39 protein-coding genes and 4 pseudogenes (1 of these 43 only partly in view) are annotated in these 57,671 nt (G+C 44.6%); 6 read left to right on the plus strand and 37 right to left on the minus strand.

The genetic code is table 11. From position 1 onward, the window contains the following. Positions 1-160 precede the first annotated feature (160 nt). The 11 genes and pseudogenes from L6I86_RS30005 to sigK (L6I86_RS30050) all read right to left on the minus strand — a co-directional run. The gene (locus L6I86_RS30005) at positions 161-601 is read right to left on the minus strand and encodes a GNAT family N-acetyltransferase (RefSeq protein WP_236292164.1); all 441 of its coding nucleotides are present in this window, start codon (positions 599-601) and stop codon (positions 161-163) included. 158 nt (positions 602-759) lie between these two features. Further along, a complete protein-coding gene (locus L6I86_RS30010) occupies positions 760-1,209 on the minus strand; it encodes a hypothetical protein (protein ID WP_236292165.1) in 450 nt (149 codons plus the stop codon). A gap of 214 nt (positions 1,210-1,423) precedes the next feature. Beyond that, entirely contained in the window at positions 1,424-1,768 is a 345-nt protein-coding gene (locus L6I86_RS30015; RefSeq protein WP_236292166.1) for a hypothetical protein, read from the minus strand. A gap of 231 nt (positions 1,769-1,999) precedes the next feature. Then, entirely contained in the window at positions 2,000-2,548 is a 549-nt protein-coding gene (locus L6I86_RS30020; RefSeq protein WP_236292167.1) for a GNAT family N-acetyltransferase, read from the minus strand. Between the two features lie 16 nt (positions 2,549-2,564). Then, positions 2,565-2,972 carry a hypothetical protein gene (locus L6I86_RS30025; protein ID WP_236292174.1) on the minus strand — a complete coding sequence of 136 codons (408 nt, stop codon included), beginning with the start codon at positions 2,970-2,972 and terminating at the stop codon, positions 2,565-2,567. A gap of 167 nt (positions 2,973-3,139) precedes the next feature. Further along, positions 3,140-3,265, minus strand: coding sequence for an N-acetyltransferase (locus L6I86_RS36000; protein ID WP_420851953.1), 126 nt, complete (start codon positions 3,263-3,265; stop codon positions 3,140-3,142). Next, on the minus strand, positions 3,213-3,518 hold the full coding sequence (locus tag L6I86_RS30030; protein WP_338113461.1) for a histone acetyltransferase HPA2: 306 nt from the start codon (positions 3,516-3,518) through the stop codon (positions 3,213-3,215). Before L6I86_RS30030 ends, L6I86_RS36000 begins: the two co-directional genes overlap by 53 nt. 204 nt (positions 3,519-3,722) lie before the next feature. Further along, positions 3,723-3,944 carry a DUF7660 family protein gene (locus tag L6I86_RS30035; protein ID WP_236292176.1) on the minus strand — a complete coding sequence of 74 codons (222 nt, stop codon included), beginning with the start codon at positions 3,942-3,944 and terminating at the stop codon, positions 3,723-3,725. A gap of 34 nt (positions 3,945-3,978) precedes the next feature. After that, positions 3,979-4,281: a hypothetical protein gene (locus L6I86_RS30040; protein WP_236292178.1), complete on the minus strand. Its 303-nt coding sequence runs from the start codon at positions 4,279-4,281 to the stop codon at positions 3,979-3,981. 393 nt (positions 4,282-4,674) lie between these two features. Further along, entirely contained in the window at positions 4,675-5,346 is a 672-nt protein-coding gene (locus L6I86_RS30045) for an ABC transporter ATP-binding protein (protein ID WP_236292179.1), read from the minus strand. 83 nt (positions 5,347-5,429) lie between these two features. Then, positions 5,430-5,912 (minus strand): annotated as a pseudogene (gene sigK / locus L6I86_RS30050) (RNA polymerase sporulation sigma factor SigK); the annotation flags it as partial. A 213-nt stretch (positions 5,913-6,125) separates the two neighbouring features. Here sigK (L6I86_RS30050) and L6I86_RS30055 point away from each other — a divergent pair. Then, positions 6,126-6,599, plus strand: coding sequence for a VOC family protein (locus L6I86_RS30055; RefSeq protein ID WP_236292181.1), 474 nt, complete (start codon positions 6,126-6,128; stop codon positions 6,597-6,599). Positions 6,600-6,627: 28 nt separating this feature from the next. Here the strand turns inward: L6I86_RS30055 and L6I86_RS30060 are convergent, their stop codons facing one another. Then, positions 6,628-7,503, minus strand: coding sequence for a helix-turn-helix transcriptional regulator (locus tag L6I86_RS30060; RefSeq protein ID WP_236292182.1), 876 nt, complete (start codon positions 7,501-7,503; stop codon positions 6,628-6,630). 150 nt (positions 7,504-7,653) lie between these two features. Between L6I86_RS30060 and L6I86_RS30065 the strand changes: the two genes are divergently transcribed. Beyond that, positions 7,654-8,922, plus strand: a complete 1,269-nt coding sequence (locus L6I86_RS30065; RefSeq protein ID WP_236292183.1) for a TolB-like translocation protein — start codon at positions 7,654-7,656, stop codon at positions 8,920-8,922. Positions 8,923-9,026: 104 nt separating this feature from the next. On the opposite strand, the gene L6I86_RS30070 is transcribed toward L6I86_RS30065, so the two are convergent. Next, positions 9,027-10,046, minus strand: coding sequence for a GDSL-type esterase/lipase family protein (locus L6I86_RS30070; protein WP_236292184.1), 1,020 nt, complete (start codon positions 10,044-10,046; stop codon positions 9,027-9,029). A gap of 13 nt (positions 10,047-10,059) precedes the next feature. After that, the gene (locus L6I86_RS30075) at positions 10,060-11,331 is read right to left on the minus strand and encodes an alpha-L-fucosidase (protein ID WP_236292186.1); all 1,272 of its coding nucleotides are present in this window, start codon (positions 11,329-11,331) and stop codon (positions 10,060-10,062) included. A 124-nt stretch (positions 11,332-11,455) separates the two neighbouring features. On the opposite strand from L6I86_RS30075, the gene L6I86_RS30080 reads away from it, so the two are divergent. Further along, positions 11,456-12,301, plus strand: a complete 846-nt coding sequence (locus L6I86_RS30080; RefSeq protein WP_236292188.1) for a helix-turn-helix transcriptional regulator — start codon at positions 11,456-11,458, stop codon at positions 12,299-12,301. A gap of 75 nt (positions 12,302-12,376) precedes the next feature. Here the strand turns inward: L6I86_RS30080 and L6I86_RS30085 are convergent, their stop codons facing one another. The 9 genes from L6I86_RS30085 to L6I86_RS30125 form a co-directional block, all read right to left on the minus strand. After that, entirely contained in the window at positions 12,377-14,017 is a 1,641-nt protein-coding gene (locus tag L6I86_RS30085; protein ID WP_236292190.1) for a response regulator, read from the minus strand. Continuing rightward, entirely contained in the window at positions 14,007-15,848 is a 1,842-nt protein-coding gene (locus L6I86_RS30090) for a cache domain-containing sensor histidine kinase (protein ID WP_236292192.1), read from the minus strand. The genes L6I86_RS30085 and L6I86_RS30090 overlap by 11 nt, the downstream gene beginning before the upstream one ends. Before the next feature lie 164 nt (positions 15,849-16,012). After that, a complete protein-coding gene (locus L6I86_RS30095) occupies positions 16,013-17,602 on the minus strand; it encodes a type 2 periplasmic-binding domain-containing protein (RefSeq protein ID WP_236292193.1) in 1,590 nt (529 codons plus the stop codon). 26 nt (positions 17,603-17,628) lie between these two features. Beyond that, positions 17,629-18,519 carry a carbohydrate ABC transporter permease gene (locus L6I86_RS30100; protein ID WP_236292194.1) on the minus strand — a complete coding sequence of 297 codons (891 nt, stop codon included), beginning with the start codon at positions 18,517-18,519 and terminating at the stop codon, positions 17,629-17,631. Between the two features lie 11 nt (positions 18,520-18,530). Next, entirely contained in the window at positions 18,531-19,487 is a 957-nt protein-coding gene (locus L6I86_RS30105) for an ABC transporter permease (RefSeq protein ID WP_236292196.1), read from the minus strand. Positions 19,488-19,602: 115 nt separating this feature from the next. Continuing rightward, the gene (locus L6I86_RS30110; protein WP_236292198.1) at positions 19,603-22,644 is read right to left on the minus strand and encodes a fibronectin type III domain-containing protein; all 3,042 of its coding nucleotides are present in this window, start codon (positions 22,642-22,644) and stop codon (positions 19,603-19,605) included. A gap of 293 nt (positions 22,645-22,937) precedes the next feature. Further along, positions 22,938-24,068, minus strand: a complete 1,131-nt coding sequence (locus L6I86_RS30115; RefSeq protein WP_236292201.1) for a glycoside hydrolase family 88 protein — start codon at positions 24,066-24,068, stop codon at positions 22,938-22,940. 22 nt (positions 24,069-24,090) lie between these two features. After that, positions 24,091-25,092 (minus strand): hydroxyacid dehydrogenase, encoded by a 1,002-nt coding sequence (locus L6I86_RS30120; protein ID WP_236292204.1) that lies wholly within the window; start codon positions 25,090-25,092, stop codon positions 24,091-24,093. Further along, positions 25,092-25,895, minus strand: coding sequence for a sugar phosphate isomerase/epimerase family protein (locus L6I86_RS30125; RefSeq protein ID WP_236292207.1), 804 nt, complete (start codon positions 25,893-25,895; stop codon positions 25,092-25,094). Before L6I86_RS30125 ends, L6I86_RS30120 begins: the two co-directional genes overlap by 1 nt. A 171-nt stretch (positions 25,896-26,066) precedes the next feature. Between L6I86_RS30125 and L6I86_RS30130 the strand changes: the two genes are divergently transcribed. Beyond that, positions 26,067-27,002, plus strand: a complete 936-nt coding sequence (locus L6I86_RS30130; protein ID WP_236292209.1) for an AraC family transcriptional regulator — start codon at positions 26,067-26,069, stop codon at positions 27,000-27,002. A 276-nt stretch (positions 27,003-27,278) separates the two neighbouring features. Here L6I86_RS30130 and L6I86_RS30135 read toward each other — a convergent pair whose 3' ends face one another. The 12 genes and pseudogenes from L6I86_RS30135 to L6I86_RS30190 form a co-directional block, all read right to left on the minus strand. Beyond that, entirely contained in the window at positions 27,279-27,620 is a 342-nt protein-coding gene (locus L6I86_RS30135; protein WP_276574912.1) for an ABC transporter ATP-binding protein, read from the minus strand. A 61-nt stretch (positions 27,621-27,681) separates the two neighbouring features. Beyond that, complete coding sequence (gene sigK, locus L6I86_RS30140) at positions 27,682-28,218, minus strand: RNA polymerase sporulation sigma factor SigK (RefSeq protein ID WP_236292212.1); 537 nt, start codon at positions 28,216-28,218, stop codon at positions 27,682-27,684. A gap of 268 nt (positions 28,219-28,486) precedes the next feature. Beyond that, complete coding sequence (locus L6I86_RS35745) at positions 28,487-34,609, minus strand: rhamnogalacturonan lyase family protein (protein WP_276574913.1); 6,123 nt, start codon at positions 34,607-34,609, stop codon at positions 28,487-28,489. A gap of 386 nt (positions 34,610-34,995) precedes the next feature. Further along, positions 34,996-36,049: pseudogene (locus tag L6I86_RS30155) on the minus strand (glycoside hydrolase family 88/105 protein). 69 nt (positions 36,050-36,118) lie between these two features. After that, entirely contained in the window at positions 36,119-37,759 is a 1,641-nt protein-coding gene (locus L6I86_RS30160) for an extracellular solute-binding protein (RefSeq protein ID WP_236292214.1), read from the minus strand. A 50-nt stretch (positions 37,760-37,809) separates the two neighbouring features. Further along, on the minus strand, positions 37,810-38,709 hold the full coding sequence (locus L6I86_RS30165; RefSeq protein WP_236292216.1) for a carbohydrate ABC transporter permease: 900 nt from the start codon (positions 38,707-38,709) through the stop codon (positions 37,810-37,812). A gap of 15 nt (positions 38,710-38,724) precedes the next feature. Beyond that, complete coding sequence (locus L6I86_RS30170) at positions 38,725-39,684, minus strand: ABC transporter permease (protein WP_236292243.1); 960 nt, start codon at positions 39,682-39,684, stop codon at positions 38,725-38,727. 290 nt (positions 39,685-39,974) lie between these two features. Beyond that, positions 39,975-42,245: an AraC family transcriptional regulator gene (locus L6I86_RS30175; protein WP_236292217.1), complete on the minus strand. Its 2,271-nt coding sequence runs from the start codon at positions 42,243-42,245 to the stop codon at positions 39,975-39,977. Between the two features lie 574 nt (positions 42,246-42,819). After that, positions 42,820-42,948 carry a hypothetical protein gene (locus L6I86_RS35750; RefSeq protein ID WP_276574914.1) on the minus strand — a complete coding sequence of 43 codons (129 nt, stop codon included), beginning with the start codon at positions 42,946-42,948 and terminating at the stop codon, positions 42,820-42,822. Then, positions 42,945-43,097: an ATP-binding cassette domain-containing protein gene (locus L6I86_RS30180; RefSeq protein WP_236292222.1), complete on the minus strand. Its 153-nt coding sequence runs from the start codon at positions 43,095-43,097 to the stop codon at positions 42,945-42,947. The genes L6I86_RS35750 and L6I86_RS30180 overlap by 4 nt, the downstream gene beginning before the upstream one ends. A 66-nt stretch (positions 43,098-43,163) precedes the next feature. After that, positions 43,164-43,295, minus strand: a pseudogene (locus L6I86_RS36005) (sigma factor-like helix-turn-helix DNA-binding protein); the annotation flags it as partial. 61 nt (positions 43,296-43,356) lie between these two features. Continuing rightward, positions 43,357-51,192, minus strand: a complete 7,836-nt coding sequence (locus tag L6I86_RS30190; protein ID WP_236292225.1) for an S-layer homology domain-containing protein — start codon at positions 51,190-51,192, stop codon at positions 43,357-43,359. Between the two features lie 362 nt (positions 51,193-51,554). On the opposite strand from L6I86_RS30190, the pseudogene L6I86_RS30195 reads away from it, so the two are divergent. Beyond that, a pseudogene (locus tag L6I86_RS30195) lies at positions 51,555-52,892 on the plus strand (IS3 family transposase). A gap of 69 nt (positions 52,893-52,961) precedes the next feature. On the opposite strand, the gene L6I86_RS30200 reads toward L6I86_RS30195, so the two are convergent. Together L6I86_RS30200 and L6I86_RS30205 are read right to left on the minus strand one after the other, a co-directional pair. Next, complete coding sequence (locus tag L6I86_RS30200; RefSeq protein WP_236292226.1) at positions 52,962-54,965, minus strand: LuxR C-terminal-related transcriptional regulator; 2,004 nt, start codon at positions 54,963-54,965, stop codon at positions 52,962-52,964. Between the two features lie 662 nt (positions 54,966-55,627). After that, entirely contained in the window at positions 55,628-56,050 is a 423-nt protein-coding gene (locus tag L6I86_RS30205; RefSeq protein ID WP_236292227.1) for a hypothetical protein, read from the minus strand. 484 nt (positions 56,051-56,534) lie between these two features. On the opposite strand from L6I86_RS30205, the gene L6I86_RS30210 reads away from it, so the two are divergent. Continuing rightward, positions 56,535-57,671 carry the 5' portion of an amino acid permease gene (locus L6I86_RS30210; protein WP_236292229.1) on the plus strand. The gene runs 195 nt beyond the window's last position, so 1,137 of the gene's 1,332 nt are visible here — the first part of the coding sequence; it begins with the start codon at positions 56,535-56,537; its stop codon lies off the right edge, out of view.

Below are 57,671 nucleotides of genomic sequence, written 5' to 3' on the forward strand. Positions count from 1 at the left end.
TTCTAATATTAAGGAAATTGCGTTTATTGACCATTATTTGAACATAGTGATAATGTATTCGCAGGGCGTTTAAACAATCCTGCCCTTAGCTTAATGAAAATAGAGCAGCCGCTGATCGCAAACTGCTCCATGGTGCGTTCAACTAACGTTATCCGTTAGTTTAGCCAGTTATCGGAATATATTTTTTAAATCCTTTGCTAACTGTTCCGCTATATCCGTTTTTCATGAAGAATTCATGTGCTTCTATCCTATTTGCACTACTTAATAACATTATCTTTGTGCAGCCTCTTGAAATACATAATTGTTCCACGTGTTCTAACAGTCTTTTACCGATTCCATTCCCTCTAAAGTCTTTATTTACAATAACATTTTCTACAACTGCGTATGGTCTAAATTGATACATTGGGTCAAGACAAACAGTCATAAATATTGTTCCAGTTACGATTCCATGGTCTTCATACACAAATAAAAAATTGTTCGGGTCTGCCATGATTTGCTCTATTCTTTCAGGTAATACTTTAATGTTTTTGCTATTTGGAGCCAATGCTTTATAAAGGCTTTCTAGGATATTGGTATCCTTTGATTCAGCTTCTCGAATCACGACACAACCTCCTTATACTAAGGTTTATCCATATGTTATATTCTACATTACTGTCCGTAGAACAGGCTACCGATGTTGCTGGCAGCCTATTGTCATGGTGCTATCGTTACCCGTTAGTTCAATCCCCTATAAAAATCGAGTTCTCTTCACGAATCCAGCTATTCATTGAATAGAATTACTTCATTCCCATTTTTATTCATATGAAACCCGTCAATCACAGGAAGTTGAAATCTTTCTTTAGTTGTTGGGTTAAATTGTAATACACATATCGCTTTATGCCCTTTTCCAATCTTATCCACGGGTAAATATACAAGAGGGTTTATAATTGTACAAATTCTGCATTCAATTTTTTTAATTGCTTTTGGATCATTCCTGTAACAATAATGGTTAAATTCTTGGCCAATATCAATATCTTGTTCCACAAATGAGACAAAAGCATAAATTAAGTTTTCAGTTTCATAATCCAATTTTAAAAAATCATGGATAACCTCATCCCATTCTTGATTTATTTTATCCTTATATCTTTTGATTTGTTTGAAAACTAAATCTGTTTTATAGGAACTTATAAACTCTGAAGGGAGCATACCCTGAACTGTAATGGTACTCATTTTGACTCCTTTCTATTTATGAATTCTGTCCATTAGGTAAGCGAAAGGCTACCTTTCGTGCCGGTAGCCTCCCATTGCTGTTTATTGAACAAACGTTTTACTTTTAGTTTTATGATCATACGTGTCGCTCCTTTTTTGACAAAGACTATTTCTTAGCCCTAACAGAAATGTTTAGTTTAAAAACAAAAGAGGAGCTACCGCGAAGCAAGCCTTCTCAATCATCCAGTCCGTGGTTATCGTCAATCATCCATGAAAACTCTTTAGCAATTGAGATTGCAATTTCAGATATTGAATGTTCTAGATTTCCATCGATATATCTCGGTAGATCGATCTCAATTAAATTTACTTCTTCAATACCATCAAGTGTGTTGAACGCATATCCTCCATTGGGATTTGCAGGAATCCCCATTATTTCTACAGTCTCTCCATTAATCTCTTTAATAAATTTTAGATGTCCAACTTTTGTAAACCCAAATTTACTCAGCAAGTAATGCTCCAGAACTTCCGATTTTATTTTTTGTGTGTAATCATCAGAGTGAATACTAATATAGTAATACATAATTCCACCTCACTTAGACCTCACTCTATAGCTCTAATTTCTCGATAAGATAAGTCTATTCCTTTAAATATCCATTTATTAAATCTGCCCGGTACCGAAGTTAGGGCTACCACGCGGCAGCCCCCTGGTATTTAACTATCGTTTCGTTATCCGTTAGCGTATCATTCAATTTTTCGAGAAAGCACACTATCTTTCGTAGTTTCTTCCAGAATGGTTTTCCTATATGCTTTGTTATTTGGAAGAACTAGATAGTTTTAAGTATTCATGCTTCAAAATACTCATCATTATACGATCAACATATTGACCATTTTTATAGACTTCGTCTCTTAGTATGCCATCCTTATTGAAACCAGCTTTTTCATAACTCCGAATAGCACCAGGATTATCAGCATCTACCGTCAAATACACTTTATGAAGGTTTAAACGCTCGAATGCAAAATCCAGGACAACACCTGTCACTTCTGTAGCATAACCTTGCCCCCATACCATTTTGTCCCCAATCCAAATACCAAATTCAGCATGCTTGGACCAAGGATGGATATTAAACAATTGGGTATTGCCAATCGGGATGCCGTCTTCTTTTATTATGGTAAAATAGACAGATGATAGATCTGTTTGCGCATACTTCCGTGTACGTTCTCTGACCACTTCCGGTGTTAGGGGCATACCACTTCCTGATGGTAACGTTCGGTTAACTACAGGATCGGACAGCCATTCATATCGCTTTTCCCAATCTTCTTCAACAACACGCCTTAATGTTACTCGTTGTCCGTATAGCATATTTCCCCTCCACCCGTTAGCTTAGCATCTCCGCGTTCGTGTTCAGGCCAAGAATTTCAATTACTTCAATTTCCCCCAACTTTCTTAAGCCCGCCATAAAATAGCCAATGACACCTATTTTAATTCGATGAATATGTACTTCTCTCCTCATCTCGGGAAATAATATCCACATTCTTGCAGTACCTTGTTTGGATACTGGAAGATCTTTGTAAAGAAAAATGTTTCCAAAATCATCTTCAAATTCAGGATGAATAGCAAATATTCCCGTCTCTTTAATGTTATCTCCATCGTAAGTAAAATCACAACGCAGCCCCTGAAACACCGGATTTTTTCTTCCGCCTTCTTCTTCGGAATAAAACTGATACCTTATTCTAAAATCAGGAGGATGATTTCTGACTTTCTCATATGGAATCCAGACTTCCATAAAACCATTAGCCTCCTCATGCATATTAATACTTACAAATGTAAAATGAATAATGTGATGATTATACCTGCCTTTATTTCCAATATAAATAGAGATTTACTGATCGCGAAACATTCGGCGATCATATTGAAGTAAAGTTCCCTCGTTAGTTGAACAAGAGATAGAGTTTATAATTCTTTTGCCATTACGATGCTCGTTTCTTCATATCCTAACTTTTCATATAAACCACGAGCAATTTGGTTATGGGCAAAGACATGAAGTCCTATACTCTTGATGCCAATTTCTCTTCCCAACTTTTCTATATCTTCCATCGCTTGCTTGCCAAATCATTCCAACCTCTTGGCCATTTGAACGAATTGTAAATAGTTTGTTATCAGTGGTTTTCTCTCCATCAGGCAAAAGGTGTGCATATTGTTCTGTTGCCTTACTAATAGATTCCTTTTCGTTCCAATTACCAGATTGCACGTTGCTTTTTGCATAGCTCTTAATTGCAGAATTAAGGTAGTCCTGAAATTCAGTCGAATTCATTAAATCTAATGTAATCATTATTCTCCCTCTCTGAAAATAAAATGAAATAAGTTATTTCATTTTTCCTTTTGAAAATATCCAATATGAGCTCTTAACTCTACATTCCATATTAGCATATATTAGAAGTATTCTGCCCAATAGCTTAATGAGGCTCCCACCTGTTTTTGCGGTGGTAGCCTCATTTTGTAGTTTATTGAAGTAACGTTCAACGTAATGACTTTTTCACTCGTATGCCTTACCAGCCAATAAAGAGGTTGCAAGCAGACTCCAAGTAGGCGTTTTAGAATTTGCATCATTAGAATCATTTAACCAAGCAGCCATAGCCTCCAAAAAGTTTTCCAGTGTTTGGTTCTCCCAGCTCGTAGCATTATTAGTTAGATCATGTCTCAATGTATGAAGAAATGCAACCAATTCATCTTTACTGGATACATCATTAGGGTTCAAGGTTTCAGCTCCTCCTCGTATAATTCAACAAAACTTATTTATCTGGATAATTTTCGAGAGCTTCTTTGATATCTCTCAGTTCTGAAGATAATTTCTCAAAAAGAACCTTGTTTTTTGGGTCGCTTTTATCTTTAAAATTTGTGCCTCCCAAATAATAGTATTCAACATCAATAATACGTGTTTTTATACGCTCTCCGTCTTCATTAAACTTGCTGTCATAGAATGCATTTATAAACTCCCTCTTCGAATAAGGAAATCCAACATGTTCTATGCTTAATTCGAAAAGTTCAGCAATTTCGAGTGCAACGCTTTTAAAATTCTTTTTTTTCACCTTCATTCTTGAATCATCCTCCGTGCATCCAGATAAATATATTAATAGGATAATTGATTACGAAAACCTTCTCATTAATGACAAGTAAGAGACTTCTTAATTATACCATCGCTTTTCCATTGCGTTAATCTGCCCGTTAGTTTAGCGGCGGATCGCTCGTTTTGCTGTAATGTTTACATTAGTAAACACCCACTAACGAAATCTATATACCACTAACACACTTTATTTTCCACTAACGATCTTTATTTCCCTTGATTAATGATGAAGATCATCATCACACGATTTTTACCTGACTTTTTCGTATGATACATTTATACATCAAGAATAAACCCGCGCAATTTGAACGGGTTTACAGTGTAATCAATTCTGATGTTTAAATTTCACTAATACATTCCGTACTCAATGCACCAGTCGCCCATCCCTAAACCTTACAACCCGCTTCGCCTGCTCCGCAACCTGCCGATCATGCGTAATCACAATAATCGTCCGTCCCTGCTCGTTCAACATCCTGAAAATATCCATGATTTCCACACCCGTCTTAGAGTCCAAGGCACCTGTCGGCTCATCCGCCAAAATGATCGGGGGATCTCCCGCTAACGTGCGTGCAATCGCAACGCGTTGCTGCTGTCCACCTGATAGTTCCGAAGGGAAATGCTTCCGACGATCCAGCAAATCAACGGCTTCCAACGCCTGCAAAACCAGCGGCTCTCGCTGTTTCCTCGATAATCCGCGATAAATTAACGGCAGTTCCACATTCTCATAAGCGCTTAATCTGGGCAACAAGTTGAAGCTCTGAAAAACAAATCCGATCTTCCGATTGCGAATCTCGGCCAGCTGTGAGTCCTTCAGTGAGTGAATCTGCTTCCCATCGAGAACATACAGACCTTCGTCCGAAACGTCCAAGCAGCCGATGATGTTCATCAGCGTGGACTTTCCAGAGCCCGAAGGCCCCATAATTGCGACAAACTCGCCTTGCACAATGTCTAACGTAATGTCATCCAACGCTCGAATCGTTTCACCGCCCATATAGTAAAATTTACTAACATGCTCAATTTGGATTAAGGCTGTCATTGTCTTCGCCTCCATTATTTGAAACCAAATAAATGAAGAATACGATGTTCTGCTCCAACCTGATACAACATGCCGATCTTTCCTTACCGCTTCGCCTTATAAAATTCATGATATAGCTTCATTAACGCCCGCTTCTCAATCCTTGAAACATACGAACGCGAAATGCCTAATTCCTTTGCAATCTCCCGCTGCGTCCTCTCTTCTCCACCAAGCTCCAATCCAAACCGACCGACAACAACTTCCTTCTCGCGGTCGTCCAAAATCTCCAAATTCCTGTAAATTTTCGACTTTTCGATCTTCAACTGCACCGCATCCACCACATCGTCAGCCTCGCTGCCGAGGATGTCAATCAAAGTAATCTCGTTCCCCTCTTTGTCCGTTCCAATTGGATCATGCAGAGACACATCTTTACGTGTTTTCTTCAATGAGCGCAGATGCATCAGGATCTCATTCTCAATGCAACGCGCAGCAAAAGTCGCCAGCTTTGTCCCTTTGTTTGGGGAGAAGGATTCGATGGCTTTGATCAGACCTATCGTCCCAATGGAGATCAAATCTTCCAAATCTTCCTTAATATCGTTATTGGAGTCCTCCACTACCAAAACTTAGTCGTCAAAACTGTAGTCCTAATCTTTCAGCGCGCAAATGGAATGGCCATAATATTCTCTCAAAGTAAACTAACCCTATTCGTCTGCATCTGATTTAAGAGCATGTTGTAAGACATGGAAAGAATCCCTTATACTTGTGTTCAATAGGTAAAAAAAGGATGTAGGAGGTTCTGCATGATTAACAACCGTTCTGTACCAACAAAACACTTGCTCCCTCATCTCTTCTATGAGAATGTCGAAGCTGCAAGCACTTGGTTACACGCTTTTTTTAGCTTCACCGAATATTTCCGTTTCTTACAACCAGACGGACAACTCCACGGCGTCGTGATGTATTTTGGCGATGCATGGATTATGCTCAAAAATAGTCGCCCCTCCTCAACCTTAACGAGCCCGGCCAAGCTCGGTTCTTCCACTCAGTCACTCATGGTTTTCGTTGAGGATATCCAATCACATTACCAACATTCCAAATCGTCTGGCGCAGATATCCTCGAAGAACTTGTAGAAACCGAATATGGCGAGCGACATTACGTAGTCCTAGATTTGGAAGGGCACCAATGGATATTTTCGAAGCATATTAAAGATATTAGTCCCGATGAATGGGGAGCGGTTGTCGCACTTAGTTCAATGAACGGAATACGAATTGATTAAACTTCTATTTCGTATATATTCTGCCTTTTTACGTCACATGGTGACAATTATTAGCATCGTCAAAAAAAATCCCATTCCGAATGCCTGAAATCTCCCGAGCAATCCACTGACCTGGTGTAATTCCTTCTACTTCCTTAAATACGCGTGTGAAATGATGCACCGTTTTGAAGCCTACCGTTTCCGCAATATGCTTGATACTGCAGTCTGAATAAGTCATCCATTCCTTGGCACGCATAATCCGGACTTCCTTCAGAAAAGCTGCGATTGTGAGACCTTTGTAATCTTTGAAAAGCTGGCACATATAGCTTGGGCTATATCCAAGCTTCTTGGACATTTCCGCAATTGTCCAATCCTGATCTGCATGCTCCAAAATCCATTGCTCTGCTTTTTCCGCTGCTGTGGCATTGGTGTTGGAAACTCGAGGTGCCAAAGAACGAAGCTCCAAAACGTTTGATTGTGCTTCATTTTCCAAGTGCTCGGCAGCCCGTGCCAATACATAGAGCAGCTCAGCCATATGAAGAGCTGCCAACTCTCGGAAATAACTTTGCCGTTGCAGCCCCTCGCTGCGTACAAGTTCAAGAAGCCGCGCTGCCTCTTTATTGCGAATGCGCATCCGCGCAGGAATTTGAGCTGTAGCGCTTTCAAGTTCTTCCGATACAATTTGAAATTTGATGTCCAAGGTTTTCACATGATCAACTGCTGTCAATCCATGCAATTGATTCGGTCTTATAAAGAATATGGTGTCAGGCTCCAGCTCGAATATGTCGTCTTCACATTGAAATACCCCACTGCCGCTTGCAATCCAAAAAATTTGATGAAAGGCATGCTGATGCAGATTCCTATTTTCGCCTTTTTCGTAATCATAACGCGCAGTCCACAATAGTTGAATCCCAAAGTTACTCATGCTTCCTCCTTCTTATGTCTCTGTAATCGGTATTATATCGTAATTCGAGATAAAGATGTCACAATCTCAGACAAAGAAGAATATAGCCGTATTTTATATACTTTAGGAAGGAAAGTTGACTTCGTATTTACGAAAAGGAGAATAAGCAAAATGCGGATTAGCGAGAAATTCCCACGGTACACCGAGTACAATCCAAGCGTGCCAGTCTGGTGCGTAACACCTGGGGAAGGAGGCGGCGGATTACATCGTTTTTTTGACACTTCCCCGGTCAGTCCATCTGGCCAGTATTTAGCCGTACTGCGTATGCCGGATAATGATCGTGTCAATATGCCCGGCGAAGCTGCCGATGTTGTTCTTATTGATTTGCATACCGCTGAAGAGAAGGTTATTGCACAGACTTTCGGTTGGGAGTATCAATTGGGGGCCAATATTAATTGGGGTGCAGATGATCATTCCCTCTATTTTAGCAACGTAGACACATTGAACTGGGAACCCTATATTGTTTGTATTGACCCACTTACTGGTGTGACGCGTAAATTGGAAGGCTCTATTTACCGCATATCTCCTGACGGTAATCAAATCATTTGTGCCAACACAGTGACCATGCGACGGACTCAGAACGGATACGGGGTCGTCATTCCTGAAGAACGAGTCGCGCGAAATTTCGGATTTCGTGCTGACGACGGTTTGTTTATGACCGATACAAAGACAGGTAAACGAAAGCTAGTCATCTCAATCCGGGAGATTTTTGAACGTGCTGTTCCCCACATAGACAAAGCGATGTACGAGCATGGCGAATGTTATGGGTTCCATTGTAAGTTTAATCCTCAGGGGGACCGGCTGATCTTTACAATGCGCTGGTTCCATTCCCAAGAAACTCAGCCCTGGAATCAGATCAAGCAGCATCTTGACTTTTGGGTGCTGACCATGAAGCCGGATGGAACTGATGTATGTGTTGCGGTAGGCCCTGAGCAATGGGAAAAAGGCGGCCATCATATTAACTGGTTTCCAGATGGCGAGCATCTCTCCATGAACTTGGCCATTCATGGAGACAAACAGATGAAGCTTGTCCGTGTCCGATACGATGGAACAAATTTGTGTACGATTACCGATCAAATACCTGGTTCCGGTCATCCGACCGTTCATCCGAACGGCCGTCACATACTAACAGATACGTATGCCTTTGAGCAAACTGCATTTGGAGACGGTACCATACCGCTGCGCTGGATTGATCTTCAGACACAATCCGAGCAGACACTTGTTCGGATAAATGTCGATCATCCACCTGCGAGGCTCAACGGCTCTCTTCGCGTAGATGCTCATCCCGCTTGGGCTCCTGATCATCGCCATGTTGTGTTTAATGGATATGTTAACAGAGCACGGCGAGTATTTATTGCTGATCTAGGCGGTGTGATGTAACTAAAGTACTCGCTAACACTAGTCAGAACATAGGAAATAGCTTGCCAATTCATCGGCAAGCTATTTCGGCATTTTATTATGCTTTATGTTGTAAGTCGTAATCTTTATTTTTCTAATATAGGGCGAAGCAACCTACTTAAATTTTCTCCCATAAGTTCATGCCCATAATCCGAGGGATGAATGAGATCACAAGTGAGTCCCGCAAAGTCAGTCAGAATTTCATTGCCTTCCAGCAGGTAAAGTTTGGGGTACTTGCTACTAGCGACAATTTCCCGAAGAATGGCGTTGAATGCTGCTTGATTCTGGCCAACTGTAGTTTCACTACTGTCATAAGTAGACGCGTTCAGAAATATAGTTATGACCACAACCGGCTTATTCGGATGCTTCGAACACATGGATTGAATCAAATATTCCGCACGTTCCCGAAATTGCTCTGGCGAATAAGAGGTCCTCATATTCACACCAATCTCCAGCGTGGCCAGATCCCAGTCGGTTCGCGAAGACAAGTAGTTGGCTACTTGCGGCTCGCACATGCAGGCACCACTTAGCCCCATGTTCATAACATCAATGCCTAATCGTTGTGCTGCCTTATGCACATAAGCATTGTAATTATGCACGGCGGAACTTCCGTGAGTGATAGAAGAACCATAAGCGAGCCAGCGAACAGCGGGCACCTCATCTGGCAACGGCGGACGAACGGAATCGTTGAATACCTCAATTCCGTGAAACCTCACTGCATAGCGTCCCGTGATGACGCGCCATACTTGTGGTGCAAAGCGCTTCTTTTTGATGGAATCGAGATTTACTTTACTAGTGTCTAGCCGTTGTACGAGATGCAAGGTGTGTTGTACACCACTTCTCAGCGTATATTGAGAATGGTAAAAGTCCCCTTGGTAGACCATAACCTCCCCATCACCTTCAACAGCTGTTAAAGATATACGAACATTCTGGGAATTCGTAACAAACCTAATTTCACATCCGCTGGCCTGTTGTGAAACGAATCCTCCTCGTTCGCTCATCGCTTCACGAACTGCCTTCGGATAACGTTGTAAGGTTAAGCCATGTGTAAGCTTGTTTTCCTCCGCCTCTGCAACATTATGAAGTTCAATAGATTCAAACTGCATCGTGATTCGCCTCCTATTCAGCTACATCGTCATCGAACTCTAGCTTTACCACAAGCACCTCATCCGTGATCTCATTAACTGGCAGATTGCGAATCCTTAAGTAAGGCCTCTCCCGCCAATACCAAGGCAGTTGCTCTACGGCTGTCTCCAACTCCCGACCATCATTTAGCAAGATAGCACGCTTGGGCAGCATATTCAGTGGCTTCAAGATGATGGTTGAGCTTTGCAAATCACGATAGGCGTGAGCATAGATGGTGTTACCTCTGCGAGTCAGCAGCACCTCGTCACGGAACACACGGTTTGCTACTTCATTCGCGTCGATGATCTCGTCTTTCCCGCCTAAGTAAGAAGCAGGAGTTACATCAACTAACGCTTCCTTCACCTTCTTATACCAACGACCAATACGTCTCAGCGTATCCATGTTTTCCTGCACGATCTTACCTTTCTCGGTAGGACCCACGTTCAGTAAATAATTGCCGCCCATAGCCATGATCTTATCCATACTCTGCATAAGGAATTTGGAGGCATAGTAATCTTCGTCCTTGCGATACCCCCAGCTCTCTCGTCCTACAGACTGACAAGCTTCAGTCGGCGTCCGGAAATATCCTCCATCAGGTACATGCCTCTCTGGAGTGCTGTAATCACCTTTATCGGGTCCACGGTTATTGATGAGAATGTCCGGCTGTAACGACCGTACCAACTCATTGATCGCTGGATTGTGGTACTCAGCTACATTGACATCCCAGAAAAACTGATAGATTGGACCATATTGTGTGAGAAGTTCCTGCACCTGTTTCTTCACATACTCGTAATATTGTTCAATATCCGGTTCATCTCCAGGACGCGGCCCGAACATTTCATGATGTCGACCCTGGTTAGGATAATTAGGGTGATGCCAGTCTGGACAAGAGTAATAAAGGCTTAGCGGGAAGTTCCGCTTCTGGCATGCCTCCGCTAGCATCGCTAAAACATCTTTTCCGTATGGTGAATTCGTCACCTTATATTCCGAATGTGCAGTGTCCCACATGCAGAAACCGTCGTGATGCTTCGTTGTAAAACATAAATACTGCATGCCAGCCTCTTCAGCTAGATCAATCCACGCGTTCGGATCAAAATCCTGCGGATTGAATTCATGAATGAATTGTTCATATTGGCGTCTGGTGATATTGCCTCTCCATGGAAGTTGTTCGTGCCATGCAGGGATAGCATACAAGCCCCAATGGACAAACATACCGAATCTTAGTTCGAAAAAACGGTCTCGCGCATCATGGAATCTTGGTAACATGTTTAACCCCCTGTTAGTTGTTATAACGGCTGACTTCACTTCTATCATACCTTTTCTATTTACAGCAATCTTCCGATTTGTTAACCTGAATGTAGTGAATTCTAACTTCATTATCAAGAAATGAGTGCTGAACTTGTCAGATCTGCCAACCTACCATTCACTTCGTAATGTGTTAACCAACATCCAAGTAGACGTCATCATCGCCAATCTGCAAACTGTCGGCCCTGACTGGCAGCGCCGTAATTTTGTTCACAGCTTTAACCGCTTATATTATATTCGGAGTGGCGAAGGACGCATTGAAGTAGATGGCGCTGTCTATTATCCTAAGCCAGGTCAACTTGTACTGATGCCTTGTCATACTGTACAGTCCTATTCCACAGTTAACGACAATACCTATAATAAATATTGGTGCCACTTCACTGCTCGTGTAGGAAATCGTGATCTATTCGAGATGTATCGATTCCCGGTTTGTATTGACGTCCCCTCATCATCTGAGGTCGAAGTTTGGTTCGAGCGAATCGTTCGTGGCATAAGCAGTTCGGGACTAGGTACGATTCTAGATATAAAAGCCTCTTTACTGCATCTTTTGGGAATTGTTGTCGACCAACACTTCGAGGAGACAGCCTCCCCTTCAGCTTCTACCCAGAAAATGGGACGTGTTCTTCAATATATTGAAGAGCACCTGCAAGATAGGATTACTGTTGAACAGCTTGCCGACCTGGTTCATTACCATCCCAATTACTTTATTCGCTGCTTTCATTCCGTGCTTGGCTGCTCACCCATTCAATACATTAATCGCTTGCGAATGGAAAAGGCACGTACGATGCTGGCGTCTGATCAATCCATCGGCAGCATCGCCCAAGCCGTCGGCATTGAACATCATAATTTTTCAACAATGTTCAAGAACGCTACCGGCTTTTCGCCTAGGGAGTTTCGCCGAATGCTCGTTCACGACCACACCAAGAAGTAAAGAGAAACCAAAAAGGAATAACGTAAACCGTTATCCCTTTTTATTTTGATTTGAGCTAGCTGATGCATTTTCCAGCTATCGCATGCTGCCAATATATTTATGTTTATATTCAGAGGGGGAGATGCCTATATGTTTTTTAAATAGCTTGCAAAAATAACGGTAGTCCGAAACGCCAACCTCTGCTGCAACCTCATATACCTTCATGCCGGTTTGCCGTAGCAACTGCTGGGCTTTCAGCATCCTGGTTCGGTGCACGTAGTCATTAAAGTATTCACCGGTAACCTGTTTGAACAATTGTCCCAAATAAATGGTGTTGAGGCCAACCCGCTCGGATAAATCAGGCAGCCTGATCTCCTTCATATAATTTTCATGGATGTACTGGCAAACCTGCTGGACCTCCCAACGCGTCACATTCATTTCGGGATGAAGCTTCGGGTCCGTCAACAAATCAAACACACGGTTCCACCAACGGATAAAGTCGTCCCAGCGCTCGATAAACAGCAACATGTTGTGAAATTGAATGAGGCTCGAATCCTGCTCCAGCCATGGACATTTCAGCATAATTTCCCCAGATAGTCGAATAAGCTGGGCAGGTGAATACGGCGATGCCCCCAGCGGAAGCGTAGTCAGCTGTTGGACAACCTCCTGTAACATAACCGCACCACCACCATAAAAAGCCTTTGTCGCCTTCGACAGTAACTCCACTTGGTCCATCACACTGATTTCCTGATAATTCACATGAAGCAGCGTTGAATGCAATGAGATATAATCTTGCCTTTCATAAAAGTAACGGCTTAGCTTCTCAAGCCCCTCCGATATTAGTGCATCCATCTCGGCTGTCTCACCTACCAAGCTGCCGCTATTCCATATAAATAGCTTAACGTCGCCTTCCCTGGACAACAGTACCTGTGCTGTTTGGTAGAGGGCAGCTTCAAAGTTCTTGGAGCTTGCATCAGCATCGCTGGTTATTACACAAAGAAGCCTCGTCTTCCCGAGTGGAAATGAAATAATTTGCTGCTCATCTTTAGCTAGAGCTTCGATCCTCGCAGCCAGCTCTTGCTGTCTATCGGCGGTCTCGCCAATAGGGCAAGTTGATTGATTCCAAAGCTCTTCGAATACATCTATACCTACCCATAGCACAGCCACATGGCGCTTTAGCTCCGTGGATAGCTCTTTACTGATCTCACTCCAAATACCTTTTCTCTGATGCGCATTGCTCTCCGACCAACGAACAACTAGCGATTCACGTTTCTTCCACGAATGATATTTGGACTTTTGTTCCGAATCCTCCGCCCTATCCATGGTCACCGTTTTGCTTGCCTTGTCCTTCAATATTAACCTTACATCTTCCACAGCTGCCTGACAGGCCGCAATAATTTGTTCTTTCGATAAGGCAATTTTCAGCAAATAGTTTTTGGCTCCCAGAAGAAGTGCCTGGCGTGCGTAGTCAAACTCGGAATGAGCCGTCAAAAAAACAATCGATATTTCCGGCCAACGTTTTCGTACCAGCTCCGCAAGTTCCAATCCGTCCATTACAGGCATAGTGATATCGACCAATAACAGATGCGGAAGCTCCTTCTCCATCATCGTTAACGCTTCTTGTCCATGCCCGGCTGCACCGATGCATGCAAAGCCGTGCTCCCCCCAAGGAATATGCTGGGTAAACCGTTCACGAACTGGCAGTTCGTCATCGACAATGAGTACTTTAATTGGCATCAAGTTTCTGCCCCATTTCTATTAACATGCTGTTCCGCTCTGCGGATCTGAAGGGTAGACGCACCATCACCCGGGTCCCTTCACCCAGACTGCTTTCAATATCCAAGCCAAACTGCTTGCCAAAATGCAGCTGAATCCGCTCATGGATGTTGCGTATGCCTAAATTATTTAAACCCTTTCGTTCCTTGTCCGGACGATTCGGCAGTGATGGATCCTTTAAGAATTCATTTGAAGCTTCATTCGAAGCTTCCTTAACAATCAATCTGCGTATCATTTCTTGATCAATGCCAGGGCCCGTATCCGACACCTCAAAGCAAATGATTCCAGGCTGCTCCTGGTAGGCCATTATAATAATATGATTGCGTTCACCCGGCTTGTTCAAGCCATAGAATATCGAATTTTCAATTAAAGTAAGCAGCGTAAGCTTCGGAATATACGCCTGCTCGAACGGCTCTGGAATGATGATGTCCACATCAAAAATATCTCCGAAGCGCAGCTTCATCAGGTCCACGTATTTCCATACACATTCCACTTCAAATTTCAGAAGTACAACCTCATCGATCTTATCGATGGAGAAACGCAAAATGCCGACCAATGATTGAATAACAGAACCGATTTCCTTGACTCTTTCGGTTTCCACCAAGCAATAAATCGTATTCAATGCATTATATAAAAAGTGAGGATTAATCTGCGATTGCAACACTTTTAACTCATGGTACCTTTTTTGATCCTCCATGAGCTGCAGATCTTTAAATAAGGTACCGATCCGATCCATCAACTTATTGTAGCCGCTGACAACATAACTGAATTCATCCATCCGTTTCATATCGATGCGGTGCTCCAAATTTCCTAAAGCTCCATAGTTCATTTGCCTGGAAATCTCTTTGATCGGCGCACGGAAGTACCGGCCAAGCCAATAGGAAATAGCCAAGGAAAGTAAAATCCAGAGCGACAGCATCAACACATACTGCTTCTTGACTACTTGTAGGATTTCATACACATCCATCTCATTAATGGCGGCAAATACAACCCAATCCCAGCGGTTACGGTTGCTTTTTAATATCTTATACCGCCCGTCAGGGAGGTCCACATGGTCGAATTCCAAATCATTGCTTTTGACCTTATCCTTGATCATATGAACCATCGGATGGTCTCCGTTTGTTTTCTCCTCAAAGGTCATCGGTGTATTGGTGGAGATCAGTTCACCGTTTCGTGACAGCAGATACAAATCCATTCTTTTCTTGAGCGTGGGGACGGTTACAGAGCTAGCCAGATTGTCTACATTTAGGTCAATGGCAATCACTCCCTTAACTGTCGGGGACTCAATTGTTTTTGCGGCAGTAATCGTTTTTTTAGAAAAAGACGAGATATAAGGCTGGCTCCACCAGAAGCCCCATAACCTCGCTTGATTATAGACCTCTGACATTTGCTCCTTGTTCACGAAATATTTCATAGACTGTGGGGCACTTATCGTATATTGACCGTCAACAATTAAATAAATGCTTTTGATCGTATCCGGGTGCAGCCTGACCATATTTTCCATCAGTACCTGGTAATCGGTTAGTGTGAGCGATTCGAAAATTTCTTTGTCTGTCAAAAATAATAAATTATCCTGGATCGCCGTCATATGTATTTGCAGATACCCCTCGACCTGCCCCATTAATAGCTGTAACGACTCTTCTTGATTTTGCTTAATAATAGCCGAATTATTGTAAAATGCGATGCCTCCTACCAATAAAAGCCCCAGCAGAAAAGAAAAAAAGGTTATTAAAAAGAGCTTCGTTCCGATGCTCGTAAATAAAAAATGAAGCCGATTTGCTCTTATGGGCATCCTTGTACCTCCTGTAGCCTGCCATCCGTAGCCTACTCTGAAAACCCTTACATTATATCATGAAAATTGGATATGACCTATGCATTTCTAATTGCTTTGTGGCATCCTCCTATTCGAAAAAGGAGAGGCATGAATAGCCCTCTCCCCCTATTGTTATGGCAAACTTATTCTAAAACGCCTGCCTCACGCATTTGCTTCTCGTAGTTAGCGAAAATTTCTTTGCCACGATATTTGTTCATCAGCTCATCGCTCAATTGCGGCCATTTCTCGATCGGGATTTCGCCAAACACAATTTTGGTGTGAAACACATTCTGCTGCTTACGGAAATCCGCAATATTGATGCCGTCTGGAGGCGTCACTTGAATACCATTGGAATACGGAGCCCTTTTATAAGTAGCCAGCTGCTTGTAAAGTTCTCGGTCACGATCGGTCAAATTGGGATTAACAATGTCAAGCCCGATTTGTCTGGCTTCGCTCTCTGTAGGGGAAAATGCTCCGTAAATTTTCAAGAAATCGCCTTGCTCTTTTGCTATTTTATCAAGCTCCACCATATTAGGTAAAATTTTATTGCCATCACGCTTGTAATGTACATCCTGCTTACCATAATGCGTTAGCAGATAGCCTTCTTCGCTGCACAAATAATCAACTAGCTGAAGAATACGCAGTACCTTGTCCGGATCCTTGTCAGCAACCGCCTTGGGAATCGCCCATCCTGTGTTGCCAGTCGCTTCTACCCATGTCGCTTGGTCGGGGTATGGATTAAACGCTACGATATCAAATTTGGGATTAATTTTTTTACCTTTGTTTAAGAAGCTGTTCGGATTGCCCTCCAGAAAATTGTTAATGCCCCGCGAGTTGACGATTCCTACCTTGCCTTGCGCAAATTTCTCAAAAACAGCTTCGCCTTTGTTCAAGAACCAATCAGGATCGACGATTTTCTCATCGATAACAGCCTTAATCTCGGCTAAAACTTTTCCGGTTTCAGGTGAAACCAGATTATCCTTAACATGTTTGCCATCGTTCGTAAACGTACCCATCATTCCGTATTTGGCCCACATCGGCCATTCCTGCCCGACCTGTTCACCATTGCCAGTAGCAGTGAATCCGTACGTATCCTGTTTACCGTTTCCATCCGGATCCTTAAACGTAAAGGCCCGCATGACATTTAGCAGCTCATCGTTGTTGGTGGGAACCTTCAATCCAAGCTTATCTAGCCAATCCTTGCGGATATACCAAGTTGAATATTCTGTCTTCGCATACGGCCTCATTGCCCAAAAGCCCATTGGGTTGTTCTTGTCCCGCTCCGCCTTCAGTAAAGGGGCATCCGCCCATTTCAAATAATTCGGTAAATATTTGTCATTTAAATAATCCGCTAAGTGAGTCAAAGACCCATTGTTGGCATAAGTCTGTATTTCCCGACCACCGATGGTAAATAGATCCGGTACGTCACCTGAAGCGAACCGCACATTCAGTTTGTTCGTATAGTCGGGGCCAGCGGGCATAAATGTTATTTTCAAATCAATGTTCAGCTTCTCGTCGATCGCCTTTTTGACAAAATCCTGATCGGCCGGGGGAAGGGTTACCGAGCCGGCATTCTGCTGAAACAGCTCAATCTTATATTTTTTGGAGGCTTTTGCTGTTGCTCCGGCCCCAGTTGCTGTGGGTTCTGTTGTCCCCTCTTTTGTTGAGCAGCCTGCAATCACAACTAGCGGCATCAGTAATGAAACCATACCTGTTTTCCACTTTCGATTCATCTTAAAACCCCCATCATTATATGTTGTCACCCTTTAATCGCACCCAGCATCATACCTTTGGTAAAATGCTTTTGAATAAAGGGGTAGATCACCAGCATAGGCAATGTCGAGACGACTACCAAAGCCATTCTTAGCGTCTCCGGTGGCAATTCTACCCGCGCCTCCGGATTTAAGGCAAGCAATTCCTGACTGATTTGCGGTTGTTGCAGCATATTGCGCAGCACTACCTGAAGCGGATAGTTCTTCGGGTCACTCATGTACATGATGCCATTAAAAAATTCATTCCAGTGCGTTACGCCATAGAACAACATCAAGGTCGCCAGAATCGGCTTACACAGTGGCAGCACGATGTGATAGAGCGCTTGCATATCGTTACAGCCGTCGATTTTGGCTGCATCCTGAATTTCTTCTGATAAACTTTCGAAGAAAGACTTCATGATCAACAAGTTGAAGGTAGAAACGACCGAGGGGATGATTAAGGCCCATATGCTGTTGAGCAAGCCCGTCTGCTTGACGACCAGATAAGTAGGAATCATGCCACCGGTGAATATCAGGGTAAACACAATCATCATAAGTACGATATTTCTTCCCGGCAGCCACTTCTTTGACAAGGGATACGCAAGCAGCGTGGTCACCAGCAAATTGCAGGCCGTACCGACTATGGTGATGATAGCCGTGATTTGTAATGCTCGCGGAACCAATGCACTTTGAAATATGGCCTTATAAGCGACTAGCGTAAACTTTGAAGGCATTAGCACGAAACCACCATTTTTTAACACTTCAATAATCGGGGTCACGGACATAATGATGACATAATAAAAGGGAAACAGCGTTACCAGACCAGCCATAGTAAGGACAGTATACAGCAGGATGTCCAGAGCACGATCCGTTTTTGTTTTAATGACAACTAATGACATACGTACTCCTCCTACCAGATTCCCGAATCGCCATATTTTTTGGCTAGCTTATTAGCCCCAAGTACAAGCACCAAACCAACGAAGGATTTGAAAAAACCGACTGCAGAGGCAAAGCTGAATTCCATACTTTCCAGTCCCCGGCGGAATACCCAGGTGTCGATAATATCTCCTGTCTCGTAGACCCTCGTGTTTAAGAAAATATAAATTTGGCCGAAGCCGGCATCGAGGATATGCCCGATTTTCAACAGCAGCAGCAAGACAATCACATTGCGAATGCCCGGCAGCGTAATATGCCAGATTTGTTTCCAGCGCCCAGCTCCATCTACAATCGCTGCTTCATACAATTGCGGGTCGATGCCCGTCAAGGCAGCCAGATAGATGATAGCCCCAAAGCCAGTATCCTTCCATATTTCCGTTAAAACCAGCAAGGGTCGGAACCAGCTGTTGGAGGTCAAGAAATTGATGGACTCGCCACCAGAACCGCGAACCCATTGATTGACCAAACCAGAATCTGTAGCTAGGAATGCCATCACCAAGCCGTATATAATTACCCAGGACAAGAAATGCGGCGCATACGTAATGGTCTGAATCGTTCTTTTGAACCAAGCCGAGCGAATCTCGTTCAAGGCAAGTGCCATCGCAATATCTGGCAGCATGCCAAACACAATTTTATAAAGACTGATCACCATGGTGTTACGAAGCAATACATAGAAATCCGGGCTGCTAAAAATCGTTTCAAAATGCTTAAAGCCTACCCAAGGGCTGCCCATAATGCCCTTCATAATGTTGTAATCCTGGAAGGCAATCAATAATCCCATCATGGGGATGTACTTGTAAATAATGTAAAATGCAATGCCCGGAACCATCATCAGGTATAGCCATTTATTCTGTATAAAGTTTCGAAAGAAAGTTCTTTGTATTTTGGTGACACTTGATATTTTCATTGTACTTGTGGTTTCACTATGCATGTCGTCCCTCCTGTTTGTCATCTTCTATCTCAATTATAAGATGGGACTACAGGAGGAACTAGTCATGCATTCTTCAAAAATGTGTAATAATCTTAGATCACAGCTTACCCTGCCCTTAAGGCAACGTTGAAACGGTCATTGTAGAGCTAGCAGCGGACACATTCCCGGCAAAATCTCTGGCGACTACCTTGAAGGTGTAACTGGTGTTCGGTGTCAGTCCAGAGAACGTAGAGCTGTAGACCAATGGTGTTGAGGTCGTGCTCACCTTAACTCCGTTACGGTATATGTCGTATTCTTTGACTCCCGTATCATCGATGGATGACGTCCAATGAATGTGTACGCTCGTAGAGGTTTGGGAATCCGACACCAAATTGGTTGGAACGGTTGGTGCTGCTGTATCTGCAGCCGTAGTAAACGTCAAGGTATTACTATTGGGAGAGATGAAGCCTGCGGCATCATTCGCCAATACAGTCAGACTGTATGTGGTATTGGCAGTCAGACCGGTCAGAGCCAAGGAATTCACTGTCGTAGAGGCTATGAGTTCGGTTCCATTGTTAGAGACAAGATAACGTTTTACGGCTACATTGTCTGTAGAGCTGGTCCAATTCAATTGGGCCGAGTTGCTTGTAATCGAGGTAGCAGCCAAACTGGCAGGTGCCGTTGGTGCGACTCCATCGTTAACGACAGCAAGTGGCGTATCTGCTATTCCACTAGGTACGGTTAAACTGCTTTTGGTCAGCATCAGCTTATCAATCTGGGTGCCGTCCAATTTATTGATGATTTTCACTGAGTGCCAACCATTAGGTAATGTAATTGGTGAGGCTGACTTTGTCCAGCCCCATGCTGCGGTCGTTAGTGTATGTTCAATCCTCGTATCTCCATCCACTTGGACATAAACCTTATTGCTGCTAGCATCGACACCTTTGCCCAACAGCCATAAATAGAACGTGCCCCCATTGCTGACATTGAGGCTATATTCCATGCGAACGTTTGTATTCTCATCCCCGTTGCCATTATTGATCTTCATGTAGCTCCCGCTGGAAGTAGCGGAATCGCTAACTAAAGAAATATTACCTGTCTTAAAGCTATTCCATTCCGACTCCATATAGCGATCGGCGCTTCCATCTAGCGCGATGGTACGCCCGGATGAGGTTACCCACACTACGTTGCTTTCTGCAGACAAATTGCCTGCTGCGTCCTTGGCTTTAATCGAATAGTAGTGTGTATCGGGATCCACATTTCTTAATTGCATTGAACTCGCGGAGGAGCCACTTGAAGAGACGAACACCCCGTTATCGTACATTTCATAGCTGCTCACCCCTACATTGTCGGTCGAGGATGACCAAGTAAAGCTGATATAAGCAGGCTCTCTCATAAAAGCTTTAAAATTGGTTGGCGCACTTGGTGCAGTCGTATCCACTATGGAGGATGCGGCAGTGACAACTGTAGCAACATTGGATGCAGGGGAACGGTTGCCCGCAGCATCCTTAGCTTTCACAGTGATTTGGTAGGTTTTGTTGGCAACAAGGCCAGTCATCGTGTATGTGGGGCTTGTTGATGTTGCCTTGAGTACAGAGCTCACGTAGATATCATAGCCCGTTACACTCGTATTATCTGTTGAAGCTGTCCATGATAAGACTGCACTGGTGTCAGTCACACTAGACGCAGTAACATTTACAGGTGCCGTAGGTGCCTGTAAATCCGTCCCGTTAGCCCATAATGCCCCCGTATTTGCTGCAGTTCTTGGCCCATATATAACCGAGCTACCCGAAATTTCATCTGCTCCTGTATCCGGATTACCGCTGCGTGTTTGTCCGTCCATGTCCGTGCTTAATCCGGTAACTGTATTCCCATAGTTGCTGATAACACTATAGGATTGCGGCCGGCGCACTTCACCCGTGCCAGTAAGGCTCGGATTTGCAGAGTTAATGCCTGTTCTTCCAACACCTTGGAGCGCGCTCCCGCTTAAGAAAAAAAGATTTTTGGCATACGTCGGAATAGCAAGATTATTTAACTTAGAACCATATTCATTAAAAGCTTTGCCTCTATCCGTTTGAATCAGATTATTCTGGATGGTAATCCCCGTTGGCGTGATCGGATACATGCTATTGTTAATATTGATGCCAATGCCTGCATTAACGATCGTATTGTTACTCACCGTCACCTGGTCGGCTGCGTAATGCCCGTTCGCTATATTATCGCCGCCATCTAGATTGATTGCGTTATTGGTAATATCTTTAAAATAATTATTGAATATGGTATGCGAGCTGCCATAAACACGTATGCCTTCTTTGGTACGGATAAAAAAGTTGCCATTCACTGTATTGCTGTTGCCAAACCGAAGGGTAACCCCAGATGGTGAATCGCGAAATGTGTTGTATCGGACGGTATTTCCGCTCGACTTGACACTGATGATCTCGCCTCCATCAGCAGTCACGTTTTCCATCAGGTTATGCTCAACGATCGTTCCTGTTATATCATTATTCGTGGCTTGCCCGATTTGGATAGGCTCCATACCATTGGTTTGGCCAGGAAACAAATCCCCTACATAACGAATATTCCTGAAGTAATTCGTGCTGATTATATTATCGTGATTAGTTTGCGTGGACGTTCCAATTTGGATACCGACACCACTTGAGCGGTTGCCATCGAATGTGTTGGACTCAATCACATTGTCGTGGGAGCTGTTTAACAATTTAATAATATGGGTGGCTGGAGCGGTTGTATCACCACTGTTAAGAAAATAATTGTTTTTCACCTTCATATTTTTCGCACCAATCAGCGAAATCACATTCCGATTGCTATTGCCGGCTACATACTGTACCTCAAATTTAAAATCTCTAAATTCCATCCAGGCACCCGACAATCTAATGGCAGTCGTCCCTGTAAAAACAACTTGTCCCGGTGTCGCAGCGCGAATAATAACAGGTTGGGTGGACGTCCCATTGTTATTACTTAGTATAATCATGGCGTTGCTTCCATCATTATCATAGATGCCGTTAGCTAGAACGATCTCTTCGCCAGCCACGGCATTCGTCACCGCCGTCTGTAATGCGCTAATTGACGAAACATTGGTAACGGCTGCTTCAGCTTTACCCTGTCCGGCTAAACAAACGATAAATAAGAATAATAAACCTACAAACCCAACTTTCTTCAAAATCATCAATCCTCCTTAGATGGGGTGGAGACTCTTCTAACAAGCATGCATGTCAAATTGTACTAAGAATCAAACAATCGTTAAAGCGCTTTCAATAAATGAATTATGGATCATTACTATTCCTCCTTTTTCCTATTTATTTAAATTGTAATTGACAAGGATTGATGAAACTAGCTCGATAATCTTCAAAATTGTGTAAAATTCTTTGCTTTTAGGTATGAGTTGCCTGATATCAAAACAAATAGAACCCAGCCGACGGCTAGGTTCTATTACATGAATTACCCTATTAATGCTTACCAGTATACTTTGGTCTTGCCAAGTAACCTGGCTACAGCTTCCACAAAATAATAATCTCCGTAAATGAGTGAGCAATCAATGTTTTTGCCTGCGGGATGATGCCCACAGCCATGAATAAGCAACCCCTCATGTGTTTCATCATGATTTGTCGAATACATCTCAAAGAGATTCTGGACAACCTGATTGGCATAAGTTTCGTAGGCAGATCGTTCCGAACCCTCCACAAACTTAGTGAGTTCCAATAAGCTTGCGGCAGCAATGGCAGCTGCAGAGCTATCGCGCTTAGCTGTCTTTGGGTCAGGAACAGAGAAATCCCATAATGGAATCAGATCGGGTTCAACTTTATCAAGAAATACTTTCGCGCAATTACGAGCAACATTAAGATATGCATCATTACCAGTGTAGCGATAAGCGTGCGTATAGCCACCGATTGCCCACGTTTGTCCACGAGACCAGACGGATTCATCTGCATATCCCTGGTGCGTTTGACCGAACTTCGGCTCACCTGTTACAGGATCAAACACAAAGGTATGATAAGCAGTAAAATCGGATCTAATTATCGTACTCATGCACGTATTCGCATGCGACTCTGCAATTTGGCGATAGGTTTGATTTCCTGTTATCTCCGAAGCCCAGAATAGGAGCGGTAAGTTATACATGCAATCAATAATAATACGGCCTCTGTTTTCTTCACTAAAGGGATCTCCTTGTTTCCACACATTCCACGCTTGGATGAATTGACCTTTTTCGTTAAATCGTTCTGCCAAACGATCAGCTGCATCCAAGGCCACCTTGAGCGCTTCAGGGTTTCCAGTTATTTTGTAATCTGCCACGAAAGACAGCGAATACAGAAAACCAATATCGTGATCCAATGTTTCCGGGGTGTCATATAAGCGTTTCAAGAGACGCGGATACGAGTCGCGAGCAGTGCGAATAAAACTTTCATCCCCAGTCAATTCATAAGACAACCAATTCAACCCTGTCCAAAAGCCACCTGTCCAAAACCCATTTTCAGAAAACTCATAAACCCCATCTTTCGTATGCGCAGGTAGACGATCTCCGTATTTCGCAGCGTTGCGTTTCGTTTTGTCAGTAATAAATGAAACGATAGTTGATAAATTATTCATGGTGTACTCCCTTTAATCATGTTTATTTGCGCGTTAATCTGCGGTATTGATCAATCGTTACTTTTCCTTGCAGAGCTTCTCCTTCAGTGAAACGCTTTAATTCATCGACAATAAAATCGCAAAGCTCTCTCTTAAGAATTCCGTGGAATCCGCCAATATGCGGCAAGCAGACGACGTTTGGCAGCTTCAGTAGTTCATGGTCAACAGGAAGAGGCTCACGATCGTATACATCCAGCATTGCTTTAATACGGTTGGTACGTAACTCTTCAAGCAACGCATGCTCCTGTACAATAGGTCCTCGTGCTGTATTCACGAATAATGCGCCATTGCGCAATCGCTTCAGCTGTTCGCTGCCAATCATTCCACGCGTCTGGTCTGTCAGTGTATTGTGAAGCGATACAATATCGCTCTGTTCGAAAAGGTCGTTCAATTCACACAGGTCGATCCCTTGAGCGTTCGCTTCATCTTGTGAGCAATAACTGGAACACAACAAGATTTTTACATGAAATGGTTTTAACATCCGTATCACTTGCTTGGATATTTCTCCATATCCCACCAAACCAATGACTCTTCTAGTTACACCGAGAACTGTATCGCGGTTGTTATTGCTCCATTTACCTTGTTTTAGACTGGCACTAAGTGAGGAGAAATTCCAGGCACCAGCAAAAATCATGGAGAATGCACATTCGGCAGTCGAGCGCGCCAGCACTTTATTTGCAGTAATAACGGCAATATCCGTTTCAAACACATCTTCATTCACAATAGCTGCTACACTTCCCGCGCCGTGACCGATAAACTTCAATTTAGTCGCTCTAGCCAGTACCTCTGGAGTAAACACAGGCGATCCCCATGATGTGATACATGCATCATACTCGCCGATTCTTTCAGCTAAATCCTCACTTGTGAATTTCTCATTTAACGCAATAAAATCAACATCGCTAAAGCTCTTTAGCTTGTGAAGTGTCGCTTCCTGCCAAAGTAGCTCTCGAAGTTCAGGATTCTTCATCGTAACTAATGTTTTCACTAGATTGTCCTCATTTCATTAATGGTTTGAGTCAAATGATTCATATAGCTTACATAAGCGGGAAAAATCAGTTCCGGTTCCATACCAGGTTCCTGCAGCTCCTTGCGCCATTTCGTTTCCCATTCTAAGGAATAGTAACCCTGATAACCTGCTTGATCCAGTAAGTTGACAATCTCGGTGATAGGAATGACGCCTTCACCAACCTTCGTATATTTCCAATTCACTTCCATTTTATCTTCAAAGGGCCTACCATCTTTCATATGAACATGAGCGCATTGTGCTCCCAAAAGTGCAATCGTATCAGCTGGAGATTCACCTTCTTCAAGCGGATGAATAATATCATAGATTACCGCACAATTCGTCCGATCGACATCATCCAGCAACTTACGAAGCACTTTCCCCGTCGCAAATTCATTATGCGTTTCTAGCCATACCTGCACTTGCAAAGATGCGGCATAATCACAGGCTCGCCTTACGCGAGAGACAACATATTCATATGGGATAGCAGGCACTTCTTTATCTCTGCGACCGTTGAAGTAACCTAAGAAAACTCGAATACCTTGGGCTTTCAAGTCATGTGCCAGGTTTGCAACCTTTTCAAAATGTTCCGACATCTCCTGATCACGATCCGTTCCATTGAAACAAACATTCGAACCAATATTCGTGACCTTTATGTCAGCTTCTTTAAATAAATGAATTGCCTCTAAGCGCTCATCTGAGGTCATCTCGGTGGATACCATCCATGCTTTACCCTCTCGTAATTCCATCGCTGAAAATCCGCATTCCTTTGAAAACGTTATCATTTTTTCCAAAGTCCACCCCTCACAAGGTAGCGTACTAAAGGCTAAACGTCTCAAGCTTCATTCCTCCTGTTCGTTTCCTTCAACAATATTACTTCCATTGTAGCCCCACGATAGGGAAGAAACTTTCCCTTTTCCACGGATTTATTGCACATTTCCACGACCCCATGTAACATGACAAGTAGGATGAAATATGAATGTGTGGTGCATACAATGTCAGACTTCCCCGTCTATGCGTACAAAGAAATGCTGGATGAAGAGTTTCCATTTAAAGTTGAAGTACGAACACCTGCTTATATGAATAAAACCAAGCATGCTCATGAACATTTACAGCTTTGCTATATGATGTCGGGCAGCTGTTTACACGTCACGAATGGTCGGTCCTACGTCTTAACTAAAGGCGATATTTTTTCCATACCTCCTTATCAGGAGCACCGTCTGGAACTACGCGAGTCGATGGATTTTATCTTAATTCAGATTGACTTTATGCCTCATGCTATTAATGAAAGTCTGCGAGACCTCTCCCGTATGCAAACCTTCGTAGATTTTGCCTATATCAGACCGCTAATCTCACAGGAAGATCTTATTCCTAAAATGGCTCTTCCCCCGAACATTCAATCATCGGTTGAGAATGTTCTCCAAGTAATAAGGACCGAATGGGATGAAATGAAAGACGGGTACCAACTGGCAATCAAAGCAGAGCTCTTAAAGCTACTTGTGATTACTGGACGACAATATGCTCGTTATTCTGAAACTCAGGGTCAACAAGAACAGAGAGAGGTTTTGTTTCATCGTAAGGCTTTTCATAAGGCGATTGCCTATATGGAATCGCACTATCATGAGGACCTTAATCTTGATGATGTTGCAAATATAGCCTATATGTCTCCCTCCTATTTCAGCAGCATGCTGCGACTTGTAAAAGGGAAGTCCTATATTGAGCTCTTATCTGCTATCCGTATGCAAGTGGCTATGGAACTCTTAAGAAACTCTGATCTGAATGTAACCGAGATTGCTTTACGAGTGGGCTACAATCATATTAGCCATTTCAATCGCATGTTCAAAAAGCTAACGGGTATAACACCACGTGATTTCCGAAAGCATCCTTTTTAAACAAAAATTAAAGCTGTTCACCTGATTATTTCGCTTGATACATGTATACATTAAAAATAAACCCATGCAATTTGCATAGGTTTATTACACTGTAAAATCAATTATGATGTTTTAATTTTAATGAGTCTCTTCAACCTAATATTGATCAAGATCTAATTTCATTAATGTATTTTGCATCAATGTACCAACCGCCCATCCGAAACCTCACAACCCGCTTCGCCTGCTCCGCAACCTGCCGGTCATGGGTAATCACAATAATCGTCCGCCCCTGTGCATTCAACAGCCGGAAAATTGCTCCACATTCTCATAAGCACTCAATCTCGGCAGCAGGTTAAAATTCTGGAATACAAACCCGATCTTTCGGTTCCGAATCTCGGCTAGTTGTGAATCCTTCATGGCGTGAATCTGCTTGCCGTCCAGGGTGTAAACACCTTCATCCGAAATGTCCAAGCACCCGATAATGTTCATCAACGTGGACTTCCCGGATCCCGACGACCCCATAATAGCAACATACTCGCCCTGCACAATATCTAACGAAATGTCATCCAACGCCCGTATGGTTTCGCCGCCCATAAAGTAAAATTTACTCACATGTTCAATCTGAATTAAGGCTGTCATTGTCTGCGCCTCCATTATTTGAAGCCAAATTAATGAAGATTGCGATTCAATTTTATTTCCCTTAACGCTTCGCCTTATAAAATTCATGATACAACTTCATGAGCGCCCTTTTCTCAATCCGCGACACATACGAACGCGAAATGCCCAGCTCCTTCGCAATCTCCCGCTGCGTCCGCTCTTCGCCACCTAGCTCCAACCCGAACCTTCCGACTACGACTTCTTTCTCACGGTCGTCCAAAATTTCCAGATTTCTGTAAATTTTGGACTTTTCAATCTTTAACTGCACCGCATCCACCACATCGTCTGCCTCGCTGCCGAGAATATCGATGAGTGTAATTTCATTCCCCTCATTATCCGTGCCAATGGGATCATGCAAGGACACATCTTTCCGCGTTTTCTTCAAGGAACGAAGATGCATCAAGATCTCATTCTCAATACAACGTGCTGCAAAAGTCGCCAACTTTGTGCCCTTATTCGGCGAAAACGACTCGATCGCTTTGATTAGTCCAATGGTTCCTATACTAATCAAATCCTCCAAATCTTCTCCTGTATTGTCGAATTTTTTGAGGTTGTGAACACGAAGCAAGGTAATGTTCATTCTGTGTTACTCATTACATCCAGTCGAAGAGCAAAAAGGCATGATGTCACTTATATATAGCTATCTATACTGGAAATGATCATATTGGATCGAATGATGCTAAGCGGAAGAAGTGCTCCTGAAAATTTGCGATCTTCTGTCAACAATCTGACGTGTTTGATCAATTTGTTGGAAAAACAACCAACCACCGAGCTTTAAACAATTAACTCGGTGGTTGGCTGAATATTATGTCTAGGCTATAGTCCCTTTTCAGTACCAGTTCATAGCGCTATTGAGCTTTTACAATCTCTCTACCATTTTTTAGAAAAGAAATCGCGTTTATGATAGATGCTGCGAATTGCATATCGATCGTTTTACCTGATTGCGCACGAACGTAATTCTCAAGCATATTGAAATTATTCTTAGCCTGAGGCTTACTCAAATGTGCTTGCACGGTCTCGATCTTATCTAACAAATTAGTGAAAGTGGCCGGGGCGTAGATCCAATTCTGTTGGTTCGCATAGCGCACAGCCTCATCCAAGTGATTCGCATCCATCTGGACTTTCAGCGAAAACGTTCCAATAGTTTCATTTCCTGCTGAATCAGCAGCCGTCACCTTCACGTTATGATCGCCAATCTCAAGAGAGAATGGATTGAATGAATAAGGAAGACTAACTTGCGTGCCGTCAACCTCGAAAGACTTGCTAACAACTCCACTTAATGGATCGGAGACATCAAACGTCAGACTGCCGCCATCCGTCCAGAATACTTGCATGGAGCTGGTCGGCACGATCACTGGTCCTGTCGTATCGATATTCACTTTGGTTGGTTTTACGTCTTCTTGATTGCCTAAAGAATCGACACTCCAATACGTAATCACATGTGAACCCTCATCTGACAAAGAAATCGTGGTACCTTGCTGAGTCGGCTTCCCATCCAACGTGTAGAAAGTGCCGCCAACACCAGAACCACTGTCACTCACCGTAAGTGTGACTTTTACAGGGTGATTCACCCATCCTGTCGGTGCATCATCCGTCGTTACAGGCGGAATTGCAGGTGCTGGCTGGTTCACTATGGCAAGGTGAGGCTGAGCTGGCTCCGTCATACCAACGCCAAGATAGAAGCTTGTGTGCGGCGGTTGGTTATAACCTGTATTTTGCCATGCTACCCCTAAACGGTAAATCGGATCATGCATCAGTGTACGCAACCGAGTTTCGGTCAATGCACTCGTTGTATAAATCCGCAGCTCAGAGCTGTCTGTGTTGCGCCATACGACTTCTTCACGCCAATCTCCAAACAGGTCGGCTTGCAGGTTCGGCGTTGATTTCGTGCTATTGTTGGACAGCGCGTCATCCACGGTAAATAAATTGTTGGTCACATGGTTCACATAATCCCATTTATCAATACGAGTGGCATCTAACAGCTCACGATTCAAGTCGCCATCCCACCAAATGCCGAAGTTCGTGGAGCTCGGAATCGTCGTGGAGATCAACTCGCCTTTGGCACTGTATAGACCTGTTAGCGGAATATGTTCAGCATTCGTGATGGTAGCAGCCCATACTTCTTCACCTAAATAGGTCGGATCGATGTCTGCCGACATGCCGCGCCCCGTATCAATGCCTGTATGAATGCCCCATAGAATTTCACCTGTTTTCGCATCCCGGAAGTCCATACCGTAAGGGGAATCCGTATGCTCATGCACATTGAAGAACTCAAGCCCTGGTCTAGACGGATCCAGATCGCCTAGATGCTGAGCATCCCCGTGACCGAGCCCCGTATTGTAAAGCGGTGTGCCATCATCATCAATGGCCATAGCCCCGAATGTGATCTCATCCTTGCCATCGCCATCTACATCGCCTATGGACAAGTTATGATCGCCCTGAGCGGTATACGCTGCTCCAAGTCCATCGTCATTGGAATCAAAACGCCATTTTTTGGTCAAAGCGCCATTCTTATAGTCGTAGGCTACAATGACAGTTCTTGTATAATACCCACGACTAAAGATCAAGCTTGGGTGCTCGCCGTCGAGATAAGCTGTACCAGCAAGGAATCGGTCCACACGGTTACCGTAAGCATCGCCCCAATCGGCCACGACTCCGCGAGGAGGATCATAATTGGTCGTCGCGATGGCTCTTCCTGTTAAACCCTCGAAGACGGTCAAAAATTCAGGACCTTGCAATACATAACCCGAGCTATTTCGGTGATCGGCGGCTGCTTCGCCAATCGCAACGCCTGTTCCATCAATCGTACCATCAGCTGTTTTGAGCGCGACTTCTGCTTTCCCGTCGCCATCCAGGTCAAACACTTGGAACTGTGTATAGTGTGCGCCTGCTCGAATGTTTGGCCCAAGGTCGATACGCCACAGGCGAGTGCCATCCAGCTTGTAAGCATCGATATATACGTTGCCTGTGTAACCAGCTTGTGAGTTATCGTGGGCGTTCGATGGATCCCATTTCACGATCAACTCGTAAGTGCCATCGCCATCTACATCGCCGACACTCGTATCGTTTGCGCTGTAAGTATAGGCTTCGCCTGCCTTCGTGATTCCGCCATCTGGCTTCTGCATTGGAATAGACAAGTAGTTATGCTGCCACACGGATGCTTCTTTCGAAGCTACGCGTTCAATGCCTGCGTTCACGGTTTTCAACTGATACACCGATGTATCTGTGCCAGCTTCATCAAGCAAATTGGTTGCACCTGTGATCGGTGCTGCATTTACTTTGACACCGCTACGGTACAAATTAAATGATATGTCAGATGCATCCGTGCCTAGCATTTTCCAGCCTAAGTAGACGCCATTGTCTTGTTTGACCGCCACAAGCGCGCGATCGAGATATTCGGCTTGGCGATTCAGTACAGTAACAGCTGATGTTGCCAGCGTGTCAGATTGTCCTGATACACCGCCTGCGCTTACAGCTGCGACCTTATAATAGTACGGAATCGTCGTTAGCACGGTGGTATCGGAATAACTCGCTTGGTTGGACTTTCCAATCAAATCAAAGCTGCCGCCAATCGACTCTGAGCGGTAAATGTTATAGGTCTTGGCTTCTGTGACCGCATCCCATTGAATGGTTAGATCGTTCTTATTCACGGTGCTCGCTTGTAGATGTACAGGTACTTCTGGGATCGGCACAGTCGGATCAATCATGGAAACGGTAATGGACCCCGATGGCCCTGTCTCCGTTAAAGCCAAATCCACGGTTGTCACTTGGTATTCGTAGGCCATCCCTACATCGACAGTGCGATCTTCATAGGTGTTCGTTGTTATGCTGCCAAGAAGCTGGAATTTCGATGCACCGGCTACTTTGCGATAGACATTATAGGTCGCAGCATCTTCGACGCCAATCCACGACAGGGTGACGGAAGGATTCGCTGGATCTACTTGCTTGGCCTCGACCTTCAGCGCTGAAGGAGCCATAAGAATAGGAGTAATTTCCAATCCGTTTACGATGCCAGTTGAACCACCAAACTTGAAGTTCATTTGTCCATCACTCACGGAAGTTTGCGGAATTATTTTTTCAACCACAGACTTATTGCCTGCCGTTACGGTTCCATAATCGGTCCCCTCGATGGCAACGGTCGTTCTTGCACTTCCCAGATAGTCACCAACGTATAGCTTCACGGAGTAAAGACCATTCGGCAGATCCAACATGAACTCCCAGCCGACATTAAAATAGCCGAGCCAATCGCGAAGCACATCCGTGCCCGTAGCCCGATCACGGCCTATCATGCCCGTTGTATCCTTGATTCCATAGCCTTTCTGTGCCGTATACACAGATGAAAGATTAATCCCCGTATAGCCTTCTTGAACGGGAGAGGTGGCCAAACCGAAGTCGTATTTCATCGTTGCATGCTTCGTTGTGATCACAACGACATCGGACTGCTCCGATTCGCCTTTACCGTTGATCGCTGTTACCACGACATTATAAGTCTGCCCTTCCGTCATCCCTTGAATCGTATTGGTTGGCACTGTCGAAGTTCCCACTAAGACGTACGCCGTTTCGGAGGCTAATTTTCTATATATTTTATAAATATCCGCACCTTCCACAGCATTCCATGTCAGGACTGCACCTGCATTGCTGACACTGCCTGCCACAACGCCCATTGGCTTGGATGGAACTGCTGCCGGTGGCGCCACACCCGTGACATAGTTAGAAAGCGGGATACTCAGATCTTTAAGTCCACCTGATAACAGACGCGCGATCTGGATGGCGCCATACTCTTGGAAATGCGTGTCGTCCGCACTGCCGCTCGGGAAGGCAGTATATGTACCTGCTGGTACATGGAGGAAGACTGCAAGTGTCCCGATTGGTCCGATCGTGTTATAGTACGTACGACTTAATGAACTTAAGTCCACCAATTTGACATCCATCTCTTGTGCTACTGCTTTCATCCCATCGACATACTCAGGGAAACTGATATTGAATAGACCCGTTGTTGCGTTAAAGTCTCTTCGACCAACAGGTGTTACCAGAATCGGGATCGCTCCACGCTGTCTAGCCCCGTTGATATAAGTCTTCAGATAGTTTTTGAAATCCGCAGGGGAAGCATATCGTTCTGGAACCGAGATCGTCGCATCATTGTGACCGAACTGAATCAGGAAATAGTCATTCGGTTTAATCGCACGCAAAATGGTATCTAATCTACCTTCGGTGAGGAAGGTTTTGCTGCTTCGCCCGCCAATTGACTGGTTGCTGAACGTAATGTCAGATGTAAAATAGCGGGAAATCATCTGTCCCCAACCGGCTTGAGGCTTCCAGTACGGATCATAAGTTTGCACGGTAGAATCGCCCGCAATATATACCGTAGGCGTTTCTCCAGCTGCGCGATCCGCCAGCTTTGAAATGACAAGTCCATTAATTTTGGGCGCAGACCCGGAGAAGAAAATGTTCAATTGACCATCCACGAGAGCAACTTCGAACGATTGCTCCAAATAGTCGCCAGCTGCTTTAGACGTGAGCGCAATTTTATTCGCTGTCATTCCTTCTACGGATACAGCAACTTCCGTTGCTGCACTAGTATCACCTGAGGTAACGGAAACCGCATAATCCCCATTGGGCAGATCCACGTTGAAGGACGTACCTGCTGGTGACAAATAATCGGATTTCAGCGGATCTGCAGTACCGCTGTTACCAGAGCCGACAAGCGATGGATCGGCGAAGCCGTATCTGAGCTGATCGGAATACACAACTGGAGCCGTGATCCCAAAGTAGCCGTCCGCTACGGGGCCAGGACCGAAGTCGATTTTCAATGGTAAGTCAGATGGAAGCGCATTAGGAACAACAAATACTGTACTTGCTGCCACATTAGAGGCCGCAGAAATACCTGCTGTGTTGGAAGCTTTCACCTGATAGTAATGCACAACTGATGTATCAGCTGTTGTGTCGGTGAAAGAAGTCGATGCAACCGTACCTATTTCAGTATAGGTTCCAGCAGCAGAATCCGAACGAAGTACGGTATACCCTGTTGCACCCGCTGAAGCTGTCCATTGCAGGGATACTTGACCTTCAGTGACACCGCTTACCATTACATTCGATGGAGGAGCTGGAAGAATGACGGTTTGTACCACATCCGCTGTTACAGATGTACTAGCAGTGGATTCAAGGCCTCCTGCGTTTATAGCTGTAACTTGGTAGGTATATGTATTTCCTACCGATACGGCTGTATCAATGAAAGAATTCGTTGGTACTTGTGAGATTAAATAATAGCTTGTCGCGCTATTCGTCGCACGGTACATATTGTAATAGACGGCATCCGTGACACTATTCCAAGCTAGTGATACGGATGCTGCACCAGCAGTCGGATTGATATTAGTCACTGCGAGAGCTGTAGGAGTCGAGGGAGCTGTAGCTATCACCTGTTCAATGATTAGACCATTCAAATACCCCGCCCCTGTACCGCTGTAACCGGTTGTGATACCTACGGTTAACTGACCATCCGTGACGGTTGTGCTATACGTTGCTTGCGCAATTGCAGTCTTCGTTGAAATCGTCCCTTTCACCACACCTTCCAGGGAAACCGATGTCTTCGTTGTCGACGTTCCCGCAAGGAGATCACCAGAATAAATCGTCACATTATAGTTCCCGTTCGGTACGTCCGCTAAGAACGTGAACGGCGTTCCCAGAATGAAATCGTTCGTCAGATCCGTTCCGCCTGAACGGTTCCTTGAAGCGCCTGTTGGCAATGCCGTTTCAAGCCCGTAGCCTCTCGTCTGCGTATAAGTCAATTGATCATGAACTTGATTATACCCCGCCAAGACTGGACTGCTTACTGGACCAAAATCAAATTTACCTACATATGCATCTGCAGCATGTACCGTTGGTTGAGCGTTTGGCAGAACTTGGATTGCAGTGCTTGAAATCATAAGACCACATAATAGCATAGCTGCTATTCGACTTGCTTGCTTTTTCATTAGACAAAGTCCTCGCTCTCTACGTGGTTTTCATTCTACCCAGATGCTCGTTCTCGTTGCGTCAACTCACACCTCCCCTTTATTGGGAATGTTATCCTTCTCACATCATAGTGGGTTTTCCTTGTCATTCACATGTAAAAAATCGATCTGTTTGTTAAAAAAACAGTTTTTTTGACTGCGCTTACAATTCATCTGTTTTCGAGTATTCAAATGAATTCACGAGATATATAGATATATAGTCCTATTCATATTCGTATTTTACATTTTTTTGTCGAAAATCAGTGAATTTCGCCAAATATAAGAAATACAACCCAATCTAATAGAGCTTTACTCTCTACTATCATGGCTTTGTTTCCAATCGTAGCTTTCTAGGGGATCTCTTACATTCAATCCCGAACTGATCCGGCTTCTTCCTCCGTTTCGGCCCTCTCGATGACCGCTGCGAGGAATGCGAGCGTGAGCCCTTGTCCCCAGCCTTGCGCCCATTTACGGTCAATGCGGAGATATCCTTCGATATCGTTCATGACGGCCGTCCCGCCGGATACGTTCGCGACCCGCCCTTTTTCGGTGATATTAGCCAGTATGCCGTCTAATGCCTTCCGAACGTATTTCGCATGCAGCGGATTGCCTTGCATCACCATCGCTGCAGCGATGCCCGCCGTCGCCGACACTTCGCTGTAAGCATCCGGGTAATCGAGCACTGTGCCCCAAAGGCCATCTTCCTTCTGCAGCTTTTTGATTGCTGCCAGCTGGTCGCGCAATGAACTCCAGATATGCATCATCGGGGGATACAGATAGCCTTCCGGCACCGACCTTGCCGCACGGGACATCGTATAGGCCGCCCAAGCATTGGCGCGCGCCCAGTGGATCCCGGACATGTAATCCTTGTTGATATGGTTATAGCCGTGCTACCATAGCCCGTTTTTCTCATCCTGCAAATAGTTGATATGCCAGAAGAACTGATGCAGTGCATCGTCGATCAATCGCTTCTCCTTCAACTTGACACCGACGCGCAACAGAAAATAGGCCGCCATAAATAGCGTGTCCGCCCAGCATTGCTCCGGAAAATCGTTGTTAGAAGACACCGTATGCTGCAGCACCCGGTCCCCGAAACGCAGCGCCTTGTTCTCCAGATAGCCCACCTTGCTGAGGATGAGATCGAGGTATTTCTGATCGTTTGTTTGATCATAGAGAGTTAGCAGTATGTGCCCCATTGCGCACGTGTTTACCGTCCAACCTGGAATTCCAGCATCGATATACTCGTCGCACCACGCCGCGCCAGATAGGCGCGTTCGCCCGTCATTCGAACAGACGGCTGACGCCATAGAACGCAACGCCTCCCGGCCAATCCCACGTCAGATCCATCCCGAAAGTATAGTCCGCCACACGACCGGCAATCTGTCGCAAATCGTTCGCTGTTGTATCAAATTTCAGTTTCATGTTGCCCTCCATAAATTAGAGCCCCCGCTTACGGCAAGGGCTCTGGAAATGTAGAAGCGGTTATCGCGATTACCGGAATTGACCCGCATCGATTGCTTTTTTCTTCTCATCCAGAATCTCTTGGTAGCCTGCCTGGAGGAACTTATTCTTAGCATCTACATACAGCTTGTCAAACTGATCCTGAGGAGACATAACAACCTTCAGGTAGAGCTCCTGGAAGATGGCGTTCAGGTCCGCTTTATGCTCGGTTACATTGTTGAGTACAGCGGAGAACAAAGCATCCGGCGTACGGTATTCTGCGGTAGCGTTCCAATTTTTCATCAGCTGTTCGGTCAATTGCTCCTGTCCGGGAACCGTCCAATTGCGCAGGTTCGCCTTGGTTGTCAATTCCGGAGTGGAGAATTCCGCGATTTCGGTCACAAGCGCCCAGTAATCCTTATTGTTGTTGTTGGAAAGCTTCGATTCGCCTTTGAAATCCGCAACTTTCTTCGGCAAGCCATCGGCATCGAGGGTATAGTTCTGACCTTCGACCCCATTCTGCAGGAAGAACAAGTTCTTCGGCTGGCTCATCCACTCGAGATACAACCAAACGGCGACTCGTTCTTGTTCGGTTGATTTGTGGTTAATTCCCATGATGAACCCAAACGGCCAGTCAGCACGTCCCTGCGGCTTGCGACCTTGAGGTACTCCGGCCTCTGGAGGGATGACGGCAAATTGGGCTTTTGGATTGTTCTTCAACGTAGCGGCGAATAGGTCAGTATTACTGGCAAGATAAAGTCCATATGTTCCGGTCCTGCCCGCCACAAACTCGGCTTTGATCTTGTTGTCGTCGTCGCGTAAATAAAACTCCTTGTCAATCAAACCGTTGTTATATTGATAGTTTAAGTTCTTCAGCCAGCGTTCCGTATCAGCGGTCGTGAAATCCGCAACGGCAAGATCGGAATAAAGCGCACGGTACTTCGGATCAATCGGCCAATCGCGGAAGGCATAGCTGTAATTGAATACGTTCCGGGTTAAGGATCCGCCTGATACGCCGAGTCCCGCTGCCTTCCATTTTATGAGCATCTCGTTATATTTCTCTAGGGACGTCAGATCCTCCACCTTCATGCCGACCTTTTCGACCCAGTCTTTCCGGATGAGACTCACAAAGTTGTTATAGTTAGGGCGCTTAGCGAAGATGAACATATTCTTCTTGTCCACTACACCGTATTGTTCAATCGTTTTGCTCGTGTTCTTCCAGTAAGTCGGAGCATACTTGGCAACCTCGTCCAGTTTGAGCGGCTGCAAGACCTCTTCGGAGTAGTAGGTAAGCGCCTGTGGCATGTCATAATGGAAGATCATATCCGGCGCCTTACCGGCTGACAGCAGCTGCTCGAAATCCCTCACTTCGTTACTGCGGGAGATCGGCACGAAATTGATTTTGACATTGTGTTTCTCGCCGAATTCCTTCTGGATCCATCGTGTATAGTAGTTGTCGGCAACGTTCCAACCCTCGAACGCTCGATCATACACCGGAATATCGAGGTTGACCGTCTGTGCGAAGCGATTCGAAGAATCAAGCAAGCTGGTGCTTGCGCTCGCGCTTGGATTAGCCGAGGTGGTCGCGGATGGAGATGCTTTGTTCCCACTTCCGTTATCATTGCAGCCCGCCAAAATACTGGTACTCAACACGGAGGCCAAAATCACAGGGACCCATTTCTTAATACTCATCGTATTTCCCCCAGTATAAAATTAGTTACTATGCAAATGCCGCTTTAAGATTATTCCTTAACGGCCCCAAGCATCGTACCCCGAACAAAATACTTCTGAATAAACGGATAGACGCAGACGATCGGCAATGTTGCGAATACAACGACCGAAGCCTTGAGCACCTCGGGATTGCTAAGCTCCACTTGGGTGCTCTCCAGCTGAAAGCTTTCGGTCGCCTGGATAACCAGATAATAGAGTTTCAACTGTAACGGCCGCAGGTCGGTATTCTGTTTAATGTAGAACAGAGCATCTTGATAAGCATTCCAGCGGCCTACCGCATAAAAGAGTGATAACGTTGCCAAAATCGGTTTGCAGAGCGGGAGGACGATATTCAGTAAAATTCGGAAGTGTCCGGCTCCGTCAATCCTTGCCGATTCCTCCAAGCTAACCGGAATATTACTCGAGATGGAGCTCCTCAAAATCAGCAGATTGAATGCGCTGAACGAAAGCGGCAGTATGAGTGACCATATGCTGTCCAACATTCCCAGGCTATTCATTAACATGTAGTCGGGAATTATCCCGCCATGGAAGTACATGGTGAACACAAAGATAAAAGTCAGTAGCGTACGGCCTTTCAGCTGCTTGCGCGATAACGGATAGGCCGCGCAAATCGTAACGATCATCCCCAGAATCGTGAACAGCACAGTAACGAGGACGGAAACGTAAAGGGATCTTAGGATACTGTCGTCAGCAAAGATTTTCTCGTAGGCCTGGGCAGTGAAGCCTTCAGGCCAGAGATACACCTTGTTAGCGATTACAAACGCGTCATCGCTAAAGGATTTGGCGACGACATGAATGAACGGCAGAGTGCACGCAAGGGAGGCAACAATCAATACCAGTTGGATCATCACATCCCAAATGTCAAAGCGAAATCTACGTTTTACGGCATTCGTGCCAGCAGATGATTTCATGGGTTCGCATCCTCTCTAAATCAATCCATCTTCGCCCAGTTTCTTCGCAATCCGGTCGGCGACCAAGACGAGGACGAGCCCGATGATCGATTGAAATAAACCTAATGCGGTCGCACGGCTGAAGTTGCCGCTTTCAATCCCCCAGCGGTACACCAGAACCGGTATGGTCGTGGTGAACTCAGTAGTCGCCTTATTCTGTAGGGCCATAATCCGCTCGAAGGAGCCACCCATTACACCGCCCAAGCTCAAGATCAGCAAAGTCACGATCGTCATCCGGATCGAGGGTAAGGTAACGTTCCACATTTTACGCCATCGGCCCGCACCGTCGACGATAGCCGCTTCATACATCTCTGGATTTATGCCGCTGATAGCCGCAAGGTAGATGATCGACCCCCAACCCATACTCTGCCACACACCGATGGCCAAATAACTGATTACCCAATTGGTATCCTCCTGTAGAAACGGGATCCTGATGCCTGCCAGCTTCTCGATGAGATTATTCACCATGCCGTTGCCTTCGCTTAAGAGCTGATAGGCGATGGCACCGATAATCACCCAGGATAGGAAATGGGGCAGATAGAGCAGCGTTTGATTCATGCGTTTGAACATAAGGTTTTTGACCTCATTAAGAATAAGAGCGAGCACAATCGGCATCGTAAAGCTGAACAAAAGGTCCAGGATATTCAACATCAGCGTATTCCGAATCGCTCGGCCAAAGTCGGGTTTGGCGAAAATCTCTTTAAATACTTCAAATCCTACCCATTCACTGCCCCAGAAGCCCCTCGCGATTTTATAGTTTTTGAAAGCGATCGTGAGTCCGAACATGGAGGCATACTTAAAGGTCAGTACCATTGCTAAAGGAAGAAGCAGCAGCACGTAGAGCTGCCAATCCCTGCGCAGATAGTGATATATACCCCATTTGTACTTCTTGGATAACGATAAAGCGGTTACATTTTTGGCATCAGAAGTTGCCATTGATTTCACAGTCTCACCTCCTCAGTACTTGGGGTCTCCGGTTGATTTACCTCATCGGCTCGTTCCTGATCGGACTCATCATATCGTTTAGTTTGCAGATAGGTAAATCATGAGTATTGATTCAACCCGTCATTTTTGATTAATGTGCAGCAAAATCGCTATCCTGGGACTTTCTAATGATCAATTCTGATAGGTAGGAGCAAAAGTTAAGCTGCCTTTGTCGGCCATAAGGACCGAAAAGACAGCTTGATGACCCCATGATTTACGTATGGAGTGCCGTTCATATCTCTTCAGGATGTCCTTATCTTCTCCGCCTTGTAACTGCTCGGAGGCATCCCTTCGAATTTACGGAAAAACCGGTTGAAGCTTTGTACATTATAATAGCCAACCTCGAGTGCAATCTGCGTGATGGTCAACCTGGAATCGACGAGCAGCTGCTTCGCCTTCTCGATTCTCAACTGGTTGAGATAATCGATCGTACTCATGCCTGTCATCTCGTACACGATCTTGCGCATGTAAGAGTAGCTGATCCCGATTTCCTTCGCCATGTCCTCAAAGACGATTTCTTCGTGATAGTGTTCGTTTATATAGCTGATGATGCGCTCACCGTAGTTGTTGGTCTCGCCTGGTGAACGCGCCAGGTGCTGCACGATCTCCCCGTAGAAATCGCGAAAATAATCTTCCAGCTCGTCAAGCGTATCGATGGATGCGAGGGTCGCGTAAATATTGCCTCTTCCCGCGAAAATCCGCGCCGTGTTTACATAGTTCTCTCTTAGGTGCTTGATAGTCACGCCTACTAATTGATGGTAAATAAATAAGATATTATCGTAGGAGATGTATTCTGCGGAACGGATTTCACCGCTTATGATTTCCAGTTCCTTGATGATGCTGTCGAGTTGACCATGGTTCAAGTAGTTTAGAATTCGTCTTTCGCTGTTGGCAGGATAAATATATCTCTTATCTCGCCCCTCTTGCTCCTTCCAATAGATGATTCCACCACTGCCTGCGATCATGCGGTGCTTTACTCCCTCCATCGCTTCGATCACGCGTTCCCCAACGCTGTCACTCGACTCTGTCGGACTGCTTACACCTATCGTGACAGAGTGTTCCAAGAGCTCCTCCGCTTTATCACGAATATCGCTGATTGCGACGTCAATGCCAGCACCTTCCCTTTCAAATTCCAGCAGCCCGTAGTTAATCACAATAGCGAAGCAGCCATCTCCTTTATATACACATCGTGTATTCACCTCATTCGGAAACATACTGTCGCATTGGGAGATCAGCATTTGACGATGGGTGCTGCTCGTCTCGGGATTGTTCTTGGTCACATATTTCCTGTATCGATCAATCGAGACGACGGCAACCATAAAATAACGGGCCGGAAACATGAGGGCGGCCGGCGGGGTCAGTTCGCCCCGCAGTAGATTATGAACCGCCAGACTGCGGGCATCCTGTTCACGGACATAAAGCAGCCCATTGAGTGCATCCTCTTCCTCCTGCATTCGCCGGAACGCCGCATCCAGATAAGCGAGCTCGTTCCTGCCTTTTACACTCAAATGACCGCGCTTGCGTAATGTCCGGACCAATTCCCTGGCCGGCTTAGATAACCATGTTGCGAAAATGACGGTCAGAATGGTCCCTGCGAAAATAATGCCCGCAGTAAGGAAAATGATATTTTTCTGTAAGGTATGTGTCTTGGTCATCAGTTCATTGACCGAGTAAATCTTCACGTAAATCCATCCGAACTGCTTCGACTGAGACCACGTGTAGAGCAACCGTTCTTCATCAAGCTTGCGTAATACATATCCCTCCGCTTTGTCCTGCGCCAGGATCTCACGAATAACGGTCTCCTCGCTGCCGTTCTTAAACAGCAAGCTCTTGTCATAGTGAGAGATAATGGTTCCCTTTGAATTCATGAGCATGTATCTTTGCTCACCGCTACTAGATGAGCGAATATCATTCTCCATTTGGGTTTCACGCAAATTCACGACGATCGTACCGCGCATTGTGGTCGAGAGCCGGTTGAGAGGCAGCACATAGGATATAACTTCAACACCCGAATCAAGCTTACGCGGATACCAGACCCCACTGATTCCTTCCCGCTCGGCAAGGGCTTCCTTCATCCAATCGAAGTCCTCGTAACGCTCCAACTTTGTGATGCCTTTATCTGTCGACACGACATAGTCCGAATCGCTCACGTAAAAGAAGGAGGAATAAACTCCGTCGCCGATCCGGTTAAGACTCATCAGGTCTTGCTGTACGGATAATGCGTTAAAGACATTTTCGTAATTCGAATTGATTTGCTCAAAGGTTTTGTAAGGACGGATCTTGTCAAAGAAGTGGGTCCCGGCAAGACGTATCGTGTTCTGGGCCAAGATGTCGAGCGTATTCTCGTTCAGATTGCGGTTGGCATTCAATCCGGCGAGAGCAGATTCTGCAATGGCATGCTCCGAATTCCCTAAAATCTGTGCACCGCTGTACCATGTTAACGTCGCTGTTGGAATGGCCATAACGCAGAACAGAATTAATGCTAATTGAAGCATCATCGGAAACCGCTTCATAGCGCCCCTCCTCATTTAGTGTCTAGTAGAATGAGTATCGATATGCCTATTGACTCTACGTTTTCTTTCATCGTTCCGATTGCCAACAGCAATCCACTAAATCCGCCGCTTCCAAAGCCTGCACGACAAGCGGCTCCCGTTCACGCTTATTGAAATTTCTCATACGCATTAAGCCGTGGAAGGAAATTAGAGTTCTGGAAGACGAATCCGATCATCCAATTCTCCTTCACAACAGCAGAACTAATTTTGCATACTCTAACTAACGAATCACCCAAATTAATCTCCGAGCTTTCCTCTTAATTAAGCACGTAAAATAATACATATTCTACCACAAATAACTACCAGTTACTTCAACATTAAAAAGGAACAGTTACCCGCCGCGGCGATCTGCTCCCTGTTTATTTCACTATCATTTCCCGTTATACAAGGTTTGTGCTCCTTTTCTCACTATAAAACATGAGAAATATTTATATATGTAAAAAACTTCAAATCACCTAAATAGAGTCCTTAATACATTGTCCCATTCTTCATTATTAAAAGAGCTAAAGCCCTACGATTTTTATCGTAAGGCCGATTATATTACTAACCCGATCTTCCGATTTCGAATCTCTGCCAATTGTGAGACTTTCAGCGAATGAATCTGCTTCCCTTCCAGCACATACAAACCTTCATCCGAAACGTCCAAGTAGCCGATGATGTTCATAGCGTGGACTTTCCGGAACCTGACTGTCCCATGATAGCGACAAATTCCCCCTGCGCGATGTCTAATGAAATGTCGTCAAGGGCGCGGATTGTCTCCCCGCCCATGTGATAGAATTTGCTGACATGTTCAATTTGAATTAAGGCTGTCATTGTCTTCGCCCCCCATTATCTGATGCCAAATAAATGAAGAGTGCGATTCAACTCTTTTACCTTCTTCTACCGCTTTGCCTTGTAGAACGCATGATACAGCTTCATCAGCGCCCGCTTCTCAATCCGCGACACGTAGGAGCGACTGATCCCCAGCTCCTTCGCGATCTCCCGCTGCGTCTGCTCTTCGCCGCCAAGCTCGTCTTAATTTCTCCATATTTCACCTATTCTGTTTTAATCATAAAACTGATTTTGACACGGATCATCTCCCCTTATCCCTATTTTTGTCTAGCTTCTCAGACAAACGATTTAGCAATGTAACGGCTTGTGCGCGTGTCGCGAGTCCCGAAGACTGGAATTGATTGCTGCTTACGCCTTGGATCAGTCCTTCCTTCACGGAAGAAGCGACGCTCGCTTTTGCCCAATCTGAGATCGCGCCGTTGTCATCGAAAGTTTGCATCAGAATTGCTTGCTCTTCACTGCTTACGGTACGGCCGTTACCTGACAATTTTTCGTATGCTCTCCACACGATGACCGCCATTTGCTCTCTGGTGATTAGCGCATTCGGCGCAAAGTTCCCTTCACCGCTTCCTGTAACTAATCCTGCCTGATCTGCGGCTTTTACTGCTTCGTAATACCAATCGCTTGACTGCACATCGCTAAATTTACTCGAGGTTTCTTCTTTCTTCACCTCTAATCCTAGCATTCTAACGATAAATGCGGTGAATTCTGCTCGCGTCACCGACTGATTCGGGCGGAACGTTTGATCTTCATAACCGCCAGCAAGCATACGTGCTGCCATCCAATCGATCGAATTCTTCGCCCAATGATTCGTAATATCAGTAAAGCTATTCGTATATGACATGGCAGCTACATACATAGACGCCTCTGCCTCAAAGGTTAACTTACCTGATGATGGCAGACTCTCACTGATAAATACCCATTGTTGCTTAGCCGGATCAAAGCCATAAATGCCTAAGCCTGGTTCGGAACTAGCGTTATCGATAGTTATCATTAGCTGATGCTTGTGTGGTAGTGAAGTAGCTCCTTGTTGATCTGCCTTTGCCAGCAACTGAACATGCAACAGCTCTGATACTGGCTTAACTCCTTTACTGCGTTGGTTCAAGTTGCTTAACCATGCTTTTTCCTCAGTAGCAGATGGCTTCACGATCTTCACTGTGACTGAGGTTGTCTTATCATTCACATCTTCTGCCCAAGCACTCGCAGGTAATTGGACAACTGAAGTGCCCAGTTGAATGTTTATCTTCGCCTTCGCTTGACTTAATTGACGGAACACTTCAATCGGTAACTTCACCATGTATTGCTCTGCATGTTCCTTTACATTCACTGTAAGTTTATCTAACGATTTACCTGCATCGATTGCCTCTTTCACCGTTTTCGGATTGAGTTCTACGATGAACTGCTCTTTACCATCTGCCCCCGTCATACGCTCAATTCGAGCATCTCGACCTAAATCTGAAGGGTCTGCAGGATGATCTGGCGTTTTTGTCGGTGGTGTACCGCCGCTACCGCCGCCTCCATTTGTAGGACCTCCACCCGTACTGTCTGTGCGCTCAATGACTAACGTATAAGTTCTTGCAATTTCTGGATGATTGGCTGCTCTGACCGTCAATTTAATGGAGGCAGCGTCTCGGATATCAACTTTCTCTGATTTTCCGTCCATCGCCTCTCTCTCACCGATATACAGCTTCGCTGATCCATCAGCGAGTTTAGCAGTCAATTGCAGCTCTTGCGCGGTTTTTACAACTTTTAATGTATATTCCGTTGTCGAGCCGTTAAAGTCTGTAGTCAATTGGCCCCCAGTAATCGTCAACGTATTTAGCAGCGTATTTGGTCCCGAAATTGTATTCGTTTTTTCTACTGAAGGATTGCCTTGCAAATCTGTCACTGCACCTGCAGCAGTTGTTAATGATACGCTAACTCCTTCTGGTAAAGCACGTGACAGTGTCAGAAGAATGCTTTTCACTGGCTCATTGTTGTCCGTACGCTCGGCAACTACGGATTGAACCTCACCGTTCCAACCGGTCGCCACAATGACAAATCGTTCTGGGTTCGTTGCTGTTCCTGCCGCAAACTCCTCATTAAATGTAATTCGAACGATCCGATTGCCGCCTTGCAATTCAGCACTTCGCATATTTGGGCCAACCGCATCCTGCACGACTGCTGTAACCTTAGGTTGGGCGCCGCTGCTCATCACTTTCCATGCATAATTGACGATGGCTTCCGGGGTAACAATGATTTGATATTCTTGCCCTGCTTGCAAGCTCCCGCTCGGCGTAAATCGAAGTGTTCTTGACAGCGACTCTCCATTTGGACTGTTCTCTGCATTCACATAGGCAGCCGCACCCTCAAGCACATTACCGCTCGCATCCTTCACCACAATGGTGTCAGCCTGAAGTGGAATGGACGTTTGGACATACTGAGTAAATTTCACATCCACGTAATGGCCACCCGAACTTACGACTGCAGTAACCGCCGCTACTTCTGGCGCTGCTTTTGAAATTAGTCCCATATTCACGTCAAAATGCGGTGGAGGTACTTCCAGCTCGCTACTACTGGCTGTTTCATAGCCATCTTTTGTCCAGACTACCTTCCACTTGCCCTCTGGTACATCCCAGCCATATTTCCCTTCAGCATCTGTCTGCTGTGGATTAATTTGATCGTAATCTTCCGCATCATGCCATACTTCCCAGGTTCCTGTCGCCGGGTTTAAGTAAAGTACTCTGGCTTCTACACCCTGCAAACGATTACTCTCTACCGCTTCATACACGTACCCGCTTGGATCATAAATCCACTTCGGATTCACGATGCGCGGCGTTCTTTTTACTCTTTTCTTATAAATATTTTCTTCATCATCCGGGAATTCGTCATCATTGTTATCACATTTACTACTTGAGCCTGCTGCTCCTACAGCATCAATTTGCTCGTCGACATAGCTATCTACTTTATTACTTACAATTTTCGAGACGACACCAGCGGCAATACCTGCAGGACCTTCCAGTGCCATTGCACCTGTCCAAGCGCCAAGAGCTGTCTTCACCACTTCACCGCCAACCGTAACTAGAACAGCTTTCCCAGCTTGCTCGCCAACTTGTTCGGCATTCTCTACACAGCCTGAGCTGGATTCAACCCCTTGCATAATTTTGTTGATTTTCCCAGCATAATCTCTGTAGCCTGTATAAGCTTCCGAAACTTCATTTACCTTATTAAAAGGTTCTGCGACTTCGCCAACCTCCGCCTGCACCTCAGTCACAAACTCAGCTCCATCTTCGATTTCAATTGCGTTTTCGAGTACATTTTGCAGTATATCACTCGGAGAAGCAACCAAGTTAAATGTACGGGCATTTGATACTAAATCAGAGGTTTGGAACAACAACTTACGCGGGGCATAGCCTTTCACAACACTGGTAATCCCTGTTTCAGTTTCGGTTGTTGTAAAGCTAGTATTGAACAAGGCTATCCCTGTTTCTTTGGCCAGTTGGATTTCTTCTTCCGTTGGCTTGTATTTGACTGCCGGCTTCAAGTTAATTGTAAATTTCACGGTCATTTTAAGTCCGGGCACTTTCGGAAATTGGATCACGGCCTTGCCGGTATACGTATCTCCAACCTGGGTAAACGGCTCTTTCGATACCACTTCAAAGTCCTGCATATTTGCTGGCAGTGACTTGCGAATTTGCTCATCGCTCGGCAAATCCTCCGCATTATAAGAAGGTCTTGGCTTCACGGTATCGTACAACACGTAAATTCCGCCTAGCGCACCTTTATTCGTTGGCACAATAGCTTCAAAAATCCCATTTGATTTCCGCTGTGCTTGCACCGGTGCGCCGTATTGGCCGCCCATAAAGATTTGAACATTCGTTACCTTCTCTGGTTTGTCAAACTTTAATTGGTACACGAACGGATTTCCAGGTACGACTGTATACGGGAATGGCGTTGCGCCCTTTTTAACATCCAAACGAATCCACTTGCCGTTCGGCTGCTGGGCCATCGCCATTTCCTCCAAGATCGGCTGATCTGGATCCAAATTGGCAAATACCTTTTTAGAATGCAGCTGTACACCGCCTGACTCTGCAACTGCACGCAGTACGTGAACGCTAGGCGAGCCTAGATCGATCAGCGAAATCTTTCCTTTCCATGTTCCTGCGCCTGTTGCTTCAAACGTCCCCACCAACGTATCGCTATCATAAACGCTGATCTTGCTGCCGACTTGTGCAAGTCCTGAGACGAGAACATCAGAGCTCGTTAAACGTTCAGGCGCATCAAGCGTTACATTCGGAACGTCCAGCAAAACTTCGCCAAGCGATTCATTCACATCCACTTCAGTGGCCGAGGTCTTGCCTTCGATATGCGCGGCGAGACGTACCGATTGGGAGCTGAAGTTGTCAGCGAGCTTCACTTGGAATTGAACGGCCCCATCTTTCTTCGCCTCCACGTAAGGTAGAGGAATTTCCAAGTAACTTCCATTCCAAACAGCGGCTCCATTCGCACCTTTCACGACCACTCGGCCCAGTGTATCCGTTACCGGCTGCATGCCTTCTGGCATATCTATGCGCATATGAGCATCGATGAGCGTCTCACTTCCGGTCTGGCTGCGGTAATTCGCACGAAGCTGTACCGTTCCACCAGGAGAAGCTTGATTCGGAACTGCTATAAAGAAATTGACAGAAGGATGTGTAAAATATTTTTTTTCTGTAAATGTGACACTGCCTATATCTTTAATTTGCTTATCACCAACGGATACTTCTACATGGGCCATTTCCCATTTCGGATTGTTACTACTGCTACTGATTTCTCTTCTGCTGATTTCTACTCGATAGGTTCCCTGCTTCGGAACATGCACTTCAAACGGTCCTTGTGCATTCACATTTTCCCAACCAACATGTTGCAGCTCGCCGCTTGACAACACTTCATATACGTTTACATCCGCCTCCCTGGCGTTAAATGTAGGTGCAGGGAGCCTCCCTTTTACCCTAGAGCCTTTTTCCTCTAAACGAATTTCAGCTGTAGCATTCGAATGCTCATCCAACGTTACGCTCGTGCAACCAGTACCGATCCGGTGAATTGTACCCGACACGCAAACCTTCATTTCTTGACCTGGGTAACCTTGATAATGGACTGCATTTAGATAATAGCTTGAAATCCCGCCGCCAAGTGCAGAGGTAACCTCGGAACGCATCCCGAACTGTTCCATGTTAATCGGACCTTGCCATTCCGTATCCAAAAATTTCATGAAAACCTTCAATTGGATCGTACCCGTATCAGGTGCTTTTAACGGAATATCTAGCACCGTATCTTGACCGTCTTGAATCACTCTCTTTATATTTTTGTCCGAAAAATAATTAAGCTTATATTCGGAAGCTTCGACTGCGACCTCACCGGCCAGCAGCTCCACTTGGTACTCTCCCTTCAAATCCGTGTACAATGTTTGTACAAGCGGTCTGCCTTGAAAAGTCTGCGTCGTTGTGACCATTGCGTTGAATACAGGCTTACCTTCCGGGTCTGTTACCTTACCCGTTAACATCCCTTGCGGTGGTGTATGAAGCGTAATCATCTGCTCATTTTCACCTGGCTTCAATACCACGTCTTGATCAGGTATATCTTCATATAATTTACCTTCAACATCCACTTTCACCTTAAACGTCATACGTGCATCACTGATCGAGGTCCACTCCGTTAAACCGGAAGGATCACTGAGCATAGTGCCCATATAATTGTTACCCGTACCGTCCATGAGTTCGAGCCTAATTTGATCTACTGGCTGCCGATTTTGGTTTTGCACTTTAAAACGAAACATGGCTGAAACCGGGATCGCAAGTGTAACCTCATTGATGAGTCCGGACTGAACGGCAACGTGTTCTTTATGATCCCAACTGTTAGATTTCGGTGAGATGAACTGAATCCCGTATTCCGAATCAGGTAGAAGGCCTTCCACCACAACAGGTTCATCGCTTGCCAGCACCGTATTTTTACCGCCAAAGCGTTTGCTTACAAGGGCAACCTGTGCACCATTCGGATCAATATGACCTGGATTTTCAAAGCTTAGCTTCAAGCTGCCCGTTACTTTAATCGGATAACCTTTGGCTTCTTCCTCAATGTCCTCACCAGATCCATTCTTGGTGGAACCTTTAATCGAAACAATCTCAGCAATACCTTTATTCGCATTCACGATAAACTCGCCCGCATAATGACTTGGCTCTGAAGAATCTACTAGCAACTCAATGGTTTCGCTTGTTGTTCGAGGCGTTGTTAAACGCGCACCGTTATCGTCAAACCATGTCTTATACGTAATCGTTGCATGGACTTGACGACCTGGAGATGTAACGGCCCCAATCGCCAGCCTACTATTGATCAGCAGTAATCCCTGCGACATACGATCGGCTCTCGCAGTTACGCTTACACGGTTTAGATCCGGTTCCGTTTTCATGGAGTAAACTGGTCCGCCACTGCTCATGACAAGATCCAGATTGACCGCCTCTACGCGAAACGTATAATCGGTATCCGGCTTCAATCCCGTAACCGTATAGGAGAAAGCTGGAGATGGAATCGTTGCAATAGCCGCGTCGTTTTGAAACAGCTTATATTCTTTAATACCTTTTGTATCCGTCGCAGCTGGCCAAGATAACGTTATTTTATCTCCTTGCGCATCCGCGGCTGTCAGTTTACTTCCTGCTGGCCAAGTTGGACGGCTCGCTGAACTTTCTGACGAAGCAAGGAACATCCCCGCAATCGGTTCAACGCCTTCCTGTGCTGGCTTAACTTTATAAAATGCAGAGAAAGTCACAGCATTTGCCTCATTGCTAACGGCTACCGAAAAGCTCGGTTTATGCAATTCATAGTGAGCATCATTCACGCTTACTTCTTTAGAGGAAAGGGTTTCGACATTCCCTACAAATGACTGTTCTGTACTTTCAGTTGGCGAAAAAATCTCGAGTGTTGTGTAGCCGACATATTTGCCATCATTGCTGGTCTGTGCGGACCGGCTCTCCGAAGTATTTTGCTCACCGCTAGGCTTAAGAGATATACGTTTGACTGTATCGCTGCCTGCTAGATACACAAAAACATCACCAGCCTGGTTTGTATCTCCGGAAACCAGATTATCAGCATCTGATTTAAAGGCTACAACACGCCCGTCTCCACTAATCGATGGCTCAAAACTATGATTGTTCGCTTCTTCTCCTGTAGAAGATAGGTTAATCCTTTTAATTGCTTGCGTAGTACGGTCATATAGAAACACATCGCCCATTTCATTCGTATCGTGCTCAACCAAGAGACTGGAAAACGATGTAAATGCCACATGACGGCCATCGGCACTAATCGACGGCCACTCGCTGTCACCGCTGCCAACCAGCGGATCTTCAGAATCTATGACTAGGCGCGGTTGACTGATGCGCTCTTTTGTTTTCGTGGTGCGATCATAGATAAAAATGTCCGCTTGCCCATCCGAATCTCCAGGAACTAATGTATCTGAAGATGAGCTAAATGCTACGTAACGGCCATCCGCGCTTATGGAAGGTTCATCTGCCCAAGCGCTAACATCGCTGCTAATCAACTCCATCTCTCCACTATTGCAGTCAAGCAAATAGACTTGTGGATATTTATATGGATTCAAACTATAACCTGAAAATGCGATATACTGCGCGTTCGCCGACATCGAAAAATGTTTAACGTCGTCCTGAAACGTCTCAGGCAATACACTCGTTTTGCTGCCAGTATCTCGATCATATAAAGAAAGTTTAAAATTCGGATATAATTGTCCTGGATCCTTATAATACATTTCCTGAAAGCCAACATACCGTCCGTCAGGTGTAATCTTATTCTCAAAACCTATAATCGGTCGGTCATCAGCGCCAATTTTGGTAAGGACATTCCAAAGTGTCGGCGTACCTGATCCTAACAAACCATAGACAGCATCGGGGACCGATGAATCAGATCCAACTGCAGCCGTATTTCCTTTCCCTTCTGCTTCGGACTGTGCTTGTGCACTTATCGGCAGCACACTGCTTAACAATAAAACAATAGCGAGCACGAGAGACAGCCTTCTTATAACATGTTTCGTCCAGAATGCTTGAATGCTCATTGGATTAGTACCTCCGAAATCATCTTTTTATGGATACATATTGTATCATGCAATTCATTACTGTAAGGTTTTTCTACCCTTGTTTACCAACAAATTCAATCACTAACCACATCCTCCGCCCACTATACTAAAGTTCAAACTTCAAACGATCATTCTGACTCATTTAGCATAACTGGATAGGTCGCCTAGTGATATGACACTAAAGTATACAAATAGGTATACTTCTGCATTGATTGCAGCCTGCAATGAAAAAAAAAGCCCAGAGGCAATCTAAACTGTACCCTATCAAGTAGACACTTTAAAAAAGTCTCTCGATAGGGTACTTTTGTTTATATCAGAAAAGATGGGAATGTGAAAATGAAATGAGCAAGAAAATATTCACAGATAACGAAATCAAGTCGCTATCTATCAATCCTTATGTTAAGACTGTTTCATCAAAGGCAATTACGTATACAGATGCGTTTAAACAATTGTTCATAACAGAAAACAGCAAAGGCAAGTTGCCTAGAGAAATTTTTGAAGAATGTGGTTTTGATGTGACTGTCATTGGGATACAAAGAGTCAGATCCTCGGGAAAGAGATGGCGTACGAGTTACCAGGAGAACGGTGTTCTAGGTTTGCAGGATACGAGAAGCCAAGGGTCAGGTAGACCTCTTACAAGGGAACTGACGATGGAAGAGAAGTATGCCAGGTTGGAGGCTCAGAACAACTTATTAAAAGCGGAGAACGAACTGTTAAAAAAGATCCGTTTTGCGGAAAAGAGGCAGAACAAAGAATAGCATTGTCTCCTGAACAAAGATACGTGCTCATCCATACCATTATCAAGAAATATGAGCTCCACTGGATGGTTAACTATTTATGTAAAGTGGCCGAGGTTTCCAAGAGTGGATACTACAGGTACTGGACTTCCGAGGCACAGCAAAAGAGAAGCCAGCGGGAGCAACAAGATGAACAGGTAAAAGAGATCATCTTGAAGGCTTATCATTTCAAACGACGCAAAAAAGGGGCTCGTTCCGTCAAGATGACACTGGAGGGGCAATTTAAGGTTTTCTACAATCTGAAACGCCATCAGGAGGGTTATGAAGAAATACAACATCGTGTGCCCTTACAGAAAGGCCAATCCCTATAAAAGGATGATGAAGGCCACCCAAGAGCATAGGATCGTTCCTAACCTGCTGAACCGAGAGTTTAAGCAGAATATCCCCGGTAAAGTATTACTAACGGACATTACCTATTTATTTTACGGTTCAAGTAAAAAAGCCTATTTATCAACCATCAAGGACAGCTCAACCAATGAAATCTTAGCATATCATGTATCTAGCCAGATCATGATGGATATAGCGACAGATACACTTCTTAAACTTAAGAAAAATAGAAGGTTTAAGAAAGCAGAGGGTGCCTTCATTCATTCTGATCAGGGAACCCATTATACACATCCAGACTTTCAAAAAATGCTTAAGAGGATGAAATTAAAACAATCCATGTCCAGGAGGGGAAACTGTTGGGACAATGCCCCTCAGGAATCCTTTTTCGGTCATTTTAAAGATCAAGCTTCCATTAAGTCTTGTTTGACTTTGGATGAGCTAAAACGGGAGATTAAGGATTACATGACTTACTATAACCATTACAGATACCAATGGAATTTAAAAAAGATGACCCCTGTTCTTCAATACAGAGATCATCTACTTCAATCTGCCTAGACTTTTTTAAAATGTCCTTTACATGGGGTACAGTTTAATCCTCTAGGGCTTTCTTCTTAACTTCCTTATTTAGCTCATTAATTTTTTAATTAGCTCCGTTTTCCCTTTCACTTCCAGCTTCTCGTAAATTCGGCTTAGATTCTTCTTCACCGTAATTTCCGATAGATAAAGCTTCTGGGCAATTTCATCGTTAGTGGAGCAGATTTTGACCAAAAGAGCAATTTCCCGTTCACGGGGCGTCAGTCCTGATAGAATGGCATCATGATCCTTGGCCTTAGTGTCCACCTTCGTAGACCGATACAGATTGTCCACAAATTTCTGCATGTCTTTATCTTCCCTGAAGTCAAGTACCAATACCGGTGCTGGAAAATCAGGACCAAAGCCATTATGTGTAGCTCTTGGTATCTCTAAATAGCCTATTCCTTTTACCGCTTCCTGAAGATATTTCATTGGAGTCGTGTAGATCATCACTCCTCCTTTCAAATAGTAGGATAGGTACGTTTGAAAGAACATGAACCGAGCTGCTGCACTGCCGTCCTTTGAAAAATCGATCTTATATTGAAACCATCCTGCAGGCGATTCAGGGGATACGTTTAGCTTATCTCGCTCTTGTTTGGATAATATACGGAAATAGGATTGGGTAATGGGATTTTGTTCTAATAACTGTAGAGAATCACGATGAATCGGAATATAAATGAAAATGCCCACCGCTTCATGTTTTTCATTCTTAAGAAGTCTGATCGCATCGCTTCCAAACGTTATAATTTCGGAAAGAATAATCGAGGTAAACCATTTCTCATTGACAGCCTTCGGAATTTTATAGATATACTTTTCATTTGTAACCGGATCAAACATCTCTCGAACGAAGTCCTCAAGATTGGCAAGGACATCTCGTACATATTGCTCAGCTTCATGCAAGTTCTCTTGGTGTATCGATTCGATATAATACAACTGATCAATCGTATCCTCGAAAAACATGGCCCGGAAACCAGGATCCCCCACTACATATATATAATCCAATAGGAGCAGGTTCCTTTCCTCCATCGTTACATGATTTGAGCTAATAAGACCATAGTGGTATTCTACGCTTCGCTGCCATAGCTGATGATAGACTTGAGGCTTCCTTAATCTGAAATCCTGATAAAGCGTTTTGCGGAGAACCTGATGCAAGTACCATCCCCGCACTGTTTTTCTAACAAAGGAAAGATGAATCAGTTTTTCAAACGCATCGTTGCTGATCTCTCTACCAAGCATAGATTCAAGAATCTCGTGGTTAAACACCCGGAGCATTGTTGCCGCTTCCAGCAGCTCAGTCAAGATGGGATCTGGATTCTCACGCAGCCACCGACCTGCAATTTCTTTAAAGGTCTCGGTCCAAAGAATTAATTCCGGCTCTTGCTCCTGGTCATGTAAGCCCATAAAAAGGGATAACGCTAAAGGGTGTCCCTTTGTAATCGTATATGATTTTCGTACGAAGCTCTCGTCATTCACACCATAAATGGAGCTGTACTCTTTACAGGTTTCATAGTCAAAAGGCGACAATGGCATAAATGTGATTAATCTTCTCCACGCGGGGGATGAAACCCAGCCCCCTTTTAACGGAAATCGGCCAGCTAACAGGATGACTATTCGGTTTGATAATCTGACCAAGAATGAATTACGGAGCCAATCATCAAGCTCATCCATCTCTTCATAGGTATCGATTGCCAAAACCAAACGACCCATATCACCCAGATGATTCAGCTGTTCTTCTGCCTGCTGCAATAACGCGTCTTCCCGGCCTTCTGCAGCTACTTCAGACTTTAGAATAGCGAGTAACCGCGAGGTAAACCCCGTCGGTGTCTTCGTGAAGTCCACGCAGTCCATCTGAAAGAAAGGTACTCCTTCATGGATGCATATTCTCTGGAACTGATCCAGCAAGGAGCTTTTTCCAATTCCTCCTGTGCCGCTGATATTTAATATGTGTGACGTACTTTCCGACCTGACGAGATTTCTGAATAAATCCAGCTCCATTTTACGCCCAACAAAAAAGTCCTCTTCTAATTGCCGAATCTCCTCACCAAAGTTGCCCATGGAAACCCCCAACAACGAAAATTTAGGATTATATACTTAGAATTATACGCAAGGGTCTATCCATTCTAAAAAATCAATCCTTGGAGTATTCGCCAAATCATTGAACTATCCTGCCTCTATGGAGAATCGCTAAGCTCTAAATTGCTCTCGTTTTCTTAGATTTTGACCAAGTTTTCTTTTTATCAGGTAACATTTCAATGGTATGACGTTGTAGAGGAAGAAATTTACGGCTAATCTGAGTGACAAAAAACTCTCTACCTAAACCACCTGATGTAAAAAGTGGTTTGTATCGTAAAGTGATCTGCTCCTAGCTTTGTTTGAGCTATAGTTTCTCGGTAGCTCAATCCGTAGTAACTCCAATAAATATAAAGAAACATCCCCATCAAATGATATTTTGTTCTATTTAATCACTTTTGTAGTATCCCGTTTCCATAACAAAATTCATAATGTGTATCTCTGTAGGTTTATAAAAGAAAAAGGAGCAGGGCTGTAAGTCTCCTGATCCAAGTTGGATATGCATTGATGGTGATTTTTCTATATGCTCTTTCAAGCTCATTAATGTCTTATAAACTATTTGATTCATTAAGATGTTAGCATCCTCTCGTTGGTATGCCCTTATTTCACGTTATCGTTCACCTTTAGTTGAATGCATGCTTGTTTAATCAATGATTTTTCAAATTCCACCCATTATAGTCAAAAAAATTAAATCCGTTATATTTTGCACCATTTTGGATCTCAATTAAATGCCATAAGTGATCACTGTAATCATCCATTGCAAAGCCATTAAATTTAGATAATAGCTCTTTAACAACAAACAAAACCTCTTTGTCCCCCGAATGTCTTCCAGAGATGTCTATTTGAATTACTTGATATGACTTAATTATCTCAACTAACAAATTATTTTCAGGACTCTCTATTTCATTTAAGAGATACTTCTGAAGGTCAAACTGAATATATAAAATCGGGTCATTTTTATCATCTATATAAACCCATTGTATATTCTCATAATTGCTAGAGAAAGAGTCTAAGATTTTGAATATAGATTCACTCTCATCTGAATCAATTAATACAAATGCCGACCTCATAGAAATCTCACCTCGATTCCCAATTCGCGTTTACTGCAATTAATTTAACTTTGCACTTATATATTCAAGATGGGTACCACGCAAACCTGCCCGTTAACGTAATGGAGGCTGCCGATCATGCCGGCAGCCTCCCATTGATGTGTCTATTGAACAAACGTTCTTACGTTAGTGCAATGCCAGATGCGGTTAGTAGGTGCATGGTTGCCTGCTGATTCTTCTACCTTGAAAACTCCTAGGATAGACTTAGAGCGCTAGCTCGAAGCGTGAATACGGTGTTATGTGATGTCGCCTGCTTCGGTTAAATTTTTATTGATTTAGCTGCATTCTGATATATCCCACAAATTTTGTGGAAATATTTCCATGTAATTAACAAATACTACATACAAAATAAGTTAAACGGGTGATAAACGTGAGGGTCAAACAACGAAATGTACGAACAAGATCCAATAAAAATGGCGGAAACGAGTACAATAATTCATTGTCCGTGGGAGGACTCACCCTTATTGGTATTGGCGGTATTATTGGGGCAGGGTTCTTCCTAGGTTCGGGTCTGCCTATTCGAACGGCTGGACCTGCAGTCTTATTAGCATTTTTGCTCGGAGGACTTATCACGGCTCAAGTTACAGGGGCCTTGACATCGATGGCAGTGGAACAACCTGTTAAAGGTGGAATTCAGGTGTTTCCCCAAATGTACTTAGGGTCTTTTGCCGGTTATCTCCAAGGGTGGACGTATTACCTTTCAAGCATTTTGACGATTTCTAGCGAAGCAGTGGCAATGGCTATTTTCACACAGATGTGGTGGCCGCGTGTACCGACACTTCTGCTCGCATGGATATTCTCGGCACTAATTATAGCTATCAATGCTTTCGGAGTGAAGGGCTTCCAGCGGATTGAGTCCATCATGAGTGTTGTCAAAATCGGCGCTCTCGTCGGATTTATTGTGTACGGCGGAATTTTGCTGTTCGCCGCGGTTGGTCATCATTCGATAGATCTTGGCTCTGAAATGATTCTTAATCACGCAGGCGCAAAAGGAGGTTTCTTGCCAAATGGATGGATTAGCATCCCGCAAAGTATGCTGATTGTCATTTTCTCGTTTGCAGGAATTGGGGTATTCGCTGCGGCAGCGGCTGAAATTAGGCATCCCAACGGCATCGAAACGGCAGCTATTTGGACCTTATCCATGCTAACTTGTCTGTATCTGGCATCTATTGCATTAGTTCTGTGGCTTGTCCCATGGAGCAGCATCAGTACGTCAGCGAGCCCTTTTGTGACGGCCATTCAAGCGAGCGGATTACGAATTCTTTCAGTGGTGCTGAATGGAGTAATTCTCATTGCCGCTTTTAGTGTAATGGCTGGCGCACTTTACTCGGCAAACCAGATCATATTTGTACTCGCACAGAATGGAAATGCACCCAAACAGGTTACTATACAGTCTCGAACTGGAACTCCATGGGTAGGCCTCATTGTGAGCACCATTTTGATCACAGTCTTCCTTGTGTGCTCAATAGTCCTGCCGGCAAATATATACGATTTTTTAATTAGTGCATCAAGTTACTTTATTTTCCTCAATTACTTCATAATACTATGGGCGTTTTTGTATTGGCGACGGAAACCAAGTGAG

It is taken from the genome of Paenibacillus allorhizoplanae, assembly GCF_927798215.1.
GTDB lineage: Bacteria > Bacillota > Bacilli > Paenibacillales > NBRC-103111 > Paenibacillus_E > Paenibacillus_E allorhizoplanae.

Coding starts and splice junctions, on each gene's coding strand:
- L6I86_RS30010 (WP_236292165.1), bottom strand. CDS start 1,209: ATGAGTACCATTACAGTTCAGGGTATGCTCCCTTCAGAGTTTATAAGT.
- L6I86_RS30015 (WP_236292166.1), bottom strand. CDS start 1,768: ATGTATTACTATATTAGTATTCACTCTGATGATTACACACAAAAAATA.
- L6I86_RS30020 (WP_236292167.1), bottom strand. CDS start 2,548: ATGCTATACGGACAACGAGTAACATTAAGGCGTGTTGTTGAAGAAGAT.
- L6I86_RS30025 (WP_236292174.1), bottom strand. CDS start 2,972: ATGGAAGTCTGGATTCCATATGAGAAAGTCAGAAATCATCCTCCTGAT.
- L6I86_RS30030 (WP_338113461.1), bottom strand. CDS start 3,518: ATGATTACATTAGATTTAATGAATTCGACTGAATTTCAGGACTACCTT.
- L6I86_RS30040 (WP_236292178.1), bottom strand. CDS start 4,281: ATGAAGGTGAAAAAAAAGAATTTTAAAAGCGTTGCACTCGAAATTGCT.
- L6I86_RS30045 (WP_236292179.1), bottom strand. CDS start 5,346: ATGACAGCCTTAATCCAAATTGAGCATGTTAGTAAATTTTACTATATG.
- L6I86_RS30055 (WP_236292181.1), top strand. CDS start 6,126: ATGATTAACAACCGTTCTGTACCAACAAAACACTTGCTCCCTCATCTC.
- L6I86_RS30060 (WP_236292182.1), bottom strand. CDS start 7,503: ATGAGTAACTTTGGGATTCAACTATTGTGGACTGCGCGTTATGATTAC.
- L6I86_RS30065 (WP_236292183.1), top strand. CDS start 7,654: ATGCGGATTAGCGAGAAATTCCCACGGTACACCGAGTACAATCCAAGC.
- L6I86_RS30070 (WP_236292184.1), bottom strand. CDS start 10,046: ATGCAGTTTGAATCTATTGAACTTCATAATGTTGCAGAGGCGGAGGAA.
- L6I86_RS30075 (WP_236292186.1), bottom strand. CDS start 11,331: ATGTTACCAAGATTCCATGATGCGCGAGACCGTTTTTTCGAACTAAGA.
- L6I86_RS30085 (WP_236292190.1), bottom strand. CDS start 14,017: ATGCCAATTAAAGTACTCATTGTCGATGACGAACTGCCAGTTCGTGAA.
- L6I86_RS30090 (WP_236292192.1), bottom strand. CDS start 15,848: ATGCCCATAAGAGCAAATCGGCTTCATTTTTTATTTACGAGCATCGGA.
- L6I86_RS30095 (WP_236292193.1), bottom strand. CDS start 17,602: ATGAATCGAAAGTGGAAAACAGGTATGGTTTCATTACTGATGCCGCTA.
- L6I86_RS30100 (WP_236292194.1), bottom strand. CDS start 18,519: ATGTCATTAGTTGTCATTAAAACAAAAACGGATCGTGCTCTGGACATC.
- L6I86_RS30105 (WP_236292196.1), bottom strand. CDS start 19,487: ATGCATAGTGAAACCACAAGTACAATGAAAATATCAAGTGTCACCAAA.
- L6I86_RS30115 (WP_236292201.1), bottom strand. CDS start 24,068: ATGAATAATTTATCAACTATCGTTTCATTTATTACTGACAAAACGAAA.
- L6I86_RS30125 (WP_236292207.1), bottom strand. CDS start 25,895: ATGATAACGTTTTCAAAGGAATGCGGATTTTCAGCGATGGAATTACGA.
- L6I86_RS30130 (WP_236292209.1), top strand. CDS start 26,067: ATGACAAGTAGGATGAAATATGAATGTGTGGTGCATACAATGTCAGAC.
- L6I86_RS30135 (WP_276574912.1), bottom strand. CDS start 27,620: ATGACAGCCTTAATTCAGATTGAACATGTGAGTAAATTTTACTTTATG.
- sigK (WP_236292212.1), bottom strand. CDS start 28,218: ATGAACATTACCTTGCTTCGTGTTCACAACCTCAAAAAATTCGACAAT.
- L6I86_RS35745 (WP_276574913.1), bottom strand. CDS start 34,609: ATGAAAAAGCAAGCAAGTCGAATAGCAGCTATGCTATTATGTGGTCTT.
- L6I86_RS30160 (WP_236292214.1), bottom strand. CDS start 37,759: ATGAGTATTAAGAAATGGGTCCCTGTGATTTTGGCCTCCGTGTTGAGT.
- L6I86_RS30165 (WP_236292216.1), bottom strand. CDS start 38,709: ATGAAATCATCTGCTGGCACGAATGCCGTAAAACGTAGATTTCGCTTT.
- L6I86_RS30170 (WP_236292243.1), bottom strand. CDS start 39,684: ATGGCAACTTCTGATGCCAAAAATGTAACCGCTTTATCGTTATCCAAG.
- L6I86_RS30175 (WP_236292217.1), bottom strand. CDS start 42,245: ATGAAGCGGTTTCCGATGATGCTTCAATTAGCATTAATTCTGTTCTGC.
- L6I86_RS35750 (WP_276574914.1), bottom strand. CDS start 42,948: ATGAACATCATCGGCTACTTGGACGTTTCGGATGAAGGTTTGTATGTG.
- L6I86_RS30180 (WP_236292222.1), bottom strand. CDS start 43,097: ATGACAGCCTTAATTCAAATTGAACATGTCAGCAAATTCTATCACATG.
- L6I86_RS30190 (WP_236292225.1), bottom strand. CDS start 51,192: ATGAGCATTCAAGCATTCTGGACGAAACATGTTATAAGAAGGCTGTCT.
- L6I86_RS30200 (WP_236292226.1), bottom strand. CDS start 54,965: ATGGGCAACTTTGGTGAGGAGATTCGGCAATTAGAAGAGGACTTTTTT.
- L6I86_RS30205 (WP_236292227.1), bottom strand. CDS start 56,050: ATGAGGTCGGCATTTGTATTAATTGATTCAGATGAGAGTGAATCTATA.